Source organism: Streptomyces sp. McG3 (genome assembly GCF_018619185.1).
Lineage (GTDB): Bacteria > Actinomycetota > Actinomycetes > Streptomycetales > Streptomycetaceae > Streptomyces.
The window spans coordinates 1-40,493 of the sequence record NZ_JAAXYC010000039.1; the positions used below are offsets into that span (position 1 = coordinate 1).

Sequence of the window (40,493 nt, forward strand, 5' to 3'; positions counted from 1 at the left end):
AGTCTCGGCAGCGCGCCGACACGCCGCCTTCGCTGATGCTCCGAACGGGGCCGGCCGCAGTCACCGCACGGGCACCGGCCCGGACATGCGAAAACCCCGCCCGACCGGGGAGGTCACGCGGGGTCCGTCGTACGGTGCCGGGGCTGCGGCGGGGCGATCAGCCGCCGGAGGTGTCCAGCTCCGCGTCGGCGCTGATGCCCGCGCAGTCGTACGGGTCCTTCAGCCAGCCGTCCGGCAGGACGACCCGGTTGTTGCCCGAGGTGCGGCCGCGCGGCCCGTCGGCGCCGTCGGGCCAGGGCTGGTCCAGGTCCAGCTCGTGCAGCTGGCTGCTCAGCTCCTCCAGCGAGGAGGTGATCGCCAGCTTCTTGCGCATCTCGGAGCCGACCGCGAAGCCCTTGAGATACCAGGCCACGTGCTTACGGAAGTCGATCACGCCGCGGGCCTCGTCGCCGATCCACTCCCCCAGCAGCGTCGCATGGCGCACCATGACGTCCGCGACCTCGCGCAGGGCGGGCGCGTGCCGGGCCTCGCGGCCCTCCATGGCGTTCACCAGGTCGGCGAAGAGCCAGGGCCGCCCCAGGCAGCCGCGCCCCACGACGACTCCGTCGCAGCCGGTCTCCCGCATCATCCGCAGGGCGTCGTCCGCGCACCAGATGTCGCCGTTGCCGAGTACGGGGATCTCCGGCACGTGCTCCTTGAGCCGGGCGATGGCGTCCCAGTCGGCGGTGCCGCCGTAGTGCTGGGCGGTGGTGCGTCCGTGCAGGGCGACGGCGGTGACGCCCTCCTCGACGGCGATGCGGCCGGCGTCCAGGAAGGTGAGGTGGTCGTCGTCGATGCCCTTGCGCATCTTGATGGTGACGGGGAGGTCCCCGGCGCCCGACACGGCTTCCCTGAGGATGGCCCGCAGCAGGGGCCGCTTGTACGGGAGCGCGGAGCCGCCGCCCTTGCGGGTGACCTTGGGGACCGGGCAGCCGAAGTTCAGGTCGATGTGGTCGGCCAGATCCTCGTCGACGATCATCCGGACCGCCTTGCCGACGGTGACCGGGTCCACTCCGTACAGCTGGATCGAACGCGGGGTCTCGGTCGCGTCGAAGTGGATGAGCTGCATGGTCTTCTCGTTGCGCTCGACCAGCGCCCGCGTGGTGATCATCTCGCTGACGAACAGCCCCTTGCCGCCGGAGAACTCCCGGCACAGCGTCCGGAACGGGGCGTTGGTGATGCCGGCCATCGGGGCCAGCACGACCGGCGGCCGCACGGTGTGCGGGCCGATGCGGAGCTGCGGGAGGGCGGGGGCGAGCGTGGTCATGGCTCCATTGTCGCGTACGCCGGAGAGGTGACCGCCTCGGCGGGGTGAGTCCGTCGGGCGCGGCACGCACCAGGAGCCCGAGGCGGGGCCCGCCCCGGGCTCATCGGCATCGCTCGGCTCGCTCACATACTGGCGAAGACAGCGCCGAGGACCATTCCGCCGACCAGTCCGACGGCGCTGACCACGATGGCGACCGTGGCGAGCCGCTCGTGCCGGACGACCTTGGCGATGATCGCCATGATCAGCCCGCCCAGGGCGAAGACGATCGGCAGGAAGATCAGCCCGATCACGCCCAGGACGATCGCGATGATGCTGAAGACGTTGCCTTCGGCACCTCCCCGCGACGCACCGTGATGCCCCTGCCCGGTCGGCTGGTTGCCGTACTGCGTAGCCATCTGTCGCTCCTTCGGGACGGTCGCGCCGGAATCCGGTCCCGAAGCGGACCGGCCTGTCGTTCGAGTGCCCCGAAGTCCCTTGTGTACACGGCTATTTGCTTACGGCGTGCGGCAGTTCCCCGGTCAGAACGCCACCGCGTCACGGATCAGCGGGCAGGTCATGCAGTGCCCGCCGCCCCGGCCCCGGCCCAGCTCCGCCCCGACGATGGTGATGACCTCCACCCCGGCGCGGCGCAGCAGCGCGTTGGTCTGGGTGTTGCGGTCGTAGGTGAAGACCACGCCGGGCTCCAGCGCCACCGCGTTGTTGCCGCTGTCCCACTGCTGGCGCTCCGAGGCGTAGACGTCACCGCCCGTCTCGATCACCCTCAGCCGGGGAAGGCCCAGGGCGCGGGCCACGACCTCGGTGAACGGGGTGCTGCCCTCGTCGGTGATCTCCATCCCGGGCGCCAGGTCGGACGGCCGCAGCGAGAAGGCGCGGACGCCGTCCATGATGCGCGGGTACAGGGTGACGATGTCCCGGTCCGCGAAGGTGAACACCGTGTCGAGGTGCATCGCCGAGCGCAGCTTCGGCATCCCGGCGACGATCACGTGCTCGGCAGCCCCCTGCTCGAACAGGGCGGCCGCCACCTGCGTGATGGCCTGGCGGGAGGTCCGTTCGCTCATGCCCATGAGGACGACGCCGTTGCCGACGGGCATGATGTCCCCGCCCTCGAACGTGGCCTGGCCCCAGTTCTTCTCGGGGTCGCCCCACCAGACGGTGCTGCCCCGGAAGTCGGGGTGGAAGGTGTAGATCGCCTTCATCAGCAGGGTCTCGTCACGCCGGGCGGACCAGTAGAGCGGGTTCAGCGTCACTCCGCCGTAGAGCCAGCAGGTGGTGTCACGGGTGTACAGGGTGTTGGGCAGCGGCGGCATCAGGTACTCCCGCGCCCCGGCCCCCTCGCGGGCGAGCGCCACGTACCCCGAGCGGAACGCGTCGGGGAGGTCGGCGGTGGCGAGCCCGCCGATCAGGTACTCCGCGAGCTGCTGCGGGGTCAGGGTCTCCAGGAAGGCGCGGGTGTCGTCGATCAGGCCGAGGCCCGCCTCGTTGGCGGTGATCTTCCGGTCCAGGAGCCACGTCCGGGCCTCGGGCAGAGCCACCGTGGCGGCGAGCAGTTCATGCAGTTCGACGACCTCCACGCCGCGCCCGGTGAGCTGGGCGACGAAGTCGGCGTGGTCGCGCTGGGCGTTCTCCACCCACATCACGTCGTCGAAGAGCAGGTCGCCGGAGTTGGTCGGGGTCAGCCGCCGGTGGGCCAGTCCGGGGGCGCAGACCAGGACCTTGCGCAGACGTCCCACCTCGGAGTGGACGCCTGGGGCGGAAGCGGGGGTGGTGCTGTTCACGGTGGGCCTTTCGCTCGGTGACGGCAGAGGTGTACGGGGTCGCGCGGCGACGACAGAGGGTGTACGGGGTCACGCGGCGACGGCAGAAGGGACGTGCGGGGGCTCGGAGCGAGGACGGGCGGGGATCGCTCAGAGCTCGATCCAGCCCGCGGCCGGCGCGACGATCCCGGCGACGGCGCCGGCGATCAGGCGATCAGCGCTCCCGCGACGCCGGTCTCCTGCGCGAAGCGCCGGGGCAGCGAGAACACCCCGGCGCCCACCATCGAGCCGACGACCATCGTGGTGAGCGTGAGGAGCGTCAGCTTCACCGCCGGGCGCGCCTCGGCCTGCTGAGGTTCGGCGTGCGTCATGACGTTCCCCTGTCGATGCGGTCATCGGGCCAACCAGGGAAAGCTAACAACGCAATGGGGCAATACAGCCCATATCACCACCGGCGGAGTGGTGCACCGGACCCTGTTCGCGCAGCTGAACACCGCAGGTGGACGCGGTTCGTTCCGGGCGCCCTTCCCACCGGGCGCCCCGGTCGAAATCGCTCGCCGCCACCGCAGGATTCCTCGACCGGGGCCATGAGAGAGGCGTCAGCGGGCAGAAGCACTCTCAACTTTTGGAGGCTGTGGTGACGTGTGACCGGATGGGACTGACTGAAGTGCTGGCGGCGGCGGAGAACGCGGCCCCGGTGGACTCGATCGATGTCGTGGCGCGCAATCTGCGCGCCCGGTTCGGTGCGCGGTACGTGTCGTTCCTCTTCGTCGACGTGGTCGGCAGCCGGCTGCTGCGGGTCAACGACACGGCCGGCTCCTCCCAGGAGCACCGGACCGAGCGAGTACCCCTGGCCGGCAGCGGCATCTACGACAAGGTTCTGCGTGCCCAGAAGCCGGTGCTGGCGGAGGAGGGCGGGCTGGGGCAGCGCGTGCTCGCGCCGGTCACCAACCGCGGTGACACCATCGGCGTGCTGGAGCTGTACCTCGACGTCGTGACCGAGAGCGTGCTGGAGCAGGTCGAGGAGGCCGCGCACGCACTGGCGTACATCATCGTCACCGACCGTCGCTTCACCGACCTCTACCACTGGGGAAACCGCACCACCACGGTCAGCCTGGCGGCGGAGATCCAGCGGCAGCTCCTCCCCTCGGCCCCCTCCTGCGAGGCGGCCGAGTTCGCCCTCGCCGGAGCCCTGGTCCCGGCCTCCGACATAGCCGGGGACACCTACGACTACAGCCTCGACCACGACACCCTGCATCTGTCCGTCACCGATGCCATGGGCCACGACGTCGACGCCTCCCTCACCGCCACCCTGGTCGTGAACGCCTCCCGCGGTGCCCGCCGCGCCGGAGCGGACCTCGCCGAACAGGCCCACCACATGCATCAGGCCCTTCTCGACCACGGGCGCCACACCTACGCCACGGGCCAGTTGCTCCGCATCGCCCTCGACGGAAGCGGAGCCCAACTGGTCAACGCCGGCCACCCCGGGCCGCTCCGCCTGCGTGAGGGCGCGGTCGAGGAACTGGGCCTGGTCGTCAACATGCCGTTCGGGTTCACCGCGCAGGACTCCTACGAGGTACAGGACATCGACCTGCGCCCCGGGGACCGTCTTGTGCTGTTCACCGACGGCATGCAGGAACGCGAAGCGGAGGCGGTCGACCTGCCCGGCCTCCTGCTGAGAACCGCGGCCGAGCATCCGCGGGAGGTCGTCCGCACCTTGGTCGCCGCGGTGGCCGACGCCTATGGCGGCCGGCCGCCGAAGGACGACGCCACCGTCCTGTGTCTGGACTGGCAAGGCCCTCGCAGAGGGATCCGCCGGTCGGACGCCTGAGTCCGCGCGCTCCTCAGACGAGGCGGGAGGCCCCCCAAGCAGCCTCGATCATCCGGAAGATCTCGTCCACCGCGGCCTGCGGATCGGGCGCCTCGCGGGCCAGCGTGTAGGCGTCGATCGCGAACCTCGCGATGGTCCGGCAGGCCGTCGACGTCTCCGGTACACCGAGATCGGCGGCGATGGCGGCGGCCAGCGACTCCGCGTGGCGCAGCCGCATCGACTCCTCGTACTCCCGCAGGGACGGCGACGACTCGATCATGCTCCGGACCGGGGCGGCCCCGGGCGCCCCGCAGTGGCGTACCAGGGCGTGGATCTCGCGGCGCAGCGCGGGAATCAGCGGCTCGTCCGGCGTCCGGTCGGCGACCGCCCGGACGAGGCCCTGCTCGAAGCCCTGGTCCTGCTCGAACACCAACGCCTCTTTCGAGGCGAAGTGGGAGAAGAGCGTGGTGACGGCCACGTCCGCCTCGGCCGCCAGGGCGTCGGAGGAGTGGCGATCGGCGACCATGTGTTCGGCGAGGGCTCCGACACGTACGCCGAGTTCGCCGTGCTGTCGGCCTGGGCCCGTATGCCGGAGGGCCTGACCTTCGAGGAGGCCGCGGGCTACCCGTCCGTGGTGGAGACCGCGCTGCGCGTCATCCGGGAGGTCGGCGTCCGTCCCTGCCAGACCTTGCTGGTCAACGGCGCGTCCGGCGGGGTCGGTTCGGCGGTGCTGCAGATCGCCCGGGACCGGGGCGTCACGGTCTTCGGCACGGCGGGGGCCGCCAACCAGGAGTACCTGCGCGCCCTGGGCGCGCTCGCCACGACGTACGGCGAGGGCTGGGTCGAGCGGGTACGGCTGCTCGGCCGCGTCGACGCCGCGCTCGATCTGGCGGGCTCGGGCGTGCTCGGCGAGCTGGTCGAACTGACCGGTGACCCCCGGAAGGTGGTCACCATCGCGGACCTGGGCGCAGCGGAGTCCGGCGTCCGGTTCTCCGGCGTGGCGGGGAGCGTGCCGGACGCGCCGGCCGAGGCGGCGGCGCTGATCTCACGCGGCAGGCTGCACATCCCGGTGGAGAAGTCCTACACGCTCGCCGAGGCGGCGGCCGCGCACATCGACAGCCGGGCGGGGCATACGCGGGGCCGCCGTGTCGTGATCGTCTGACCACGGGGCGGGTCATGGCCCGTAGGGTTCCCCGGACACACAGTGGCGGGCGCCGACGCGGGGCAGGGGATGGACGTGCTCGATTACGACGACGAGGCCCGGCACTACGACGCGTCCCGGGGTGGTGAACCGAGGGCCCGGGCGGCGGCGGACGCGGTGGAGCGGCTCCTGCCGCGAGGGCCTCGCACCGTCCTGGACCTCGCGTGCGGCACGGGCATCGTGACGGAACGGCTCCGGCGTCCGGGGCTGACGGTGGTGGGCGTCGACCGTTCGCCCGGAATGCTGGGCCTCGCCGCCCGGCGGGTGCCGGGAGGCATCGTGCGGGGCGACGGCGCACGGCTGCCCTTCGCGTCGGAGGCGGTGGACGCCGTCGTGATCATCTGGCTGCTGCATCTGCTGCCGGACCCGGTGCCCGTGCTGAGCGAGGCGGCCCGGGTGCTGCGGCCCGGCGGGGTGCTGATCACCACCGTCGACAAGAACGACGCGCACTTCGCCGAGGACAGCGACATAGCCGAGGTCACGGCGGACCTGCGCGGCCGGTACGCGCCCGAGGTGCCCGACCACTCCGCCCGGCTGCTCCGTTGGGCGGCGGAACAGGGACTGGGGACGGCGGGCCGGACGCGGTTCCCCGGCACGGGGCAGGGCCGCAGTCCTCGCGGCTGGCGCGAGGCGATCGGGGCGGGCCGCATCTCCTGGTGCACTCACGCGCCCCGGGACCAGGTGGCCGACGTGTGCCGCCGCCTCGCCGCGCTGCCGGACCAGGACGCACCCCGCCCGGACCCGCTGTACCGTCTCGTCGCCCTGAAGGCGTGACATCGCGGCGGCGGTGGGGAACCGGTGGGCCGAGGTTCCGCGACGCGGTGGTCACGTTCCCGCGACGAGCCCCGGGTCCACGTCCCGGCCGCCCTCCGCACGGGACGCGTCAGAAGACGGACAGCCCGGTCAGCGTGGTGAAGCGCGCGAGGGCCGACACGCCCGCCACCGAGTTGCCGCGCCGGTCGAGCCCCGGGCTCCACACGCACAGGGTGCACTCCCCCGGCACGATGGCGATGATCCCCCCGCCGACGCCGCTCTTGCCCGGCAGCCCCACCCGGTAGGCGAACTCGCCGGCCGCGTCGTACGTCCCGCAGGTGAGCATGACCGCGTTGATCTGCTTCGCCTGGCTGCGGGTCAGCAGCGCGGAGCCGTCGGCCCGGATACCGCGCCGGGCCAGGAAACCCGCGGAGAGGGCCAGGTCCGCGCAGGACGCCTCGATCGAGCACTGGCGGAAGTAGGCGGAGAGCAGCTCGGGGACCCGGAGGGTGATGTTTCCGTAGGAGGCCATGAAGTGGGCCAGCGCGGCGTTGCGGTCGCCGAAGGCCGCTTCGGAGGCGGCGACCTCCGGTACGAAGTCGATGGCGGGATTGCCGCTCTCCGAGCGCAGCAGCTCCCGCACCTGGCCGGCGGCGTCCCCGGTCAGGGCCTGGAGCCGGTCGGTCACCACGAGGGCCCCGGCGTTGATGAACGGGTTGCGGGGGATGCCGTTCTCGTACTCCAGCTGCACCAGGGAGTTGAACGGGTTGCCCGAAGGCTCGCGGCCGACTCCCCGCCATATCTGCTCACCGTCCAGGGAGAGCGCCAGGGCCAGGGCGAACACCTTGGATATGGACTGGGTCGAGAACGGCTGCCGCCAGTCGCCGACGCCGTAGACGGTTCCGTCCGGCTCCGCGACGGCCATGCCGAAGCGCCGGGGGTCGGCTCCGGCGAGCATCGGGATGTAGTCGGCCGGAGTGCCGTGGTCGGCGAGTGCGCCCATCTCCTCGGCGATGCGGCTGATGACGGAGCTGAAGCGGTGCGCTTCGGCGCGCGGAGCGGCGCTGCTCGCCCGAGGGGCGGCGGAGGGGTGGGACACGGCGATTCCTGACGGAGAGAGGCGAGGAGCCCGGCGGGCGGAGCGGGAGCGGGGCCGCCCCTAGTCTGACCCGCCCACCCTGGCGGCCAGGAATCCCCCCGTGCCGTGCTCCGGGAACGACTGCCTGTCGCCGGGCCCGGCCCCGGCGACAGGCCCTGCGACAGGCTTTGCCGAACGGTCGACCACGTGTCTTTCCTGGTCGGATAAGTTTCAGGGCATCCAATGATCGTTACGCACGGGCCCTTTTCTGCATGACCGACCGGGTCCGTGGGAGGGGTGTGCCATGAGTGCGATCGACCTTGCGGAGACGGCGGCCGCTCTGCCGGAGGCGTGGAGCTCCCGCGTGCTGGGCACGGTGGGGGCGGCCTCCGTGAAGCTACTGCGCATGGACGGGCTGCCCGTCGTCGAGGAGAGCCATGGGGCCGGCGAGGCCCTGCTGGTCCTCGACGGCCGGCTGGAGCTGGAGGTGGCGGGCGTGCCGGTGTCGGTGGGGGCGGGCGAGCTGTTCATGGTGGCGGCGGGGACCGCACACGCGGTCCGCCCCGGGAGCCGGGGCACGTTGGTGATCGTGGAACTGCCGGAGCCCCGACCGGGCGTTCGGTGAAGGCCGGCACGGCGGCCGACGGCTCCGCGTCGGGTGGCGGTCACTGATCCGCGAGGAGGCCGGGCAGTCTGCGCATGTCGTCGAAGACGACGGTGCCGGGCCCTTCGAGTCGCTCCACGGGAGTCATTCCCCCGTCGTAGGCGAAGGCGCGCATGCCTGCGGCCCGGGCTGCTCGAAGACCGTACTGGCTGTCCTCGACCACGGCGCACGCCTCGGGCGGGACCCCCATCCGCCGCGCGGCGTGGAGGAACAGGTCCGGGGCCGGTTTGCCGTGCTCGACCTCGGTGGCGCTGAAGATGCGGCCTTCGAAGCGCGGGTGGAGACCGGTGATCCCCAGCGTGAAGCGCATCTTCTCGTGGCTCCCGCTGGATGCCACGCAGGTGGAGAGGTGCGCGAGGGCGTCGAGGGCGTCGACGATGCCCTCGACGGGGGTGAGTTCAGCGGCGAGCGCATCGTGGTAGAGGTGCGCGAACTCCTCCTCCCAGTCGGCCGGCAGGCTGCGCCCGAGGTGCTCCTCCACCTGTCGCGTCATCGACAGGCTGGAGCGGCCCATGAACCGGTCGATGATCTCGGCTTCGGTGAGTTCCCATCCCAACCCGGCCAGGACGACGGCGTCCACGCGCACCGCGATGCGCTCACTGTCGACCAGCACGCCGTCGCAGTCGAATATGACGAGTTCGATCGGTTGGATCATGCCCGCAGGTTAGCCGGAGGCCATCCCGGTCACGCGGCGGCGGCGACGGACCCGAGGTCGGGATGGATCAGCAGGGCAGAGGCCCGTCCTGCTGGTGTCGCGCGACTCCCCCGGTCGGATACGAGGGCGGAGTGATCTCCATCGGCGTCCGTCTCGCCGCGGTCGAACCGCGCATCGTGGCCGCCGGGCTCTTCGCCGGGAGTCTCGTGCCCGCCGCCGTGTTCGAGGAGGCCCGCCGCGTCACCGTTCCGCTGCACGTCCTGCTCCAGTGGGACGACGAAGGGAACGACCGGCAGGCGGCCCTGGACCTCTTCGACGCCTTCGGCTCCACGGAGAAGACCCTGCACGCCAACCTCGGCGGGCACACCGGCGTCCCGGAGTTCGAGCTGGACACCGGGGCCAGGTTCTTCGCCCGGCACCTGAAGCCGCACGTGTCGTAGGGCTTCGTCCAGCACGCTCGCGCGCCGGCCGCTCCGGCAGTCCGGGCGGCACACCGGACGTCGATGGCCCTCCTCCTCCGGGGGGTCTCCCTACCCCGCCCGGTCCAGCGGGCCCGACCCAGGACAGGCCCGCTGGCCGGATGGATCAGTTCCTCTTGATCGCGGAGGCTGAGCAGGTCGAACCTGCTCAGCCGATCGGAGAACCAGTGTTCCGCTTGAAGTCCCCACGCCGTACGGTGTCGCGCGCCGCCGCAGTCGTCCTGGCCGGAGCGGCGTGCGCCGCCACGATGACCGGCAGCGCCGGCGCCATCGTCAACGGAGAGGATTCCACGCAGCGTTACCCGTCCATGGTGTCGATCCCCGTGACGGGTGCGGACGACCCGACGTTCAAGGGGGTCTGCGGGGGATCGTTGATCGACTCCCGATGGGTGCTCACGGCTGCCCACTGTGTGGACCCGAGGCTTGTCACCCTGGACGGCACCGTCAGGGTCGGCAGCGAGTGGAAGGACTCCGGAGGCACGGTCCGGTCCGTCACGAAGACGGTGTCCCACCCCGGCTACCGGAGCGGCGAGAACACCGGACCCAACCGCGACGACATCGCCCTGATCCGTCTGAACCGCCCGGTCGCGGAGCAGCCCGTCCGCATTGCCGACCGTCCGGGGCGGCCCGGCGCCCCGACCCGGATCCTCGGCTTCGGCAGGACCGACGACGCACCCGACGCCCCATGGGTCTTCCCCGACCGGCTCCAGGAACTCGACACCCGCCGGGGTGCGGTGACCGACTGCGCACCGGGTTACGCGGACAGCACCCGCCTGTGCACCGTCAGCCGGACACCCGAGGCCATGGCGTGCAACGGCGACTCGGGCGGCCCCCAGCTCCGGCGGGACCGTAAGGGACGCTGGGAGCTGATCGGCGTCACCTCCGGCCCCGGCGCGCCGGGGGTGCGTTGCAGTGACGGGCCGGGGCTCTACACCAGCGCACCCGCCTACGCGGGCTGGATCCGTGAGGCGATACGCCGCCACGGCTGATGCAGGACACCCCCTCGCCGACCCGCCGCGCCGACCATGCCCTTCTGCCCTACGCGCCCGCGCCGAGCAGGACGAAGGCGCCGGCGACGAACAGCCCCTGCCGAACGCCCCTCTCGCCCTCGCCGAGGGCCACCCCCGCCAGGAAGCCTCCCACCGCCGCCGTCAGCAGGACGGCGAGGACGGGCCCTGCCAGGCCCCAGCGTCCCGCACCGTCGTGTGCTTCTCCGGCCGAAGCGGTCATGCCCCCGCCTCCCCGCCGCGATGGGACGTCGTGGCTTCAGGCCTGCTGGGGGTGACCGCCGTCGCCCTCGACGACGAGCCGGTCCGTGCCCGGCTCGTCCGCCCCCTCGACCACCGTCACATCGATCGCGCCGTCGCCGGTGGTGTCGAACTGGTAGAGGTCCGCTCTCCCGTCACCGGTGGTGTCCGTCATCCATACATCGGGCTTGCCGTCGCCGTTGGTGTCGGCGCTGAGGAGGACGTGGTGCTCGTCCCCCTGGGTCGGAGCCACTTCTTCGGTGTGCGCGTTGGTGTCCATGGCGGCCGGTTGCCCCCGGGGCGCGGCTCGAAACCGGCGAAGGCCCGCGCGACTGCCGCTCGGGCCCCGCCCTCATGGTGTTCCCTGGCCGCCGGTTCAGTGGCCGGGCCGCGCCTCGGTGCCGGAGTGATCGATGACGTTGCCGTTGGAGCAGTTGTTCTGGTGGTTGCCGGTCCAGTCGGCCAGGGCGGGGACGACGGCGAGTTCCTGGACGCACACGTCCGCGGCCGTGAAGTTCCAGTTGTTCGCCGCGTTGACTCCACTCCCGAAGTTGCTGTCGTTGTCGGCGAAGGCGGGCGCGGCGGCGGAGGCGGAGGCGGACAGGGCCGCGGCGGCCAGCAGGCCGCACGTGATGATCTTTCGCATGGCTGATGAACGCGGACCCTCCTGTCAGGTCACGCGGTGATCACCCGTACGTGACAGAGCCACGGGAGCCGTCCCGCGCGGGCCCCTCCACCCGGGTCCGGCGAAGGTCGGCCGCCGTCGGTGCGAAGGGCCGCACCGGCGGCGGTCACCGCCCGCCGCCCGCGAAGAAGCCGGTACTGGCGACGGCGAGCAGCAGGTAGACCCCCGGGAAGGCGATGTTGTGGAAGACGCGCGTCCGGACGTGGACCAGCATCGCTCCGACGAAGAACACGGTCAGGCCGATCGCCGCCGCCAGGCCCAGCCGGTGGACACCCAGCAGGCCGACGACGAGGCCCACCGCACCCGCGAGTTTGAGCGTCGCCAGATACGGCACAGCCCAGGGCGGAACGTGCACCTCCGCCGAGTTGGCCCGTACGAACGGCGCCCGTACGTAGTCCGCGACGGCGACGGAAACGTTCGCGACGGCACAGGTCACCGTGGCGATGAGCAGTACGGAGGTCATGTCCTCACCGTCTGTCGGTGCATGGCATTCTCATCTCCTCGGGAGCCGCGCGGGAAGGCGCGGCAGGAAGGCGGACAGGAAGGGTTCATCCGACCGTCCTGACGTCCGCCCGCCCCGGAAGGTGACACCCCGATGCCGATCACGGTCGAAGAGTTCGAGACCGCACGACCACGACTCCTGTCGGTCGCCCACCGCATGCTGGGCTCGGCCCAGGACGCGCAGGACGCCGTCCAGACCGCATGGGTACGGGCGGTCACCGCCCGCCCGTCACCGCCGGTCGAGAACCCGTCCGCCTGGCTCACGACCGTCACCGCCCGGGTCTGCCTGGACGAGCTGCGTGCCCGACGCCGCCGCGCCGAAGCGCCGCTGCCGGCGGACGCCGTCCCGGCCGCGAACCTGGCCGCGGACGAGGCGGTCCTCCTTGCCGAGGACGTGTCCCGGGCGCTGATGGTCCTGCTGGACCGGCTGACCCCGCCCCAACGGGTCGCGTACGTCCTGCACGACCTGTTCTCCACCCCGTTCGACCGGGTCGCGGAGGTGCTGGGCGCGACCGTGCCCAGCGCCAAGCAGCACGCCAGCCGCGCACGCCGACGCCTCGCCCCCGCCCGGCAGGGCGCGGAGGAGACCGGCCGGGCGGATCAGCGGATCGTGGACGCCTTCATGGCGGCGGCCCGGACCGGGGACACGCGCGGCATGATCCGGCTCCTCGCACCGGACAGCGTCCGCGACGCCGAGGCGGCGCTCCTGCCGCACGGCGGCCGCACCACCGTCACCGGTGCCGCCGACATCGCCGCCGAGACCGCCCGGTTCCGCGACCGCATCCGGGCGGCCTGCCGCCTCACCGTCAACGGCAGGCCGATGCACGTGATCGCCCCGGGCGGGCACCCCTTCGCCACGATTGAGTTCAGCACGGCGGGCGGACAGATCACCCGCATCACGCTGCGGTCGGCACGGACCGAGGACCGGTTCGACGCACCGGGGCCCCCGCATGCTCCCTGACGCTCCGTCAGTCACGCCGATCTTCGCCCAAGTCGCCCGTGAGGTCGGACATCCAGGGTTCTGCCGATATCGGAACCAAAGCTTCCCTACGCTACCGAGCATGACCATCCCCACGGAGCCCATCGGCAGCCTTCCGCGTTCCTCCGCGCTCGGCCAAGCCCTCACCGCCCACGCGAGCGGCCAGTTAGACGACAGCGACCTCGCCAAGCGGCAGGAACAGGCCGTCGCCGACACCCTGGCGCAGTTGGAAGGGACGGGCAGCCCCGTCCTGGTCGACGGCGAACAGGGCAAGCCCAGCTTCGCCACCTACCCGCTGGCCGGCCTGAGCACGCTGTCCCCGGACGGCGCCGTCATCCCGTTCGCCGACGGACACACCCGTCAGCTCCCCTGCATCACCGAAGGCCCCTTCCGCTACCAGGTACGGGCCGATACCTACCTGCGCGCCGCGCGGCAGCTCACCGACAAACCGGTGAAGCAGGCCGTCATCGCCCCGTCCGCCCTCAGCCTGCTGTACCCGGCGACACCCATCGACGGATACTCCCGCGAGGACTTCCTGCGCGATCTCGCCGTCGAGGCGGAGGCCGACATCCGCGGATGTCTGGACGCCGGCGCGCATGTCGTCCAACTCGACTTCACCGAAGGGAGGCTGTCGCTGAAGCTCGACCCCAGCGGTTCCGTGCTGGACGACTTCATCGCCCTCAACAACGAGGTCCTGGGACGGTTCGGTCCCGAGGAACGCAGCCGTATCGGGGTGCACACCTGTCCCGGCGGCGACCAGGACTCGACCCACAGCCTCGACATCGACTACGCGGAGCTGCTGCCCAAGCTCTTCCAGCTCAAGGCCGGCAACTTCTACCTCCAACTGGCCAGCGAGGCGGACCCCGAGCGGGTCCTGGCCGTCATCCAGGAGCACCTGCCCCCGACCGCCCGGGTGTTCATCGGGGTGACCGACCCCATCGACCCTTCGGTCGAAACACCCGAGCAGGTACGTGACCGGGTGCTCCTGGCCGCGCAATACATCCCGGTGGACCGGCTGGGCACCTGCGACGACTGCGGCTTCGCCCCCTTCGCCGACGACGCCTCCACCTCACGCGAGATCGCTTTCGCCAAGATCGACGCACGGGTCAGGGGCACCGCCCTGGCTGCGGAGGCACTGGGTCTCTGACCCGACCCGCCCTGCCGCGTCGCCAAGATGCCCCACCGTGCCGGGCACGGTGGGGCATCAGGTTGCTCGGTTCCTCAGACGGTGTCGAACGTCCCGCCCCGCACGCCCGCGACGAACGCCGCGAAGGCGGTGACGGGGACGGCGACCACGGGCCCGTCCACGGCCTTGGAGTCACGGACCGGGACGATGCCGCGCGTGGCGGTGAGGTTCGCGGCGACCTCGATGCATGCACCGCCGTTCGAGCTGTACGAAGACTTGAACCAACGAGGGGATTCGGTCGTCACGGGGTGCCCTTTCGCAACTGGCTGATCTTGGCCACAGAGGCCGCCTTCGACAGCGCCTCGCTCTGGAACTGATGGTAGGCCGTGAGCATCGGCACCACGAAGGAAGTTTCGCGCTCAACGTGGCCCTGCGCCTGCGATTCTGCGTACGCGACGATCGACCGGTCCGCAAGGGTGAGCAGATAGACCGGCAAGTTGAACGCTCTACGCGCCCCCAGGCTGAACGGCGCCACCTGGATGATCCAGTTGGGCAGCGCAGCCATCTCCTCCAACTGTTGAAGCTGAGCGGCCATGACATTCGGACCGCCGACGGCCTGGTAAAGGCAGCTTTCGTCCATGATGGCGAAGACCATGGGCGGTCGTGACCGCACCAGCGCCGCCTGACGCTGTTCCAGGACCGAGACTCGATCGTTGGCCTGCTCGACCGTGATGGCCCCGCGCTCTACGTCTCCGAGAGCAACAGCCCGCGCGTACTCCGGTGTCTGCAACAAGCCCGGAATGAGACCGACCTCGAACAGCCTGATCTCCACCGCCCGGCCTTCGTACCCCACGTACTCCGGGAAACCTTCCAGCAGGTTTCCGTGCTTCATCTCCTGCCACTGGCGCTCGAACGCCTCGCTCGATCCGATGAGATCAAATAATCGGTCCGCTTTCCTCGCGAACGGCAGAGTCGCCGGTTTGCGGCCAGTTTCGATCGCCGAGATGTGCCTGCCCGAGCAGCCGAGCAGTTCGGCCACCTGGTCCTGAATCCAGCCACGCTCCTCGCGCATCCTGCGCAGACGAGCACCGAAGGCCGCTTGCAGGCTCGCCTCGGGGTTCAGTTCCTTGATGTTTACCAACGTGCCCTCCCAGATACCCACGTTGAAGACGTCCCGACCCTAGGTCACGCTGAATCGCCCCGGTAGCCGAACGGCTACGGAGAGGAGCGATCGATGTACGGTGAGAACGTACGCCCGAATACGCCCACGCCCTCCACCACCTCCACCCCCGCATTAGGAACCCTCCTGGTCGACACCAGCCGCGCCGACCGCGTGGGCGAGTTCCGAGGGGTCGCCGGCCCCTACTGGTCGCTGCGGCCGGTAGGGGGCGGCGCGGAGTGGGAGGTCGAGCCCCGCCATGTGCGGCCCGCCGTCCTGATAGAGCAGCTCCGCGCCCGTACCGCGCGCCTCAACGCCCGTAGCCGGGGTGAAGTCCTGTGAGCCCGCGCCCCCTTCCCCGGTCGCGGGCCCGGCTCGGCGGACCCGGGCGGTCCTCATGACGCGCTCAGCGGTTTACGCGGCCGAGGTCACCCTCTCCGACGGGCAGCGGTCCGCCTCGCTCGGCGGGGTCGTCGTGCGGAACCGGCGGCTCGTCCTCCTCTGGCTCCGGCGCCAGGCGTTGCGCCTGGCCGACGGTCATGGGCTCGTCCTCGCTCCCGAACCCGTAACGCTGCCGACCGGCGACGTACGTCCGGTCCGCTTCCACGGATCGGACGCGCCCGAGGAGTTGCGCCGCTGGGCCACGGACGGCGCGGACCAGGACCACGCGATACGGGCCCTGGAGGCGGGGTTCCCCGCACTGTTCACCGTTCTCGATCCCGTCGTCGGGCTCAGCCTGACGCTCGCCGGGTGGCGTGGCCGCCCGACCGACCAGTAGTAGTCCCGCCGCCCGAAACGGAGTTGAACGCCGTGCTCCAGTGCACCGCCGTCACCCTTCTCCCTCCCGACGCCGTGCTGCGGCTCCTCGCCCCCGGGGTGGACGACCCGGACGATCCGGAGCCGTACGTCCTGTGCGAGCTCGGCGAACACGACGGCCCGGGCACCGAACACGCCGCCTTCCTCCGGCCGGGCAGGACGCCCGACTCACCGGCCCAGTGGTTCTTCTGGACCGGCGGCGGGCCCGAGCGCGTCCACCGGACCGGCCGCGCGCCCTGGTGCCCCGCGCTCCTCCGCCGGCTCGACACGGACGTCGTGCGGCAGTGCTCCTTCTTCGACCACCACCCCGCGCCCCACTCCTGGGACGTGGACGATCCGCTCGGCGACCTGACCGCGGAGCGGCTCCTATCAGGCGACTCCCTCGAAGGGTGACCCGTACCCATGCACCAGTGCACCGCCGTCGCGTTACTGCCGCCCCCCAAGCATGTGCTCGCCCTCTCGGTCCCGGATCGCCGCCCGGAGGCCGGGCCCCTGCTCTGCGAACTCGGGGAGGGCCACGACGGGACGCACGCGACGATGCTGTGGGACGAGGGCGGGCTGCCGGGAAGCGCCGTCTGGGCGCGGTGGCGCGCGGGGCGGGTCCGGCTGCTGCCGCTCCCCTGGTGCGCGGTCCGCGATCCCCGCAACGCGGACGCGGCCTGCGGTCTGTTCGCCGGGCACCCGTCGGTCCACGACTGGGAGGTCACCGACCCCACCGACGAGGCGATCACGCGGGAACTGGCGCGGCGGCACCCGCATCTGTTCCGCCGGTGACGGGCGGGCGTACCGGCGTGCGGGCGGGCGATCGGTCCGGTTCACGACCGTGGGCCCGGATCACGGATGATCCGGGCCCACGGCCCTACGGGGTGATGCTCAGGCGTCAGCTCTGCGCGGGCGACGCGTCCTGCTCGCCGCCCGGCTCGGCGGCGGTGGCAGTCTGGGCCTCGGCGCGCTCGCGCATCTTGCGCACCAGCTCCTGCTTCTTGTCCTCGGCGGCCTTGCGGTCGGCGCCTCGCGCGGAACCCGCGCCCTGCTGTTCGGCGCGGGACAGCTTCTTGCGCTGTCCGCCGACACCGAGGAGGTTGTTACGGCTCTTGGCCATGGCGTTCTCCCATGCGACGTGTGAAGTGAACCAGGTGAACGTGATCGGGGCCGGTCGCGCCGGCCCCGGGCTGCGGCGGGGTGTGCGCACCCGCCGCGCTCTCACTCGTAGATCTGGAAGAACGAAGACATGCCGGAACGGTACCCCGCCCCCGGAGCGCCCCGCACCCGGTTTTCCGGCCGCCCAGGGCCGCTCCCTGATCCCGCCGGGACCCGAACGAGAGGCCGCGAGGCATCAGGCCGTCGGATCGACCGTCGCCTGATGGGCCTCGGCCAGGTGCTCCTCGGCCTTCAGCCAGGGCAGGAACTGCGCCGAGCGGCGCCATGCGCAGGTGGAGCACGTCAGTTGGCGCGTCATGCCCGACTTCCTTACCTGCACGACGTGTTCACGGCCGTGCTGGTCCCATCTGCTGACCTTGCTGGTGGTGATGGACGGCATCGCGTACCTCCCGGGACGGCGGCGGGGGGCTCCGGTGGACTGTACGACGAAGCCCCCGGTTCCGTACCCGGAACCGGGGGCCTCACGCACTGGTGCGGGTGTCAGCAGCCGAGCAGACGCGAACCGAGGTACCCCTGGATCTGGTCCAGGGAGACGCGCTCCTGCTTCATGGTGTCGCGCTCGCGCACGGTCACCGCGTTGTCGTCGAGGGTGTCGAAGTCGACGGTGACGCAGAACGGGGTGCCGATCTCGTCCTGACGGCGGTAGCGGCGGCCGATGGCGCCGGCGTCGTCGAACTCGATGTTCCAGTTCTTGCGCAGGTCGGCCGCCAGGCCCTTGGCCTTCGGCGAGAGCTGCGGGTTGCGGGAGAGCGGCAGCACCGCGGCCTTGACCGGGGCCAGGCGGTGGTCGAGGCGCATCACGGTGCGCTTCTCCATGACGCCCTTGGCGTTGGGGGCCTCGTCCTCGACGTAGGCGTCCAGGAGGAACGCCAGCATCGCGCGGCCGACACCGGCCGCGGGCTCGATGACGTACGGCGTCCAGCGCTCGTTGGCCTCCTGGTCGTAGTAGTGGAGGTCGGTGCCCGACGCCTCGGAGTGCGCCTTGAGGTCGTAGTCGGTGCGGTTGGCCACGCCCTCCAGCTCGCCCCACTCGCTGCCGCCGAAACGGAAGCGGTACTCGATGTCGGCGGTGCGCTTGGAGTAGTGGGAGAGCTTCTCCTTCGGGTGCTCGAACCAGCGCATGTTCTCCTCGCGCATGCCGAGGTCCGTGTACCAGTTCCAGCGCTGGTCCATCCAGTACTGCTGCCACTCCTCGTCCTCGCCCGGCTTGACGAAGAACTCCATCTCCATCTGCTCGAACTCGCGGGTCCGGAAGATGAAGTTGCCCGGAGTGATCTCGTTCCGGAAGGACTTGCCCATCTGCGCGATGCCGAACGGCGGCTTCTTGCGCGAGGTCTGCAGCACCTGGCCGAAGTTGGTGAAGATGCCCTGGGCGGTCTCGGGGCGCAGGTAGGCGACCGAGCCGGAGTCCTGGGTCGGGCCGAGGTGGGTGGAGAGCAGACCCGAGAACTGCTTGGGCTCGGTGAAGGTGCCCTTGTTGCCGCAGTTGGGGCAGTTGAGGTCGGCGAGGCCGTTGACCGGCGGCTTGCCGTGCTTCTCCTCGTACGCCTCCTCCAGGTGGTCCGCGCGGTAGCGCTTGTGGCAGGAGGTGCACTCGGTGAGCGGGTCCGAGAAGGTGGCGACGTGGCCGGAGGCGACCCAGACGTCGGGCGCCAGGATGACCGACGAGTCGAGACCGACCACGTCCTCGCGCGCGGTGACCATGTAGCGCCACCACTGACGCTTGAGGTTCTCCTTCATCTCGACGCCCAGCGGCCCGTAGTCCCAGGCGGCCTTCTGGCCGCCGTAGATCTCACTGCAGGGGTAGACGAAGCCACGGCGCTTGCTCAGGCTGACGATGGTGTCGATCTTGTCGGCGGCCACGGTGCTCTCTTCATTACGACGGTGACGAACGGCGAATGCCTCAGATTACCGGCGGGCGCACCCCTGGGATCAAATCGGTGGGACGTGAAGGATCTTCCCGGTGATCTTCCCGGTGCCCCTATGTGACCTTCCGGGCATCTCATCTGCCTTGTTGACAATCGTTTCCACTTTAGTTGAAAATGAGTGTCATGAACGTACGCCGCCTCATACCCACCACCGCCGTCGCCGGAGCAGTCGTCCTCGGCCTGACCGCTCTCTCGGCCTGCTCCACCTCCGACGCAGCGGACGGGGGCAGCGGCGACAAGTTGAAGGTGACGGCGTCGTTCTACCCGATGCAGTTCCTGACCGAGAGGATCGGCGGCGATCACGTCGCGGTCACCGGCCTCACCAAGCCGGGCGTCGAGCCGCACGACCTGGAGCTCACCCCCCGCCAGATCGGCTCCATCAGCGAGTCCGACTACGTGCTGTACCTCAAGGGCATCCAGCCCGCCGTGGACGACGCGGTCGAGCAGTCCGGTGTGCAGAACACCGTCGACGCCGCGACCCTCACCACGCTGGAGAACCACGGCTCCGAGGTCAGCGGCCACGACCACGGGCACGAGGGCGAAGAAGAGCACGGCCACGAGGAAGAGGCCCCCGAGGAGCACTCCGAGGGCGACGGCCACAACCACGGCGAGGAGGGCGGCGCCGACCCGCACATCTGGCTGGACCCGGTGAAGTACGCCGAGGTCGCCAAGGGCGTCGGCAAGTCGCTGGAGAAGGCCGACCCCGACCACGCCGCCGACTACAAGAAGAACACCGACGCCCTCGTCGCCGAGCTGGGCGAGCTGAACACGGCGTACGAGACCGGGCTGAAGAACACCTCCACCAAGACGTTCATCACCACCCACTCCGCCTTCGGCTACCTCGCCGAGCGCTACGGGCTCACCCAGCAGGGCATCGCGGGCATCGACCCCGAGGCCGAGCCGAGCCCCGCCCGGATCCAGGAGATCCACACCATCGCGGAGAAGGACAAGGCCACCACGGTCTTCTTCGAGACGCTCGCCAGCGACCGGACCGCCAAGACCCTCGCGAAGGACACCGGCCTCAAGACCGGCGTCCTGGACCCGCTGGAGGGAATCACGGACAAGTCCCGGGGCGCTGACTACATCGAGGTCATGGAGTCCAACCTCGCCGCGCTGCGGAAGGCACTCGGCGCGAAGTGACCCGCACCACCCCGTGGACCCGCACCACCCCTGGATCGGAGGCGCTCATGCCGGAGCGTGAGAGCACCACCCGCGAGCCCGTGGCCACCGGCCACGAGCAGCCCGTCATCGCCCTGCGCGGCGCCACGGCCACCCTCGGCGCACGCCCCGTGCTGCGCGGGGTGGACCTGACCGTGCACCGCGGCGAGGTCGTCGCGCTGCTGGGCGCCAACGGTTCCGGCAAGTCCACCGCCGTACGGTCCGTCATCGGGCAGGTCCCGCTGACCGGCGGCACCGTCGAGCTGTTCGGCACCGAGCTGCGCCGCTTCCGCCGGTGGGGCCGGATCGGCTACGTCCCGCAGCGCACCACGGCGGCGGGCGGCGTGCCCGCCACGATCCGCGAGGTCGTCGCCTCCGGCCGGCTGTCCCGTACGGGGCTGCGGTGGCCCGGGAAGGCGGACCGGGCGGCCGTGGACCGGGCCATCGCGCTGGTGGGCCTCGCCGACCGCGCCAAGGACTCCGTGAGCGCGCTGTCCGGGGGCCAGCACCAGCGGGTCCTGATCGCCCGCGCCCTGGCCTCCGAGCCGGAGCTGCTGATCATGGACGAGCCGATGGCCGGGGTCGACCTGGCCAGCCAGGAGATCCTCGCCTCGACCCTGCGCGAGCAGGTGGCGCTGGGCACCTCCGTGCTGCTCGTGCTGCACGAGCTGGGCCCGCTGGAGCCCCTGATCGACCGGGCCGTCGTCCTGCGCGACGGCTGCGTGACACACGACGGGCCGCCGCCCGAGGCGCTCGGCCAGCACGCTCTGCCCGGCCACGACCACGTACACCCCCACGCGGCCGCCGAGCCCCTCCGGACGGGACTGCTGACCTGATGCTCCTCGAATTCCTGAACCCTCCCTTCATGCAGCGGGCGCTCCTCGCGGCCGTCCTGGTCGGCATCACCGCGCCCGCCATCGGCATCTACCTGGTGCAGCGGCGGCAGGCCCTGATGGGCGACGGCATCGGGCACATCGCGATGACCGGCGTCGGCCTCGGCTTCCTGCTCTCCACCAGCCCGGTCTGGATGGCCACCGCCGTCGCGGTGGCCGGTGCGGTCGTGATGGAGCTGATCCGCTGGTACGGACACACCCGCGGCGACCTCGCCCTGGCGATGCTGTTCTACGGCGGCATGGCGGGCGGCGTCATGCTGATCAACCTGTCCGACACGGGTTCCAACGCCAACCTGACCTCGTACCTCTTCGGCTCGCTGGCCACCGTCTCCGAGTCGGACGTCATCGCGATCTGCGTGCTGGCCGCCTTCGTGGTGCTGGTCACGGTGGGGCTGCGACGGCAGTTGTTCGCGGTCAGCCAGGACGAGGAGTTCGCCCGGGTGTCCGGGCTGCCGGTGCGGGTGCTGAACCTGCTGATCGCGGTGACCGCCGCCGTGACCGTGACCGTCGCGATGCGGGTCGTCGGCCTGCTGCTGGTCAGCGCGCTGATGGTGGTGCCCGTGGCGGCGGCGCAGCAGATCACCAAGTCCTTCAAGGTCACGTTCGTGCTGGCCGTGGTGATCGGCACGGCCGTGACCCTCACCGGCACCGTGACCTCGTACTACCAGGACGTTCCGCCCGGCGCGACGATCGTGCTGCTGGCCATCGCGGTGTTCGTGGCGCTGACCGCGCTCGCCGCTCCGCTCGCGAGACGCCGGGCACGGACGAGCGAGGCGAAGGGGGCCGAGTGCACCCTTGAGGTACCGGGGGCCCGCCGGGAACGGGACGACGTACGGGTGTGACAGCGGTGCGTGTGACCGAGTCGCACCGTACGTGTTCGCCGGCGGCGCCCGGCCGGGCTGGCACAATGGCCCGACACATGTACGGGCGACACGAGGAGGCAGCTGTGGCCACGGCGCCGATCAGTGGCACGAACGCAGCGCCGGTACGCGGCCGGTCCACCCGGCAGCGGGCGGCGGTGGCGGCGGCGCTCGACGAGGTCGACGAGTTCCGCAGCGCCCAGGAGCTGCACGACGTCCTCAAGCACCGCGGCGACTCCGTGGGCCTGACGACGGTCTACCGGACCCTGCAGTCCCTCGCCGACGCGGGTGAGGTGGACGTCCTGCGCACCGCCGAGGGCGAGTCCGTCTACCGGCGGTGCTCGACCGGTGACCATCACCACCACCTGGTCTGCCGGCTCTGCGGCAAGGCGGTGGAGGTCGAGGGCCCGGCCGTCGAGCAGTGGGCCGAGATGATCGCCGCCCAGCACGGCTATGTGAACGTCGCGCACACCGTCGAGGTCTTCGGCACGTGCGCGGAGTGCGCCGCGAGCAAGGCGTAACGAGCGGAACGAACCAGAAGAGGCGGGCCCGGGACGTGTCCAACGTCCCGGGCCCGCCTCTTTCACGTCACTTTTCGCGCCACTTTCCGCGCCACTTTCGCGTCACTTCCTGGCTGCCTCAGCGGCTTCGGCCGCCTTCGCCGCCTTCGCCGCCTTCGCCGCCTCCACCGCCTCCACCGCCTCCGCCCCGCCGAAGCGGCGGTCGCGCTGGGCGTACTCCAGGCAGGCCCGCCACAGGTCCCGACGGTCGAAATCCGGCCAGAGAACGTCCTGGAAGACCATCTCGGCGTACGCGCTCTGCCAGATCAGGTAGTTCGAGGTGCGCTGCTCGCCGCTGGGGCGCACGAAGAGGTCCACGTCCGGCATGTCCGGGTAGTACGTGTACTTCGCGAACGTCTTCTCGTTGACCTTGGACGGGTCGAGCTTCCCGGCCGCCACGTCCTGGGCGATGCGCTGCGCGGCATCCGCGATCTCGGCACGGCCGCCGTAGTTGACGCAGAAGTACAGCGTCATCCTGTCGTTGTCCTTGGTCTGCTCCTGGGCGACCTGGAGCTCCTGGACGACGGACTTCCACAGCTTGGGCATGCGGCCCACCCAGCGGATGCGGATGCCGAGCTCGTCCATCTCGTCACGGCGGCGGCGGATCACGTCGCGGTTGAAGTTCATCAGGAACTTCACCTCGTCCGGCGAGCGCTTCCAGTTCTCCGTGGAGAAGGCGTAGAGCGAGAGGTTCTTCACGCCCATCTCGATACAGCCCTTGAGAACGTCCATGACGACGCCCTCACCGACCTTGTGGCCCTCGGTGCGCGGCAGACCCCGCTCCTTGGCCCAGCGGCCGTTGCCGTCCATCACGACGGCGACGTGCTGGGGCACCAGCTCGCCGGGGATCTTCGGAGGCGTCGCGCCCGTGGGGTGCGGCTCGGGGGTCTTGTACGTGCGCCGGTTACGGCCGCCGAGGATCCCGCGTACTGCCATGAGCTTCTCAGTCTCCCTGTGTCACTTCTCCACGCACCGCGTCGTCTGCCCGACGCACCGCGTCACTTCTCCACGTACCGCAGCGAGCGCAGGCCGCGCTCCAGATGCCAGTGCAGATAGGCGGACACCAGCCCGCTCCCCTCCCTGACATGACGCGCCTCGCACGCGTCCGCCGTCGCCCAGTCGCCGCTGAGCAGCGCGCTCAGCAGGACCAGGGCCTGTGCCGAGGGTACGACGCTGCCGGGGACCCGGCAGTCACCGCATATGACGCCCCCCGCCGCGACGGAGAAGAACCGGTTCGGACCGGGCATTCCGCACTTGGCGCAGTCCTCGAAGCTGGGCGCGTACCCGTTGACCGCGAGCGAGCGCAGCAGGAACGCGTCCAGGATCAGGTGGGGGGCGTGCTCGCCCCGGGCGAGGGTGCGCAGGCCGCCGACGAGCAGCAGATACTGCTGGACGGCCGGTTCGCCCTCGTGGTCGGTGAACCGCTCGGCGGTCTCCAGCATCGCGGTGCCCGCCGTGTAGCGGGCGTAGTCGGCGACGATCCCGCCGCCGTAGGGGGCGATCGTCTCGCTCTGGGTGCAGAGCGGCAGCCCGCGGCCGACCAGTTCGCTGCCGCGGGCGAAGAACTGCACGTCGACGTGGGAGAAGGGCTCCAGGCGGGCGCCGAACTTGGATTTGGTGCGGCGCACCCCGCGGGCGACGGCCCGCACCCGGCCGTGGCCGCGGGTCAGGATCGTGATGATCCGGTCAGCCTCGCCCAGTTTCTGCGTACGCAGCACGATGCCGTCGTCCCGGAACAAGCTCATGGGCCCATTGTCGCCCACCCGGTGCCGCCCGCGGCGGGTCGGCTGCGGAGAAGGGCCCGGGAAGGCGTACGGGCGGCTGTGGAGAAGGCTCTAGGAGGGCGTACGGGCGGCTGCCGCCAGCAGGCGGACGGTGTCGTCCGCGGGGAGCTGGAGGGCGCTGCCGACCGTGGTCAGGACCTGGCGCTCGGCGGCGCAGTAGGGCCCGTCGGCCAGCGCGATCCTGGCGCCCTGGAGGAGGACCGACTCGCGGCCGGCGGTGGCCAGGTGCGGGGCGAGCGGGGCCAGCACCTCGTGCAGCTCGATGGCGAGGGTGGGGCCGCAGGCCTCGGCGGCCGGGTCGGAACCGGAACCGCGCCCGGTGTCGGCGGCCAGCACCTCGACGACGGTGAACAGCTGCTCCTGGGTGCAGTCGTCGAGCCCGGCGTCGCGCACGGTGGCGACGGCGGCCTCCAGGACCGTGCGGGAGGTGGTGCCCCCGGCGGCGAGGACGGCCAGGGTGACGGTGTGGACGGCCTCGCGGAGCATCGCCGAGAACCGGGTCGTGGTGGGGTGGTCCAGCGCCTCGGGGGCGTAGTGGGTGAGGCAGGCGGCGCACTCGACGACGGGCTCGGTCTCGCCCCGGCCGACCAGCGGGACGCCGAGGACGGTGAGGCGGCGGCGGCCGGTGAGCCGGCGGTAGTTGCGGTCTCCCCCGCAGCCGGGGCAGAAGAAGGCGCCGTCGCCGACGGCGTCCCAGATGGTGCGAACGCCGCAGAGGACCGGCCTCAGAGCGCGTTGTCCTTTGGCTGACCGCACCTCGTACACCTCCGTAACGCTCCGGCAACATTGCCGTGTGTTGGACGTGATGTTAGCCACACGTGCGATGCGGCGTCAGCCTCTGGGACGTCACAACCCCCGGATATGGCCGAACCCCGACCACCCGGAGCGGGCGGTCGGGGTCCGTGATTGCCGTCGTACGGGGTCGAACCGGACGTCCGTGCGAAGAGGGGGACGCGAGGGACCGGACGGGTCAGCGGGCCGCGCGGTTGACGGCGGAGACGACCGCCTTGAGCGAGGCGCGGGTGGTGTTGGCGTCGATGCCGATGCCCCACAGGACCTTGCCGTCGATCGCGCACTCGATGTACGAGGCGGCCTGGGCGCTGGCGCCCTCGCTCATCGTGTGCTCGGTGTAGTCCAGCAGCCGGGCGTCGATGCCGATGGCCTGCAGCGCTTCGAAGAACGCGGAGATCGGGCCGTTGCCCGTACCGCTCAGCACGGTGTCCGCGCCGTCGACGGTGGCCTCGACGGTCAGGGTGTCCCGGCCGTCGGTGTCGGTGGTGGTCTGGCCGGAGCGGAGCTGGACGCGGCCCCATCGAGCCACGGCGTTCTCGGCGTTCGGCAGGTACTCGTCCTGGAAGGCGGTCCAGATCTGGGCCGGGGTGACCTCGCCGCCCTCGGCGTCGGTCTTGGCCTGAATGATCCGGGAGAACTCGATCTGCATCCGGCGCGGCAGGTCCAGCTTGTGGTCGTTCTTCAGGACGTAGGCGATACCGCCCTTGCCGGACTGCGAGTTGACCCGGATGACGGCCTCGTAGGAGCGGCCGACGTCCTTCGGGTCGATCGGCAGGTACGGCACGGCCCACTCGATGTCGTCGACGGTCTTCCCCTGGGCGGCGGCGTCCCGCTCCATGGCGTCGAAGCCCTTCTTGATGGCGTCCTGGTGGGAGCCGGAGAAGGCGGTGTAGACCAGGTCGCCCGCGTAGGGGTGGCGCGGGTGGATCTCCATCTGGTTGCAGTACTCGCTGGTGCGGCGGATCTCGTCGATCTGCGAGAAGTCGATCTGCGGGTCGACGCCCTGGGAGAAGAGGTTCATGCCCAGGGTGACCAGGTCGACGTTGCCGGTGCGCTCGCCCTGGCCGAACAGGCAGCCCTCGATGCGGTCGGCGCCCGCCATGATGGCCAGCTCGGCGGCGGCGACGGCGGTGCCCCGGTCGTTGTGCGGGTGGACGGAGAGGCAGACGAACTCGCGGCGGGTCAGGTTGCGGGACATCCACTCGAAGCGGTCCGCGTGGGTGGAGGGCGTCGAACGCTCCACGGTGGCGGGCAGGTTGAGGATGATCTCGCGGCCCTCCTCCGGCTGCCAGACGTCGCAGACGGCCTCGCAGACCTCCAGGGCGAAGTCCAGCTCGGTGTCGGTGAAGATCTCCGGGCTGTACTGGTAGCCGAAGACCGTCTCCGGGCCCAGGATCTTCTCGGCGTACTCCATGACCAGCCGGGTGCCGTCCACCGCGATCTGCTTGACCTCCTCGCGCGAGCCGCGGAAGACGACGCGGCGGAAGGTGGGGGCGGTGGCGTTGTACAGGTGGACGGTGGCCCGGTGCGCGCCGACCAGGGACTCCACGGTGCGCTCGATCAGCTCCTCGCGGGCCTGCGTCAGGACGGAGATCGTCACGTCCTCGGGGATCGCGCCCTCTTCGATGATGGAGCGTACGAAGTTGAAGTCGGTCTCGCCGGAGGACGGGAAGCCGACCTCGATCTCCTTGTAGCCCATCGCGACCAGCAGGTCGAACATCTCGCGCTTGCGGGCCGGGGACATCGGGTCGATCAGCGCCTGGTTGCCGTCGCGCAGATCGGTGGACAGCCAGCGGGGCGCGGCGGTGATCCGGTTGTCGGGCCAGGTGCGGTCGGCGATGTCCACGGCCTCGTAGCCGCGGTACTTGTGGACCGGCATCCCGGACGTCTTCTGGAGCTGCGTCGCGTTGGTGATCGGGGTGGGGCGGCCGACAGAATTACCGGCGGGATTCACGGTGGTCATGGCGTAGGGCTCCTCGGTCCAGCGGGGGTCGGCCGACTGTGTCGCTGCAGCACCAGACTCCGCGGGGAGGGGGTCGGCCTACGACTACAGGCCCTCGCCGCGGCAGCTAAGGAGAAGCAGCCCGAAACGCATGATGCGACGAGCGTAACCGAGTGTGGCCCGTGGTGTCGGTCCGTATCAGTATGCGGGACCGGGCATCGATGACGGGAAAACAGTGACTCATCACTCCATTTCGTCAATCATCGTCGCAACCAGTGACAGCACAGTGACGGAGTGCCACAGTCGTTGTATGCACCTTCGAACCGACGGCGAGCTCCACCCCGTCTTCTGCACCATCGTTCCGCCCCACGTCCTCGATCACCTGTCCCGGTCCGCCGAGGCCCGGTTCGCGGATCCGGCCCGCCGCACCCTGGCGGCCGACGGACTCCGCCGCGACCGCCGCCGGGCGACGGCCCTCGCCGCCGTCCCGACCGCCCACGGCGTGGGCGCGGTCCCCACCAAGCCCCACCGCACCCTGTACGACTGCGGGAACGGCACCGCCCTGCCCGGCCGCCAGGTCCGCGACGAGGGAGACAAGCCCACCTCGGACGCCAGCGTCAACCGCGCGTACGCCGGCCTCGGCGCCACCTTCGAGCTGCTGCTCTCGGCGTACGGTCGCAGCTCGATCGACGGCAAGGGGCTGCCGCTGATCGGCTCCGTGCACTACGGCGAGGAGTACAACAACGCGTTCTTCGACGGCGAGCAGATGGTCTTCGGGGACGGCGACGGCGAGATCTTCCTCGACTTCACCGTCGCGGTCGACGTGATCGCCCACGAGCTGGCCCACGGTCTGACGCAGTACACCGCCAACCTGCGCTACGAGGGCCAGTCGGGCGCGCTCAACGAGTCGGTGTCCGACGTCTTCGGCTCGCTGGTGAAGCAGTACTCGCTGGGCCAGAGCGCGGAGCAGGCCGACTGGCTGATCGGGGCCGGGCTGCTGGCGCCCCGGGTCAGCGGGGACGCGCTGCGCTCGATGAAGGCCCCGGGCACGGCGTACGACGACGACGTCCTCGGCAAGGACCCGCAGCCGGGCTCCATGGCGGACTACATCGAGACGGAGGAGGACAACGGCGGGGTCCACCTCAACTCCGGTATCCCCAACCGCGCGTTCCACCTCCTGGCCACCGCGCTGGGCGGCAACTCCTGGGAGCGTGCCGGGCAGATCTGGTTCGACGTGCTGACCGGCGGAGAGCTGACGGCGAACGCGGACTTCGCGGAGTTCGCCCGGCTGACGGTCGCGGCGGCGGGCGACCGCTTCGGGGCGGCCGACGAGCGGGAGGCGGTCCTGAAGGCCTGGTCGGAGGTGGGCGTTCCGACCAAGGCGTGACCCGGCCCGCCCGGCAGGCGGGGTTGAGCGCCCCTGCCGGCCCCCGATAGACAGGACCCCATGCGTATTCAGGTCAGCAGGACCGGCGGTTTCGCCGGCATCGCCCGCCGCCATGAGGTCGACACCGGGGAAAGGGCGGACGCCGCGGAGTGGCACGCGCTCGCCGCGGAGGCGCTCGCCTCCGCGCGGGACACCCCGACGACGGGAGTACCGGACGGCTTCCGGTACGAGATCACCGTCGGGGACCGCACCGTGTACTGCGCTGACCCCGATCTGACCGGGGCGCAGCGCACGCTGATCTCACGCGTCCTCAAGGAGGGCGCGTGAGATCGGCTCCTTCGGCCGGACCCGAGCCTTTCGTCTGGATCATGCCGGGCTCGCGGGGTCCGACCTGATCCAGGTGAAAGGCCCTAGAACCCGAGCTTCCGCAGCTGCTTCGGATCGCGCTGCCAGTCCTTGGCGACCTTCACGTGCAGGTCCAGGAAGACCGGCGTGCCGAGCAGGGCCTCGATGTGCTTGCGGGACTTGGTGCCGACGTCCTTCAGCCGCTGACCCTTCGGGCCGATGATGATGCCCTTCTGGCTGGGGCGCTCGATGTAGACGTTGGCGTGGATGTCCAGCAGCGGCTTGTCCGCCGGACGGTCGGTGCGCGGCAGCATCTCCTCGACGACGACCGCGATGGAGTGCGGCAGCTCGTCGCGTACGCCCTCCAGCGCCGCCTCGCGGATCAGCTCCGCGACCATGACCATCTCCGGCTCGTCGGTGAGGTCGCCCTCGGGGTAGAGCGGCGGGCTCACGGGGAGCAGCGGGGCGATGAGGTCGGCGAGCAGGCCGACCTGCTGGTCCTTGACCGCCGAGACCGGGATGATCTCGGCCCACTCGAAGCCCAGTTCGTCGGCGAGCGCGGAGACGGCGAGGAGCTGTTCGGCCAGCGCCTTCGACTCGACCAGGTCGGTCTTGGTGATGATGGCGATCTTGGGGGTCTTCTTGATCCCCGCGAGCTCCTTGACGATGTACTTGTCGCCGGGGCCGAGCTTCTGGTCGGCGGGCAGGCAGAAGCCGATGACGTCGACCTCGGCCCAGGTGGTCCGCACGACGTCGTTGAGCCGCTCGCCCAGGAGGGTGCGCGGCTTGTGGAGGCCGGGGGTGTCGACCAGGATCAGCTGCGCGTCGTCACGGTGCACGATGCCGCGCACCGTGTGCCGTGTGGTCTGGGGGCGGTTGGAGGTGATCGCCACCTTCTGACCGACGAGAGCGTTCGTGAGGGTGGACTTGCCCGCGTTGGGGCGGCCCACGAAGCAGGCGAAGCCGGCCCGGTGGGGGGAGGTGGTCTCCGCTTGCGCGGCAGCGGATTCTTGGTTCGGTCGAGCGCTCATGGCGACCATTCTCCCCGATCCCGGCGGCGCCGGAGGACAGTGGGCCGCGCGAGACCGGTCACGTCCGCCTCAGTCCGTACGGGTACGGCGTCGGCGGGCCCGTGCCCACAGGGTCCCTCCGGCGGCGATCAGCACGGCGAGCACCCCGGCGAGGAGCCACGGCACGGCCAGGAACGTGACGGCCGCCGACTCCCTCGTGCCCTTCGCGGTGGCGGTGAGTTCGACCTCGGCCCGGTCCAGCTGCGGCGCCCCGTCCCAGGTCTCGGTCAGCCGGACCTGTTGGCGGGGCAGCAGCTCGGCGGGCGGCTTCGTCAGGCCGCGCCGCAGCAGGGTCCGGCCGAAGAGGCCCTCGGCGCGCAGGGCGACGGCGGGGGCGAGGGTGACGTTCCCCCGGTTGTGGAGGGTGTACGAGATGACGGCGCGGCTCGTGCCGGTGCCCGGGACCAGGGGCCGGTCCTGCTCGATCCGGATGTCCTCGACGGAGAGCGCGGGGACGGTGGGCCCGTTCACCCGGAGGTGGATCCGGGCGCCGACGGCTCGGCGGACCCCTACGGCCAGGGCGCCGCGGCGGGTGGCCTCGACGCGTTCGTCCAGGGCGATCAGGGCGCCGGGGTGGTCGCCCGGCTCGGCGTTCTCCGGGACGGTGATGGTCAGGGGCACGGTGACCGAGGCCTTGGGGCCCACGGTGACGGTGTCCCGGTCGGTGCGGGCCCAGGCGCCGACGGAGCGCTGCTTCTCGCTCCGGTCGCGGACGGCGAAGCCGCCGTCGCGCGGGGTGTTGTAGGCGTCGGCCGCGTACAGCCGCAGGGTCAGCGGCTTCGCGGTCTTGTTGGTGACGGTGACCCGGTCGGTGAGCGTCGTGCCCGGGGCGGCGAAGAGGTAGAGGGAGGGGCGTTCGCCGGACGGGCCGGAGGCCGGCTGGACGGACCAGCTGCCGTTGTCGGCCGGATGGGCGGCGGGCGTGCCGAGGAACAGCAGGGCGGCCGTCAGGAGGACCACGGAGAGCTTGCGCACGGTACGGGACCCCCAGGTCGCGTCCGGGTGGAGTGGGCCGGCCGGGTGCGCGCCCGGCCCACGGTGGTGAGGCCGAGGGCCTCGGGTGCGGGCCGGTGGCTCAGGTGAGCGTGAGGGTCAGCACTCCGGCGTAGGAACCGGCCCCGGTGAAGGCGGGCACGTCCAGGGAGAGCCCCGCGTCGACGGTGAACTCCCCGCCGGTGGCCGCCCCGTCGGGCGTGGACGCCAGGGTGGCCCCGGCGCTGCCGACCGATCCGGCGCTGCCCGCCGCGCAGGTGCTCGGGCTGCCGGGCTTCGTGGCGCAGGACGGGGTCCAGTCGAGGGCGTCGGCGCTGATCCGCGCCCCGCCCGGACCCTTGAAGTCGGTGACCTTGCCGGTGAGGGACCAGCCCGCGGGGCCGCCGCGGAAGTCCTCGACGGTCACCGTGCGCAGGTCGCCGGTGGAGGCTCCGCCCCGGCCGAAGTCGACCCCGGACAGCTGGACGCTGTCGCCGGCCTGGGTCATGGACAGGGTGCCCGCCCGGACGGTCGTGGTGAGCTCCTGGCTGCCGTCGGGGATCTCGCCGCCCCCGGTGACGGTGTACGCCAGCGGGCCGGCGCCCTTCTCGGCGTCCCAGGCGCCGCCCTCGTAGGCGACGATGCCGGTGGTGTCCGGGTCGCTGACGGCGAGCCGGGCGGTGAAGGCCCCGGATCCGTCGGCGGTGGCCGTGGTGGTGTCCCCGGTCTGCGCGCCGCCGTCGCGGCCCGCCACGGTGATGCCCGCGCCCGGGGTGAACTTCGTGCCGGTGACGGTGACCTCGTCGCCCGCCTCCCCGGAGGCGGCCGAGAGCTGGACGGTACGTTCGTTGACCTGGCCGCCGCCGGTGGCGACGACGGTCTCCGACACGGGGGCGGGCGGACCCGTCACCGTGCAGGGGGTGTCCAGCTCCATGATGTAGCTGGTGTGGATGTTGTAGTCGCCGGGCGACAGGGTGATCGCGCCGGGCGCGGTGACGGTGAACGTGCCCGTCATGGAGAACGACGGGAAGGCGCCCTTGCCGGGGACCGGGGGGTTCTTCTTGGGTCCCGCGACGGTGACGTCGCCGCTCTGCGCTCCGCCGAGGGTGACCTCCCCGGTCGGCGTCATGATGTCGGCGGGCAGGGCCAGGTCGACCGGGTTGCTGGCGGCGGGCACGACCACGGTGTAGGTCACCGCGACGGTGTCGCCGACCTGCGGGGTCGTGTTGTCGACGGTGATCTGCGCGGTCGTGGTGCCGTCGATGGGCGGGATGCCCGCGATGGGCGGCGGGATGCAGTGGGTGGGGAAGTCCACCGCGACGGAGGCCGTCGCGGCGGCCTGCGCCGGGCCCCCGAGCAGCCCTCCCCCGGTGACGACGAGTGCGGTGATGCCCAGGGCGGCGGCCCAGCGGCGCCGCGGTTCGGTGGATCTTCGCATGGTCGGTCGCATGAATTCGGTGCCCTCCTGCGGAAAGCGGTACGGCGGCTCTTCCGTACCGGCAGGGGGCCATTGATGACCCGGGCGAAAAAGAAGTCAATGCAGACGAAACGCGGCGACTGATGGCCCATCAGATGATGGCATGATCGCCGCCGGGCGGGCGTCCCTCGTCGGCCGGCGGGCCGAGCGGGCCCGCCGGCACCCACCGGACCGGCCGCCGTCGGACGGCCGGGTCAGCCCGCCGTGACGCGGACCCGCAGCGTGCCGTCCGGGCCCGCGAGCAGCACCGGGGTGTCCGGTCCGCCGAGGTCCCGCACCGCGGCCCGGTCGTCGTCGGAGGGCGCCTCGGCGGCGGAGACGACCGCGGCCGCCTCCAGCGAGGTGGCGCCGCTGGCCACCGCCATGGCGACGGCGGTCTGCAGGGCGCTGAGCTTCAGCGAGTCCAGCGCCACCGTGCCCGCGACATACGTACGTCCCGTCTCGTCGCGTACGGCCGCGCCCTCGGGCACCCCGTTGCGGGCACGGGCGCTGCGCGCCAGGGTGACGATCTTGCGGTCCTCGGCGTCGAGCTCCGTGGTGTCGGTCATGGCACGAGCATACGAAGCGGGCGGAGCCCCGCGCAGGTCACCCCGGTACCGGGAGCGTCCGGCGCCGGCCGGGGCCGGTCACCCCGGCACCGGGTACAACGAGCCGCGCCGGCCCTCGGGCGAGGCGAGCCACTGGAGCCTGGCCTCGCAGCCGGTGCCGGGCAGCGGGGTGTGCAGCACGATCGCCAGGTCCGGCCGGGCGGGCACCCGCAACTGGGTGGCCTCCAGGGACAGGCGGCCGACCACCGGGTGCTCGACCTCCTTGCGGTTCTGTCCCGCGGGGGCGATGTCGCGCCGCTCGTACAGCTCGGCGAAGAGGGGGCTGACCGCCTGCGCCTCCTCGACGACGGCCCGGAAACCGTCGTCCTCGGGCGCCTCCGAGCAGGCCGCCCGGAACTGTGCCACCACCTGCGGGGCCAGCGCGTGCCAACTCGCCCCGGTACGGGTGCGGTAGACCGGGTCGGTGAAGAAGGCGATGAGGCAGTTCTGCCGGATGCCCGGGCGCATGCCGAGCACCGAGGCTGCGGCCTCGTTGTACAGAACGGTGTTCCAGTACCGGTCCATGATGTGGGCCGGGTAGGGCATCCAGGCCTCGATGAGCCTGGTCAGCCCCTCGCACATGTCGGCGTCGGCCGGATCGACCTCGGCCGGGGGAGGGTTCAGCCCGGCCAGCGCGTACAGATGGCGGCGCTCCGCGCTGCTCAGGCGCAGCACCCGGGCGACGGAGTCCAGCACCTGCGGGGAGACGGTGATGTCGCGGCCCTGCTCCAGCCACTGGTACCAGGAGACGCCCACCCCGGCGAGGACGGCGACCTCCTCGCGGCGCAGCCCCGGAGTGCGGCGGCGGGCGCCGCCCGGCAGCCCCGCCTCGTCCGGGGTGACGCGGGCCCGGCGGCTTCTCAGGAACGCGCGCAGTTCGGCGAGGCGGTGGGCTTTCGTGTCGTCCGTCGCCCGCTGGGCCGCTGTGGCCACGTACTCCCCCGGTGTCCGTGTGTGCGCCTGCCTGGTGGTGCGGGCAACAGGATAAGTTCCCGCTCCCCACGGTTATTCCGGCCACCGCAGGGTGGGACGCATGGCGATCGAAACCCCTCCCACCTCCGCTCCCGCCGCTGCGTCCTCCGCTTCGGTCTCCGCACCGCCCCGGCTCTCCGGCCGGGCCCGGCTGGTCCTGTTCGTGCTGTGCGCCGCCCAGTTCATGGTGGCCCTGGACTTCTCGGTGCTGAACGTGGCGCTGCCCGTGCTCGGCAAGGACCTCGGGCTGAGCACCACGGGCCTCCAGTGGGCGGTCACCGCGTTCGCGTTGCCGTCGGGGGGCTTCCTGCTCCTTTTCGGGAGGATCGCCGATCTGTACGGGCGGCGCAGGCTGTTCCTCGTCGGGCTGACCGTCTTCGGCGCCTCGTCCCTGCTGGCGACGCTGGCCTGGGACCCGGCCTCCTTCCTCGCCGGCCGGGCGCTCCAGGGGCTGGGGGCGGCGGTCATCGTGCCGACCGGGATGTCCCTGCTGACGACCACGTTCCCCGAGGGGCCGCTGCGCGACCGGGCGCTCGGGATCAGCGGGACCCTGCTGTCGCTCGGCTTCACGGTGGGCATGGTCGCGGGCGGGGTGCTGACCGAGACACTGGGCTGGCGCTCCACGATGGGCCTGCTGGCGGTGGCTTCGGCCGTGGTGCTGACGCTGGCCCCGAAGGTGCTGGCGGAGTCGCGCACGACGGACCGGCCCCGGCTGGACGTGCCCGGCGCGGTGAGCGTCACCGGCGGTCTGCTGGCGCTGGTCTACGCGCTGTCGACGGCGGCGGAGCGTGGCTTCGGCGGCGTGGACGTGCTGGTCACGCTGGCCCTCGGCGTCGTTCTGCTCTCCGCGTTCGTCGTGGTGGAGTCCCGCTCGGCGGCCCCGCTGGTGTCGCTGCCGATGCTGCGGCGGCGGACGGTGGCGTTCGGCAACCTGGGTGGTCTGGTGACCTTCTCGATGATGAGCACCGTCGTCTTCGTCCTGACCCTGTACCTCCAGGAGGTCCTGGACCTCTCCCCCTTCGCCACCGGTCTGGTCTTCGGGGTGCAGGGCGTAATGTCGGTGGTCGCGGGCATGTACGCGCCGAAGCTGATCGGCCGGATCGGCGCCCGCCGGACCCTGGCGCTCTCCCTGATCGGCCAGGGGCTGTTCATCGGCGTGCTGCTGGGCCTGGGCCCGGAGTCGGGGGTGTGGCTGGCGACCGCCGCGGTGTCGGTGGCCAGCATGTTCCACCTGGGCGCGATCATCGCGTACGGGCTGACCGTGACGTCCGGCGTCCCGAACGAGGAGCAGGGCCTGGCCACCGGCCTGGTCACCACGACCCAGCAGGTGGGTCTCACGGTCGGTATCCCGCTGCTGGGGGTGCTGGCCACGACACAGGACACCCTGTTCGACGGCGTACGGACGGTGGTGGCGGTCGCGGGGGCGGTCCTGCTGGCGGCGGGCGCGGCGGTGGCGGCCGGGCTGCGCCGGAGCTGAGCCGGGCACGAGGACGGGCCCGCCCCCACGGGGGGAGGCGGGCCCGTCCTCGTACGCACTTCTCCTACGGGCGGTCCAGGCGCAGCCGCTCCGCCTTCGGGAGTCCGGCGACCACCAGGTCGTAGGAGTCCTCGACCAGCTCGCGCAGCAGCCGGTCCGGGACGCCGGAGACGGTGACCGTGTTCCAGTGGCGCTTGTTCATGTGCCAGCCGGGCACGATCGCGGGGTGCGTCCCGCGCAGCCGGATCGCCTCGTCGGGATCGCACTTGAGGTTGATGGTGAGCGGCCGCCCGTCCAGCGCGGTGAGGGCGAACATCTTGCCGAGCACCTTGAAGACGGAGGTCTCCGGTCCGAACGGGAACTCCTCCACGCTCGCGTTGAACTCCCGGCAGAAGGCCCGCAGCCGCTCCGGCGTCATTCCGCTTCCTTCTCCCCGGTCCCCTCGGTCTCCTTGTGCTCCGGCTCGACGAGCACCGTGACGATCTTGTTCCGGCGGCCCGCGGGGGACTCCGCGGTGAGCCGGAGCCTGCGGCCGTCGGGCAGCTCGACCATCGCCGACGCACCGGCGATCGGGACCCGGCCGAGCGCCTTGGCGAGCAGGCCGCCGACGGTCTCCACGTCCTCGTCGTCGTACTCGTCGAGGCCGAAGAGGTCGCCGAGGTCCCCGATGTCGAGCCGGGCGGTGACCCGGTAGCAGCCGTGCTCCAGCTCCTGGACGGGCGGCAGCTCCCGGTCGTACTCGTCGGTGATCTCGCCGACGATCTCCTCCAGGATGTCCTCGATGGTCACGATGCCCGCGGTGCCGCCGTACTCGTCGATGACGACCGCGACATGGCTGCGGTCCTGCTGCATCTCGCGCAGCAGGTCCCCGGCGTTCTTGGTGTCGGGGACGAAGGCGGCGGGGCGCATCGCGGTGGAGACGGGGTCGGCCTCGGACTCGCGGTTGATGTGCGTCTTGCGGACCAGGTCCTTGAGGTAGACGATCCCGACGACGTCGTCCTCGTTCTCGCCGGTGACCGGGATCCGGGAGAAGCCGGAGCGCAGGGCGAGGGTGAGGGCCTGCCGGATGGTCTTGTAACGCTCGATGGAGACGAGGTCGGTGCGCGGCACCATGACCTCGCGGACCAGGGTGTCGCCCAGCTCGAAGACCGAGTGCACCATGCGGCGCTCGTCGTCCTCGATGAGCGACTCCGCCTCGGCGAGGTCGACCATGGCGCGCAGTTCGGCCTCGCTGGCGAACGGGCCCTTGCGGAACCCCTTGCCGGGGGTCAGCGCGTTGCCGACGAGGATCAGCAGCTGCGGGATCGGCCCCATGATCCTGGCCAGCGGCACCAGGACGTACGCGGAGGCCGTGGCCGTGTTCAGCGGGTGCTGGCGGCCGATGGTGCGCGGGGAGACGCCGATGGCGACGTAGCTGACGAGGACCATCACGCCCATCGCGACGGCCAGCGCCTCCCAGGTCTCGGGCAGTTCCTGGAGGCAGGCGTAGGTGACGAGGACCCCGGCAGACATCTCGCAGGCGACCCGCACCAGCAGGGCGACGTTGAGATAGCGGGTCGGGTCGGCCGCGATCTGCGCCAGCTTCGCGCTGCCGCGCCGGCCGGACCGGACCGCCTCGTCCGCCCGGAAGCTGGAGGTGCGGGCGATACCGGCCTCCGCGCAGGCGGCCAGCCAGCCGACGACGACCAGCAGCACGGCCCCGATGACCAGGGGCGCGCTCACGAGACGGTGGGGGCGGGGGACGCGCCGGTGAGCCCGCGCTCCCCGCGCCAGCCGTCCACGATGGCGGCCTGGAGACCGAACATCTCGGCCTTCTCGTCCGGCTCCTCGTGGTCGTACCCCAGGAGGTGCAGCACTCCGTGGACGGTCAGGAGCTGGAGCTCCTCGTCCATGGAGTGCTGCGTCGGGGCCTCTTCGCCCTGCTTCTTCGCGACCTCCGGGCAGAGCACGATGTCACCGAGGAGCCCCTGCGGGGGCTCCTCGTCGTCCTTGGCCGGCGGACGCAGCTCGTCCATCGGGAAGGACATGACATCGGTCGGACCGGCGAGGTCCATCCACTGGATGTGCAGCTGCTCCATGGCGTCGGTGTCCACCACGATCACCGAGAGCTCGGACAGCGGGTGGATCCGCATCCGGGCCAGTGCGTAGCGGGCGATGTCGAGGATCGCCTGCTCGTCGACCTCGGTTCCGGACTCGTTGTTGACGTCGATCGACATGGTGCGCTGCGACTACTTCCCTTTTCGGCGGTCGCGTCGGCCGTCTTCGCGGCCTTCCGCCTGACCGTCCTGCTGACCGTTTCGGCTGTCGTACTTCTCGTACGCGTCGACGATACGGCCGACGAGCTTGTGCCGGACGACATCCTGGGAGGTGAGCCGGGAGAAGTGCACGTCGTCCAGGCCCTCCAGGATGTCCTGGACCTGCCGCAGCCCGCTCTTCGTACCGCTCGGCAGGTCGACCTGGGTGACGTCACCGGTGACGACGATCTTGGAGTCGAAGCCGAGGCGGGTGAGGAACATCTTCATCTGCTCGGCGCTGGTGTTCTGCGCCTCGTCGAGGATGATGAACGCGTCGTTGAGCGTGCGGCCGCGCATGTACGCCAGTGGCGCGACCTCGATCGTGCCCGCCGCCATCAGCCGCGGGATCGAGTCGGGGTCGAGCATGTCGTGCAGGGCGTCGTAGAGCGGGCGCAGATACGGGTCGATCTTGTCGAACAGGGTGCCCGGCAGGAAGCCGAGCCGCTCCCCCGCCTCGACCGCGGGCCGGGTCAGGATGATCCGGCTGACCTGCTTCGACTGGAGTGCCTGGACGGCCTTGGCCATGGCGAGGTAGGTCTTGCCCGTACCGGCGGGACCGATGCCGAACACGATCGTGTGCTGGTCGATCGCGTCGACGTACCGCTTCTGGTTGAGCGTCTTGGGGCGGATGGTGCGGCCGCGGCTGGAGAGGATGTTCTGCGTGAGCACCTCGGCGGGCGTCTCGCCCTGGGGGTCTCCCTGCCCGTTGCCGGCCGCCCTGAGCATGGCGATCGACCGTTCCACTGCGTCCTCCGTCATCGGCGCTCCGGTGCGGAGCACGAGCATCATCTCGTCGAACAGGCGTTGGATGAGAGCGACGTCGGCGGCCTCGCCCGTGGCACTGATCTCGTTGCCCCGGACATGGATGTCGGCCGCCGGGAAAGCCTCTTCGATCACGCGCAACAGCGAGTCACCCGATCCCAGGAGCATCACCATGGGGTGTGCGGCCGGGATCCTGATCTGGGCACGCGCCTGCGGCTGTGTGGGTGTCTGAGTCATGGGCCGGCCCTCGGGCCTGCGCATACCTCCCGTTGCAGGGTTCTCGCTGCTCGACAACCTCTGGACAACCAAGCCTACGACCTGGCGGTGACAACGCAGAGTGCTTTTACCGCCCGTGTGTGCGACCCGGGCCGACGGCAGCTCACTGGCGGAAGCCGATCGTGGGCACCGCGCGCCGCAGCGGCCAGGCGCGGGCCGTGGTGGGCAGGAGGTCGTCCAGGAAGGCGTAGCGCTCCAGGGCGGCGGGGTCCTGGCTCGCGCAGGTGCGGATCAGCTGCCACCAGGCGGCGACCTCGGCCCAGCCGGGGGCGGAGAGCGAGCCGCCGAACTCCTGGACCGAGAGGGCGGCGGTGAGCCCGGCGAAGGCGAGCCGGTCGGCGAGCGGCCAGTCGGCGAGGGTGCCGGTCACGAAGCCGGCGACGAAGACGTCCCCGGCGCCGGTGGGGTCGAGCGCCTCCACCTCGATGGCGGGCACGGCCGCGGCGGCGCCGGTGCGGCCGTCCACCGCGTAGGCGCCCTCGGCGCCCAGGGTGACCACGGCGAGCGGCACCCGTTCGGCGAGCGCGTGGGCGGCGGCGCGCGGGCAGTCGGTGCGGGTGTAGCGCATCGCCTCCTCGGCGTTGGGCAGGAACGCCTCGCAGTGCGCCAGGTCGGGCAGGGCGTCCAGGTCCCAGCGGCCGGTCTCGTCCCAGCCGACGTCGGCGAAGATCAGCGCGCCGTTGCGGGCGGCGGTGGCCACCCAGGGCTCGCTCCGGCCCGGGGCGAGCGAGGCGATGGCGGCACGGGCGCGCGGCGGGCAGTGCGGGAAGGCCGGGGCGGAGGTTCCGGCGGGAACTCCGGCTCCGGTGGACGCCGGGGTTCCGGTGGACGTTCCGGTCGGAGCGGGTGCCTCGTGGCCGTGCGAGACCATCGTGCGCTCGCCCTCGTACGCCATGGAGACGGTCACCGGGGAGTGCCAGCCGGGGACGGTGTGCGACATCGACAGGTCGATCCCCTCGCCCTGTTCGAGGGCGTCCCAGCAGTACTCCCCGTAGTGGTCGTCGCCGAAAGCGGCGGCGAGGGAGGTGCGCAGGCCGAGGCGGGCGAGGGCGGTGGCCATGTTGGCGACGCCGCCGGGGCTGGAACCCATCCCCCGCGCCCAGGACTCGGTGCCGCGCACGGGGGCGCTGTCCAGGCCGGTGAAGATGATGTCGAGGAAGACCGGCCCCGTCAGGAAGACGTCGCAGGCGGGGTCCCGGGGGGCGCGCAGCGCCTGCAGCGGGTCGATGCCCGGAGTGTCTGTGCTCACCGTGCGCTCCCGGTGTCGTGCGGCGGATCTCGGCCGGATCCGGACCGTGTGAGGTGCGGCCAGTCTGCCCGATACGCCGAGGGGAACGCAGTGTCCGCGCCCAAGTGTTCGCAGCACGCCTGACCTGCATAAACATGCGCTAATACCCGGGGTTTCCCCACATAAACACGAACGTGACCCAGATCACATCGGGGCGGCTTCCGGGGAGCCCCCGTTTCCACCGGAAACACCCCCGGTATCCTGCGGATGACCACCACCCGAAGCCGAAGGGCACATCCGTGAGCGCAACCAGCCCGGCAGCCGTCGTCGTCCTCGCAGCGGGTGAGGGCACCCG

Annotated in this window: 46 protein-coding genes and 3 pseudogenes; 19 read left to right on the plus strand and 30 right to left on the minus strand. The window is 71.4% G+C overall.

Annotated features, from left to right (window positions below; genetic code table 11):
- Positions 1–157 precede the first annotated feature (157 nt).
- The 4 genes and pseudogenes from dusB to HET64_RS09465 all read right to left on the minus strand — a co-directional run.
- On the minus strand, positions 158–1,306 hold the full coding sequence (gene dusB, locus HET64_RS09450) for a tRNA dihydrouridine synthase DusB (protein ID WP_215103716.1): 1,149 nt from the start codon (positions 1,304–1,306) through the stop codon (positions 158–160).
- Between the two features lie 122 nt (positions 1,307–1,428).
- Positions 1,429–1,701, minus strand: coding sequence for a hypothetical protein (locus tag HET64_RS09455; RefSeq protein WP_215103718.1), 273 nt, complete (start codon positions 1,699–1,701; stop codon positions 1,429–1,431).
- 123 nt (positions 1,702–1,824) lie between these two features.
- Positions 1,825–3,081 carry an arginine deiminase gene (locus HET64_RS09460; protein ID WP_215103720.1) on the minus strand — a complete coding sequence of 419 codons (1,257 nt, stop codon included), beginning with the start codon at positions 3,079–3,081 and terminating at the stop codon, positions 1,825–1,827.
- 188 nt (positions 3,082–3,269) lie between these two features.
- Positions 3,270–3,431: pseudogene (locus HET64_RS09465) on the minus strand (arginine-ornithine antiporter); the annotation flags it as partial.
- Positions 3,432–3,712: 281 nt separating this feature from the next.
- On the opposite strand from HET64_RS09465, the gene HET64_RS09470 reads away from it, so the two are divergent.
- A complete protein-coding gene (locus tag HET64_RS09470) occupies positions 3,713–4,891 on the plus strand; it encodes a PP2C family protein-serine/threonine phosphatase (RefSeq protein ID WP_251145053.1) in 1,179 nt (392 codons plus the stop codon).
- 13 nt (positions 4,892–4,904) lie between these two features.
- Here HET64_RS09470 and HET64_RS40040 read toward each other — a convergent pair whose 3' ends face one another.
- Positions 4,905–5,396, minus strand: coding sequence for a TetR family transcriptional regulator (locus tag HET64_RS40040; RefSeq protein WP_251145054.1), 492 nt, complete (start codon positions 5,394–5,396; stop codon positions 4,905–4,907).
- Here HET64_RS40040 and HET64_RS09480 point away from each other — a divergent pair.
- Both HET64_RS09480 and HET64_RS09485 read left to right on the plus strand, forming a co-directional pair.
- Positions 5,367–6,032, plus strand: a pseudogene (locus tag HET64_RS09480) (zinc-binding dehydrogenase); the annotation flags it as partial. The gene HET64_RS40040 and the pseudogene HET64_RS09480 sit on opposite strands and share 30 nt — an antisense overlap.
- A 75-nt stretch (positions 6,033–6,107) precedes the next feature.
- The gene (locus tag HET64_RS09485; protein ID WP_215103805.1) at positions 6,108–6,845 is read left to right on the plus strand and encodes a class I SAM-dependent methyltransferase; all 738 of its coding nucleotides are present in this window, start codon (positions 6,108–6,110) and stop codon (positions 6,843–6,845) included.
- A 109-nt stretch (positions 6,846–6,954) separates the two neighbouring features.
- On the opposite strand, the gene HET64_RS09490 is transcribed toward HET64_RS09485, so the two are convergent.
- Positions 6,955–7,923 carry a glutaminase gene (locus HET64_RS09490; protein WP_215103728.1) on the minus strand — a complete coding sequence of 323 codons (969 nt, stop codon included), beginning with the start codon at positions 7,921–7,923 and terminating at the stop codon, positions 6,955–6,957.
- Between the two features lie 283 nt (positions 7,924–8,206).
- On the opposite strand from HET64_RS09490, the gene HET64_RS09495 reads away from it, so the two are divergent.
- Complete coding sequence (locus tag HET64_RS09495; RefSeq protein ID WP_215103730.1) at positions 8,207–8,527, plus strand: cupin domain-containing protein; 321 nt, start codon at positions 8,207–8,209, stop codon at positions 8,525–8,527.
- 40 nt (positions 8,528–8,567) lie between these two features.
- On the opposite strand, the gene HET64_RS09500 is transcribed toward HET64_RS09495, so the two are convergent.
- Entirely contained in the window at positions 8,568–9,221 is a 654-nt protein-coding gene (locus HET64_RS09500; RefSeq protein WP_215103732.1) for an HAD family phosphatase, read from the minus strand.
- 110 nt (positions 9,222–9,331) lie between these two features.
- Here HET64_RS09500 and HET64_RS09505 point away from each other — a divergent pair.
- Positions 9,332–9,661, plus strand: a pseudogene (locus HET64_RS09505) (alpha/beta hydrolase); the annotation flags it as partial.
- 140 nt (positions 9,662–9,801) lie between these two features.
- The gene (locus HET64_RS09510) at positions 9,802–10,689 is read left to right on the plus strand and encodes a trypsin-like serine protease (protein ID WP_215103734.1); all 888 of its coding nucleotides are present in this window, start codon (positions 9,802–9,804) and stop codon (positions 10,687–10,689) included.
- Between the two features lie 49 nt (positions 10,690–10,738).
- On the opposite strand, the gene HET64_RS09515 is transcribed toward HET64_RS09510, so the two are convergent.
- From HET64_RS09515 to HET64_RS09530, 4 genes are all read right to left on the minus strand, one after another.
- Positions 10,739–10,930 (minus strand): hypothetical protein, encoded by a 192-nt coding sequence (locus tag HET64_RS09515; protein WP_251145056.1) that lies wholly within the window; start codon positions 10,928–10,930, stop codon positions 10,739–10,741.
- Positions 10,931–10,966: 36 nt separating this feature from the next.
- Entirely contained in the window at positions 10,967–11,227 is a 261-nt protein-coding gene (locus HET64_RS09520; RefSeq protein ID WP_215103736.1) for a hypothetical protein, read from the minus strand.
- 96 nt (positions 11,228–11,323) lie between these two features.
- A complete protein-coding gene (locus HET64_RS09525; protein WP_215103738.1) occupies positions 11,324–11,593 on the minus strand; it encodes a hypothetical protein in 270 nt (89 codons plus the stop codon).
- Positions 11,594–11,738: 145 nt separating this feature from the next.
- The gene (locus tag HET64_RS09530; protein WP_215103740.1) at positions 11,739–12,095 is read right to left on the minus strand and encodes a DoxX family protein; all 357 of its coding nucleotides are present in this window, start codon (positions 12,093–12,095) and stop codon (positions 11,739–11,741) included.
- Between the two features lie 132 nt (positions 12,096–12,227).
- Between HET64_RS09530 and HET64_RS09535 the strand changes: the two genes are divergently transcribed.
- Complete coding sequence (locus HET64_RS09535; RefSeq protein WP_215103742.1) at positions 12,228–13,094, plus strand: sigma-70 family RNA polymerase sigma factor; 867 nt, start codon at positions 12,228–12,230, stop codon at positions 13,092–13,094.
- Positions 13,095–13,194: 100 nt separating this feature from the next.
- On the plus strand, positions 13,195–14,259 hold the full coding sequence (locus HET64_RS09540) for a cobalamin-independent methionine synthase II family protein (protein WP_215103744.1): 1,065 nt from the start codon (positions 13,195–13,197) through the stop codon (positions 14,257–14,259).
- A gap of 74 nt (positions 14,260–14,333) precedes the next feature.
- Here HET64_RS09540 and HET64_RS09545 read toward each other — a convergent pair whose 3' ends face one another.
- Entirely contained in the window at positions 14,334–14,543 is a 210-nt protein-coding gene (locus tag HET64_RS09545) for a DUF397 domain-containing protein (RefSeq protein WP_215103746.1), read from the minus strand.
- A complete protein-coding gene (locus tag HET64_RS09550; protein ID WP_215103806.1) occupies positions 14,540–15,379 on the minus strand; it encodes a helix-turn-helix transcriptional regulator in 840 nt (279 codons plus the stop codon). The genes HET64_RS09545 and HET64_RS09550 overlap by 4 nt, the downstream gene beginning before the upstream one ends.
- Positions 15,380–15,472: 93 nt before the next feature.
- Here HET64_RS09550 and HET64_RS09555 point away from each other — a divergent pair, with 93 nt between their 5' ends.
- From HET64_RS09555 to HET64_RS09570, 4 genes are read left to right on the plus strand one after another with little or no spacing between them, the layout of a single operon-like run.
- Positions 15,473–15,739, plus strand: a complete 267-nt coding sequence (locus HET64_RS09555) for a hypothetical protein (RefSeq protein WP_215103748.1) — start codon at positions 15,473–15,475, stop codon at positions 15,737–15,739.
- Positions 15,740–15,794: 55 nt separating this feature from the next.
- Positions 15,795–16,175: a hypothetical protein gene (locus HET64_RS09560; RefSeq protein WP_215103750.1), complete on the plus strand. Its 381-nt coding sequence runs from the start codon at positions 15,795–15,797 to the stop codon at positions 16,173–16,175.
- Between the two features lie 32 nt (positions 16,176–16,207).
- Positions 16,208–16,606 (plus strand): hypothetical protein, encoded by a 399-nt coding sequence (locus HET64_RS09565; RefSeq protein ID WP_215103752.1) that lies wholly within the window; start codon positions 16,208–16,210, stop codon positions 16,604–16,606.
- Positions 16,607–16,615: 9 nt separating this feature from the next.
- Complete coding sequence (locus HET64_RS09570; RefSeq protein ID WP_215103753.1) at positions 16,616–16,987, plus strand: hypothetical protein; 372 nt, start codon at positions 16,616–16,618, stop codon at positions 16,985–16,987.
- 106 nt (positions 16,988–17,093) lie between these two features.
- Here the strand turns inward: HET64_RS09570 and HET64_RS09575 are convergent, their stop codons facing one another.
- From HET64_RS09575 to HET64_RS09585, 3 genes are all read right to left on the minus strand, one after another.
- Positions 17,094–17,315 carry a DUF6243 family protein gene (locus HET64_RS09575; RefSeq protein ID WP_215103755.1) on the minus strand — a complete coding sequence of 74 codons (222 nt, stop codon included), beginning with the start codon at positions 17,313–17,315 and terminating at the stop codon, positions 17,094–17,096.
- A gap of 234 nt (positions 17,316–17,549) precedes the next feature.
- On the minus strand, positions 17,550–17,753 hold the full coding sequence (locus HET64_RS09580; protein ID WP_098024396.1) for a hypothetical protein: 204 nt from the start codon (positions 17,751–17,753) through the stop codon (positions 17,550–17,552).
- Positions 17,754–17,854: 101 nt separating this feature from the next.
- On the minus strand, positions 17,855–19,237 hold the full coding sequence (locus HET64_RS09585) for a glycine--tRNA ligase (RefSeq protein WP_215103757.1): 1,383 nt from the start codon (positions 19,235–19,237) through the stop codon (positions 17,855–17,857).
- A 188-nt stretch (positions 19,238–19,425) separates the two neighbouring features.
- On the opposite strand from HET64_RS09585, the gene HET64_RS09590 reads away from it, so the two are divergent.
- The 4 genes from HET64_RS09590 (at position 19,426) to HET64_RS09605 (ending at position 22,734) form a co-directional block, all read left to right on the plus strand.
- Positions 19,426–20,442: a metal ABC transporter substrate-binding protein gene (locus tag HET64_RS09590; protein ID WP_215103759.1), complete on the plus strand. Its 1,017-nt coding sequence runs from the start codon at positions 19,426–19,428 to the stop codon at positions 20,440–20,442.
- A gap of 47 nt (positions 20,443–20,489) precedes the next feature.
- Positions 20,490–21,296 carry a metal ABC transporter ATP-binding protein gene (locus HET64_RS09595; RefSeq protein WP_215103808.1) on the plus strand — a complete coding sequence of 269 codons (807 nt, stop codon included), beginning with the start codon at positions 20,490–20,492 and terminating at the stop codon, positions 21,294–21,296.
- Positions 21,296–22,195 carry a metal ABC transporter permease gene (locus tag HET64_RS09600; protein WP_215103761.1) on the plus strand — a complete coding sequence of 300 codons (900 nt, stop codon included), beginning with the start codon at positions 21,296–21,298 and terminating at the stop codon, positions 22,193–22,195. Before HET64_RS09595 ends, HET64_RS09600 begins: the two co-directional genes overlap by 1 nt.
- Before the next feature lie 104 nt (positions 22,196–22,299).
- The gene (locus HET64_RS09605; protein ID WP_003969280.1) at positions 22,300–22,734 is read left to right on the plus strand and encodes a Fur family transcriptional regulator; all 435 of its coding nucleotides are present in this window, start codon (positions 22,300–22,302) and stop codon (positions 22,732–22,734) included.
- Positions 22,735–22,836: 102 nt separating this feature from the next.
- On the opposite strand, the gene HET64_RS09610 is transcribed toward HET64_RS09605, so the two are convergent.
- The 4 genes from HET64_RS09610 to leuA form a co-directional block, all read right to left on the minus strand.
- A complete protein-coding gene (locus HET64_RS09610) occupies positions 22,837–23,709 on the minus strand; it encodes an isoprenyl transferase (RefSeq protein ID WP_215103763.1) in 873 nt (290 codons plus the stop codon).
- Positions 23,710–23,771: 62 nt separating this feature from the next.
- On the minus strand, positions 23,772–24,518 hold the full coding sequence (gene recO / locus HET64_RS09615; protein WP_215103765.1) for a DNA repair protein RecO: 747 nt from the start codon (positions 24,516–24,518) through the stop codon (positions 23,772–23,774).
- Between the two features lie 90 nt (positions 24,519–24,608).
- On the minus strand, positions 24,609–25,313 hold the full coding sequence (locus HET64_RS09620) for a TerB family tellurite resistance protein (RefSeq protein WP_215103767.1): 705 nt from the start codon (positions 25,311–25,313) through the stop codon (positions 24,609–24,611).
- A gap of 214 nt (positions 25,314–25,527) precedes the next feature.
- A complete protein-coding gene (gene leuA, locus HET64_RS09625; protein ID WP_215103769.1) occupies positions 25,528–27,312 on the minus strand; it encodes a 2-isopropylmalate synthase in 1,785 nt (594 codons plus the stop codon).
- Positions 27,313–27,601: 289 nt separating this feature from the next.
- Here leuA and HET64_RS09630 point away from each other — a divergent pair, with 289 nt between their 5' ends.
- On the plus strand, positions 27,602–28,678 hold the full coding sequence (locus tag HET64_RS09630; RefSeq protein ID WP_215103771.1) for a M4 family metallopeptidase: 1,077 nt from the start codon (positions 27,602–27,604) through the stop codon (positions 28,676–28,678).
- Positions 28,679–28,738: 60 nt separating this feature from the next.
- Positions 28,739–29,005: a protealysin inhibitor emfourin gene (locus HET64_RS09635; protein WP_215103773.1), complete on the plus strand. Its 267-nt coding sequence runs from the start codon at positions 28,739–28,741 to the stop codon at positions 29,003–29,005.
- An 83-nt stretch (positions 29,006–29,088) separates the two neighbouring features.
- Here HET64_RS09635 and era read toward each other — a convergent pair whose 3' ends face one another.
- The 5 genes from era to HET64_RS09660 form a co-directional block, all read right to left on the minus strand.
- Positions 29,089–30,063, minus strand: a complete 975-nt coding sequence (gene era / locus HET64_RS09640) for a GTPase Era (RefSeq protein ID WP_176739489.1) — start codon at positions 30,061–30,063, stop codon at positions 29,089–29,091.
- Positions 30,064–30,123: 60 nt separating this feature from the next.
- Positions 30,124–31,068 (minus strand): WxL protein peptidoglycan domain-containing protein, encoded by a 945-nt coding sequence (locus HET64_RS09645; RefSeq protein WP_215103775.1) that lies wholly within the window; start codon positions 31,066–31,068, stop codon positions 30,124–30,126.
- A gap of 100 nt (positions 31,069–31,168) precedes the next feature.
- Positions 31,169–32,515, minus strand: a complete 1,347-nt coding sequence (locus HET64_RS09650) for a beta-xylosidase (RefSeq protein ID WP_251145057.1) — start codon at positions 32,513–32,515, stop codon at positions 31,169–31,171.
- Positions 32,516–32,736: 221 nt separating this feature from the next.
- The gene (locus tag HET64_RS09655; protein WP_215103777.1) at positions 32,737–33,090 is read right to left on the minus strand and encodes a cytidine deaminase; all 354 of its coding nucleotides are present in this window, start codon (positions 33,088–33,090) and stop codon (positions 32,737–32,739) included.
- 78 nt (positions 33,091–33,168) lie between these two features.
- A complete protein-coding gene (locus HET64_RS09660) occupies positions 33,169–34,062 on the minus strand; it encodes a helix-turn-helix transcriptional regulator (RefSeq protein ID WP_215103779.1) in 894 nt (297 codons plus the stop codon).
- Between the two features lie 100 nt (positions 34,063–34,162).
- On the opposite strand from HET64_RS09660, the gene HET64_RS09665 reads away from it, so the two are divergent.
- The gene (locus HET64_RS09665) at positions 34,163–35,578 is read left to right on the plus strand and encodes an MFS transporter (protein ID WP_215103781.1); all 1,416 of its coding nucleotides are present in this window, start codon (positions 34,163–34,165) and stop codon (positions 35,576–35,578) included.
- A gap of 64 nt (positions 35,579–35,642) precedes the next feature.
- Here HET64_RS09665 and HET64_RS09670 read toward each other — a convergent pair whose 3' ends face one another.
- The 5 genes from HET64_RS09670 to HET64_RS09690 form a co-directional block, all read right to left on the minus strand.
- Positions 35,643–35,996, minus strand: a complete 354-nt coding sequence (locus HET64_RS09670; RefSeq protein WP_215103783.1) for an MmcQ/YjbR family DNA-binding protein — start codon at positions 35,994–35,996, stop codon at positions 35,643–35,645.
- Entirely contained in the window at positions 35,993–37,300 is a 1,308-nt protein-coding gene (locus HET64_RS09675; RefSeq protein WP_215103785.1) for a hemolysin family protein, read from the minus strand. Before HET64_RS09675 ends, HET64_RS09670 begins: the two co-directional genes overlap by 4 nt.
- The gene (ybeY, locus tag HET64_RS09680; protein WP_215103799.1) at positions 37,297–37,794 is read right to left on the minus strand and encodes an rRNA maturation RNase YbeY; all 498 of its coding nucleotides are present in this window, start codon (positions 37,792–37,794) and stop codon (positions 37,297–37,299) included. Before ybeY ends, HET64_RS09675 begins: the two co-directional genes overlap by 4 nt.
- Positions 37,795–37,806: 12 nt before the next feature.
- Positions 37,807–38,871, minus strand: a complete 1,065-nt coding sequence (locus HET64_RS09685; RefSeq protein ID WP_215103801.1) for a PhoH family protein — start codon at positions 38,869–38,871, stop codon at positions 37,807–37,809.
- A 142-nt stretch (positions 38,872–39,013) separates the two neighbouring features.
- Positions 39,014–40,159 carry a PfkB family carbohydrate kinase gene (locus HET64_RS09690; RefSeq protein ID WP_215103803.1) on the minus strand — a complete coding sequence of 382 codons (1,146 nt, stop codon included), beginning with the start codon at positions 40,157–40,159 and terminating at the stop codon, positions 39,014–39,016.
- Positions 40,160–40,493: the final 334 nt, after the last annotated feature.

What these genes read in the sequence shown, in the direction of transcription:
- HET64_RS09650 (WP_251145057.1), bottom strand. Translation starts at nt 32,515, where the DNA reads ATGCGACCGACCATGCGAAGATCCACCGAACCGCGGCGCCGCTGGGCC.
- HET64_RS09455 (WP_215103718.1), bottom strand. Translation starts at nt 1,701, where the DNA reads ATGGCTACGCAGTACGGCAACCAGCCGACCGGGCAGGGGCATCACGGT.
- HET64_RS09595 (WP_215103808.1), top strand. Translation starts at nt 20,490, where the DNA reads ATGCCGGAGCGTGAGAGCACCACCCGCGAGCCCGTGGCCACCGGCCAC.
- HET64_RS09515 (WP_251145056.1), bottom strand. Translation starts at nt 10,930, where the DNA reads ATGACCGCTTCGGCCGGAGAAGCACACGACGGTGCGGGACGCTGGGGC.
- HET64_RS09495 (WP_215103730.1), top strand. Translation starts at nt 8,207, where the DNA reads ATGAGTGCGATCGACCTTGCGGAGACGGCGGCCGCTCTGCCGGAGGCG.
- HET64_RS09685 (WP_215103801.1), bottom strand. Translation starts at nt 38,871, where the DNA reads ATGACTCAGACACCCACACAGCCGCAGGCGCGTGCCCAGATCAGGATC.
- HET64_RS09635 (WP_215103773.1), top strand. Translation starts at nt 28,739, where the DNA reads ATGCGTATTCAGGTCAGCAGGACCGGCGGTTTCGCCGGCATCGCCCGC.
- HET64_RS09560 (WP_215103750.1), top strand. Translation starts at nt 15,795, where the DNA reads ATGACGCGCTCAGCGGTTTACGCGGCCGAGGTCACCCTCTCCGACGGG.
- dusB (WP_215103716.1), bottom strand. Translation starts at nt 1,306, where the DNA reads ATGACCACGCTCGCCCCCGCCCTCCCGCAGCTCCGCATCGGCCCGCAC.
- recO (WP_215103765.1), bottom strand. Translation starts at nt 24,518, where the DNA reads ATGAGCTTGTTCCGGGACGACGGCATCGTGCTGCGTACGCAGAAACTG.
- HET64_RS09665 (WP_215103781.1), top strand. Translation starts at nt 34,163, where the DNA reads ATGGCGATCGAAACCCCTCCCACCTCCGCTCCCGCCGCTGCGTCCTCC.
- HET64_RS09580 (WP_098024396.1), bottom strand. Translation starts at nt 17,753, where the DNA reads ATGCCGTCCATCACCACCAGCAAGGTCAGCAGATGGGACCAGCACGGC.
- HET64_RS09600 (WP_215103761.1), top strand. Translation starts at nt 21,296, where the DNA reads ATGCTCCTCGAATTCCTGAACCCTCCCTTCATGCAGCGGGCGCTCCTC.
- HET64_RS09525 (WP_215103738.1), bottom strand. Translation starts at nt 11,593, where the DNA reads ATGCGAAAGATCATCACGTGCGGCCTGCTGGCCGCCGCGGCCCTGTCC.
- HET64_RS09530 (WP_215103740.1), bottom strand. Translation starts at nt 12,095, where the DNA reads ATGACCTCCGTACTGCTCATCGCCACGGTGACCTGTGCCGTCGCGAAC.
- HET64_RS09630 (WP_215103771.1), top strand. Translation starts at nt 27,602, where the DNA reads ATGCACCTTCGAACCGACGGCGAGCTCCACCCCGTCTTCTGCACCATC.
- HET64_RS09540 (WP_215103744.1), top strand. Translation starts at nt 13,195, where the DNA reads ATGACCATCCCCACGGAGCCCATCGGCAGCCTTCCGCGTTCCTCCGCG.
- HET64_RS09590 (WP_215103759.1), top strand. Translation starts at nt 19,426, where the DNA reads ATGAACGTACGCCGCCTCATACCCACCACCGCCGTCGCCGGAGCAGTC.
- era (WP_176739489.1), bottom strand. Translation starts at nt 30,063, where the DNA reads ATGGTCGCCATGAGCGCTCGACCGAACCAAGAATCCGCTGCCGCGCAA.
- leuA (WP_215103769.1), bottom strand. Translation starts at nt 27,312, where the DNA reads ATGACCACCGTGAATCCCGCCGGTAATTCTGTCGGCCGCCCCACCCCG.
- HET64_RS09500 (WP_215103732.1), bottom strand. Translation starts at nt 9,221, where the DNA reads ATGATCCAACCGATCGAACTCGTCATATTCGACTGCGACGGCGTGCTG.
- HET64_RS09510 (WP_215103734.1), top strand. Translation starts at nt 9,802, where the DNA reads ATGGATCAGTTCCTCTTGATCGCGGAGGCTGAGCAGGTCGAACCTGCT.
- HET64_RS09570 (WP_215103753.1), top strand. Translation starts at nt 16,616, where the DNA reads ATGCACCAGTGCACCGCCGTCGCGTTACTGCCGCCCCCCAAGCATGTG.
- HET64_RS09655 (WP_215103777.1), bottom strand. Translation starts at nt 33,090, where the DNA reads ATGACCGACACCACGGAGCTCGACGCCGAGGACCGCAAGATCGTCACC.
- HET64_RS09555 (WP_215103748.1), top strand. Translation starts at nt 15,473, where the DNA reads ATGTACGGTGAGAACGTACGCCCGAATACGCCCACGCCCTCCACCACC.
- HET64_RS09670 (WP_215103783.1), bottom strand. Translation starts at nt 35,996, where the DNA reads ATGACGCCGGAGCGGCTGCGGGCCTTCTGCCGGGAGTTCAACGCGAGC.
- HET64_RS09535 (WP_215103742.1), top strand. Translation starts at nt 12,228, where the DNA reads ATGCCGATCACGGTCGAAGAGTTCGAGACCGCACGACCACGACTCCTG.
- HET64_RS09470 (WP_251145053.1), top strand. Translation starts at nt 3,713, where the DNA reads ATGGGACTGACTGAAGTGCTGGCGGCGGCGGAGAACGCGGCCCCGGTG.
- HET64_RS40040 (WP_251145054.1), bottom strand. Translation starts at nt 5,396, where the DNA reads ATGGTCGCCGATCGCCACTCCTCCGACGCCCTGGCGGCCGAGGCGGAC.
- HET64_RS09520 (WP_215103736.1), bottom strand. Translation starts at nt 11,227, where the DNA reads ATGGACACCAACGCGCACACCGAAGAAGTGGCTCCGACCCAGGGGGAC.
- HET64_RS09610 (WP_215103763.1), bottom strand. Translation starts at nt 23,709, where the DNA reads ATGGCAGTACGCGGGATCCTCGGCGGCCGTAACCGGCGCACGTACAAG.
- ybeY (WP_215103799.1), bottom strand. Translation starts at nt 37,794, where the DNA reads ATGTCGATCGACGTCAACAACGAGTCCGGAACCGAGGTCGACGAGCAG.
- HET64_RS09575 (WP_215103755.1), bottom strand. Translation starts at nt 17,315, where the DNA reads ATGGCCAAGAGCCGTAACAACCTCCTCGGTGTCGGCGGACAGCGCAAG.